Source organism: Imperialibacter sp. EC-SDR9, assembly GCF_902498805.1.
Lineage (GTDB): Bacteria > Bacteroidota > Bacteroidia > Cytophagales > Cyclobacteriaceae > Imperialibacter.
Genome location: NZ_LR701598.1, coordinates 1 through 57671 on the forward strand (window position 1 = coordinate 1; position 57671 = coordinate 57671).

A 57671-nucleotide genomic window follows, 5' to 3' on the forward strand; every position below is an offset into this window, starting at 1 on the left:
CCAAAGTAGCGCTATCCTTACTCGAAGATTGTCAAATCAAATTACCTAGAACCCAGAAAAGAAACAGAGCTGCATTCAACCCTGCTTTCAGAGAAGAATTACTCAAGGTTTAAATGCGATTGCCCTGGTACGTGGTTCCTTGTCACTAATCTTTTCGAAAAAACTAGGTATCTTTACTGTCACATGTCTCATTTCGCAAACCAAATAGCCCAATCCATTACAAGAGTGGTAACATTTGCCCTCTCCATTCTGGTAGTGCCCTTTGGTTTAAGTTCTGCCCCGGCATTTGCTAATCAGAACCTTCCAGACACTCCAAAAACCGAGCTGGTGTCGAGTACTTCAGCCACCCGCTACCATTCCTACAAACAAGCAGTAGCCGATTACCATCAAAGCTTTTTTCGATCCAATTGCTGCAAAATTTACTTGTTGGCTATTTCCAGACTAGACGATAGGGCATCTAACAACCGGTTCATCCAGGCAACCTACCACACCCTGGAAATAAAAGCTAGCCAACTTTCGTTGGATCGCTACCATTCCTATTTCACTTACGATCAGGAAGCAGTCGCCCATTCCTGAGAATTCCCTCCACGGCCTCTGTGCCACCCTTTCTCTATTATTTACTAACTGATTGAGCCCTTACGGCCTTTCATTTTATTACTACGCTTCATGAAGAAGTTTAAAAAATACCTGCGAACAGCAGGGCTGGTGCTGTTCATATTGCTCAGCGGATTTGGCATGGGCATAGATCCCAATATTTTCAAACCGAAAAGGATAGAAAATGAAGAGGGCGTAAAAACCGAACAAGTAGTTAAGAAAGAAGAGGACGAGGACACCAGACTTCAGGAAGTGAAGTGATTCACCTTCGATGTATCAAGCCCGATAAAGGAGCGGGAAAAACTTCCCCTCCATCTTTTGCCCTTGTGGAACAACGTCGGCTCCGGAAAGCAACGGCGTGTCGGCATCCGATCTTGTGCCGTCTTTGAACACATTGGTGACGTATGCCCTGCGCTGCCTGTCTGTTTTGTTTTCGTAGGATCCATGCACCAGCAAGGGGTGATGGAAAGTACCATGCCCCATTTTCATTTCAATGGGAATAGGCTTGAACTGGCTTTTCTGCTCTTCGGTCAGGTACTGATCCAAACCGTTCATATCCCCTGCCAGGTCAGGCTTGTCGAGCAAACCCCACCTATGGCTGCCGGGCACATAGTACAGGCAGCCGTTGTCCACATCGGCATCGTCGAGTCCTACCCAGCAAGTGAGGTGTTCCATAGGTTTGGTGCGTGTCCAGTACGAGTAGTCCTGATGCCAGGCTACCACACCGCCATGTTTGGCTGGTTTGCAAAAAAGCTGGTCGTGCCAGAAGCGAACTGACCCACCCAGTAGCTGACTGGCGGCCATCACGAAAGCGGGGTTCCACAGCACGTCGTGAAAACCAGGGGTCACCCGCCATGCACCCAGGGCATGGAAAAGTACCTTCGAAGGGTCAGTGGATTCGTTGGAATGGAACTCGTAGAACAGATGGTGGCCGGGGTGGTTAGGGTCTGCAATCTCCTCAAGTTCATTGCGGAGTGATTCTACCTGAATACTGTTGAGTAATTTCACGTTGGCTAAATAACCGTTCTCCTTGAAGAAGGCTACCTGTTCGTCGCTGAGTTTGTATTGTTCCCATTCCTTTTCAGTTTCGGGCCACTCAAACAGCCGACTTACCAATTCATGAACCCCGGCCAAATCTGCAACACTACTCATATACTATAAATTACTAATGCTCATTTAAAAGTACCACCTTTTCCGACAGCCCTCTACGTCAATTTTGGCATTTAGTTAACTTATTTTAACCCTATTATTGATACATAGTCGTATTATTGGTAATATAACGTGAGTTCGATATAAGAAAGTAACAAAACATCACCGAGGGCGTCATTGCGGAAATTTTCTTCAGATATTTTTCTGATCTGAAGAAAATTATCCGCAATCTCCGCCTCAAGACATATGAGATTCCGGATAAATATTGGCCCATTTTGATTTTAGGCCAATATTTTCCGGAATGACGACATTCTTATATCGAACTCACGTAATATAAACAAGCATTGCATCGATAACGGATGAAAGCCATCTTTGAAAAAGTAGACCTGGAAGAAGGTCAGTCACTAATAATTCGTGCGCTGAACCTCCCGGAGTTCGATGCTCCGTGGCACTTTCACCCGGAAATGGAGCTCACTTATATTATCAAAAGCCGGGGAACGAGATTTGTGGGCAACAGTATTGAGGAGTTCGTAGAAAACGATCTGGTGCTGCTGGGGTCGAACCTTCCACATATTTGGCAGAACCCTTCTAATCAGTCCGGCAGAAGTGAGGCAATAGTCGTACATTTTTCCGAGGGGATGCTCAACAACAGCTTGCTTAGCTCTCCTGAGTTTGCCACCATCCGGCAACTTTTCGAAAAAGCCAGCTACGGTGTGGCATTTCCATTGGAGCTCTCCAAAAGGGTTGGACAAAAATTGGCACACATGGTAAATGCCGACCCATTTAGCAAAGTACTTGGCCTCATGGAAACACTTCAACTCCTGGCTACTTCTAACGAGGCGAGAACGCTTGCCAGCGTTGGTTATGCGCACCACACAACGGCAAAAGATGCGGAAAAAATGACGATTGTGTTTGAGTACGTAAGGCAACATTTCTCGGAAGTGATTCGACTTGACCCTGTTGCCAACTTACTTCACCAAACGCCTCAGGCTTTTTGTCGGTATTTCAAGAAAAGGGCTAAGAAGACTTTCATCGAGTTTGTGAATGAGTTCAGGATAGGCCACGCCAGCAGGCTTTTGATCGATACTGAACTCAGCATCACCGAAGTCTGTCTGCAGTCGGGCTACAGCACCATTCCCCATTTTAACAAGCAGTTCAAGCGAATCACGGGACTGAGCCCTACTGGGTTCCGGAAGAAGCATGTTGGTTAGCCAGCAAGGCGGGCAGAGTTCCTGATCCGGCTTATGTCGCAGGATAAGACCTGCTTCTCGTCTTTCGATAACCAGTCAACTCCAGGTCACCATTGCCAAACCCTTCAATGATGGCATAAGCATTGTTCTCCGGCCCGCTGTTTTCGACCATGGCAGGCAAAAGCGTGTAGTGAATACCATTGATACTGGAATAACCCTCCCTGTGGCAATGGCCATGAAAGACTGCCGTCACTTTACCGGAATGCTCTAACATGCTCCTCACAGCTACTGAATTCTCTACATGCATAGTCTCATCGGGTAGCTCATAAAGTGAGTGGTGAACAAACACCACCGTGGGCAGCTTGGTTGCTCCGAGGTCAGCCTTCAACCAATCCATCTGAGGTTGGGGAACAGTCGACTCAAACCATTCAAAATCGCCTTTGTTGTGGTCAGTGCCGTCAGGATGGAAGTTGGGGTCGAGCACTATAAAGTGAAAACCTTTCTTGTCAAACGAATAGTAGCCAAGGCCCGAGTCGATGCCGGTATTCTCCACATTGGCTATAAACTGTGCTTTGCTGATGCTGTCCACATCGTGGTTGCCTATGACATGGAAGCGGGGGCCTTTGAATTGTGCATACACCGCCTCCAGGTTCTGCAGGTATTTCAAGGTGTCTTCCTCCCTCCTGTTGGTGTCTTCATCTTTGAAATCTCCAAGATGTATCACGAAATCGACTTTTTCCCTGTTCATCACCTCGGTAAACTCGGCCATCTTTTCCAGCGACTCCCGGTAGTACCGAATACCGCCTGGATCCCGGTCGGCATAATGGGAGTCGGTGACTACGCCAAAACGGACTTTAGGCTTTTTGGCAGCCATGGCATTGCCAATAATTCCGATGGTTGGCAAAGTGATTAGAGTGGATTTGAGAAAAAGACGGCGGGTGATCATAAGAATAACGGTCGATGGCCAAACATTACGTCAAATTAACAGAAATTACCTACAGCGACAACAGGGATTCAATATGAAACACTTCCCATCGTTTCCCCATAAGCGCTTAACGGGTTCTCACTAAGCGCTTAATGGAATTCAGCTAAGCGCTTAACGAAAGCTCACTAAGGCCTTAACAGAAATCGGCAAAGCGCTTTACTGGAAACAAACCAGCGCAGTATCGAAAACGTTTAGGTCAACTCGCCGAGAAAGCCTAAGTACAGGACTGCACATTAACAATAACCTAATAGTCAGCCATTAACGACTCATAAGGAATGTTTAGTTTCTCATGCAGGTTCCTTATCATCTTCAGGGTCAGCTTTCTCTTTCTGCTAAAAATCTCCGACACACGGCTTTTGTATCCGATGATCTCAGCCAAATCCTGGTTATCCATGCCCATCTGTTCCATTCGGAATTTGATAGCTTCGATTGGGTCAGGTGCTGCAATGGGATAATGTTCGTTCTCGTACTTTTCAATCAGGATGGACAGTATTTCTGCTTCATCGCCTTCTTTTGAATCGGCTGGTGCATGAAATATAACCTCCAGGCGTTTGAGTGCCAGCTGATAGTCACCTTCTGTCTTTATTACTTTAATATCCATAAGTCAAATTCTATCGGCGTCTACCTTATCATAATCTGCATGTGTGGCAATGAATCGAATAAAGGCCCACTTTCTCACATAGTTTACATCAACAATCAGGCGATACTTATTGCCACAAATATTGAAAACCACTCGACCACTTTTTAGAATACTTGGACTTGCATAGTCACCCTTGATGTCAGTCGGGTCTGACCAATCAGCTTTTGAGGCTTCCTTGTACCAGGTCTTTAGTTGCTGTTCCGAATCATTATGCTTCTCCCAGAATTCACGAAGTATTTTTTTGGCAACTACTCTCATCAATCTTTACATACAACAGCAAATATATGGAAAAGTTACCAAACTGGTAACCAGCAGGAGATTTAGCCAAGCGTCTCAACGAAAGTCTACTGCCTAAACATTTAAATCACTCCATCCTCAGCGAATCTACCGGATTGGCTTGTGCCTTTGGGATGGCTTCGACAACCACCACTGCCAGGGCCAGCAATACCAGTCCTGCCCCCGGCAGCGCAAATAGCCACCACTCCAAGCGCATAGCGTAGGCGTAGTTTTGCAACCATTCATTTACCAGCCAAAAGGTGATGGGTAGTGTGACTATTACGGCCAACGCAACGAGCGTAATAAAGCGGCTGGACAACAAAAGTAGAAGATCAGCAACGGAAGCGCCCAGCACCTTTCGGATGCCAATTTCCTTGGTTCGTTGGGCAATGGTGAGCGACACGAGGCCAAACAGTCCCAGGCAGGAAATGAAAATAGAGAGGCCTGAGAAAACCCCCAGCAGTGTTGACAGCCGGTCTTCGGAGGCATATTGCTGCTCGTACCTGTTCTCCAGCAAGAAATAGTCGAAGGGGTTGTTGGGGAATACCTCGTCCCACTTTCCTTCTATAAATGCAAGTGCGGCTGTCAGTGATTCGCTATTAAGGTCACTGGCCGGAAAATTGAGTTTGACGGCATAAAAAGTGCTGTTGATATTGTCCAGCACAAACATGGTGGGCGGAATGGCAGCCTTTGGTGACTCCTGATGAAAGTCTTTCACTACCCCTACAATCTTGCAGCGAACCCCTTTCGATACCAGCTCGCTACCTACCGCCTCCCTTGCGCTGGCAAAGCTATGCGCCAGCGCTGCCTTTTCGTTGATCAGGATGCTTTCCAGTGCTTCGCCAAAATCTCCGGCCCGCTGCTCGGTAGGAAGAAAGTCTCTTCCCTCTACGATTTCCACCCCAAACACGTCGACAAAACTATCATCCACCACATTGAATGTCATCAATACAGCCTCATCGCTACCACTTTCCGGCTTCCAAAATCGTTGCTGCCAGGCATTCTCACTACCTGGCAAAAACGCAGACGTAGATACCGCCCGAATGCCGGGATATTGCTGGAGCTCATTCTTAAACACATCGAGTTGCGACAGGTAGGTCGAGTCGACCAAGGAAGGGGTTGTTAGTACCAACGTATTCTCAATGTCAATCCCGAGCTTCATGTTGTGCATGAACCGCAGCTGACCGTATACCGCTGCCGTGCCCACAATGATAAAAAGGCTGGCAGCAAACTGCACCACCATCAAAGCAGACCGGAGGCCTCCTCCGGCCACGTTGCTCATCCTTCCTTTCAACATCGAGGCGAGCTGTTTATTTTGCAGCAAAAAAAAGGGCACCAGCGACGAGATGGCTCCACTCACTACGAAAAGTAGGGCGCACACCGCTAGCATAGTATCGTCTTTCCAGAACAACCCAAACGGACTACCTGCTATGGCCTGAAACCAGCCGGAGCTTACCTGCACCACGGTAAAAGCAACCGTCAGAGCTAACAGGTTGACTACGAAAGCCTCTGCTACAAACTGCTGAATAAGCTGCCACTTGCCAGCACCGATCAGCCTCCTCACACCTACTTCCTTACCCCGGCTCAGGGCCGAGAACATCGACAGATTGATATGGTTGACCCAGGCGATCACCAGCACGAACAGCGCTATGGCTACAAGAAAGTAAACATCAGCAGCCGAGTTATTGGTTTTCATTTCTTCCATCAACTGTGAATTCAAATGAATATCAACGACCGGCTGCATGTGCCAGCGTGGGTGCAGTTTATCTGCGGCCATGCCATACTTACCCAGCCACTCGTTCTCAAATTCCAGCAACTGCTCTGAAAGATCTTCCGGATGGCTGCCTTTCCATAGCTTTATATAAGAGTAAAAATATTCTGCATTCCAGTCGTTTAAATCCTCCCTTCCTCTTTCCGTTTGTGCCAATGTGGGAAAAGAAAACAAAAAGTTGACAGCCATATGGGTGTTAGCTGGCAGGTCTTTTAACACTCCCGCCACCGTGTACTCTACGTCATCCATGCTCGTATGCCGCTTCATCGTTTTGCCCATGGGGTCATCAGCACCAAAAAACTTCAAGGCCATCGACTCGGAGATGATTACCTGAAAAGGCTGATCCAATGCTTCTTTGCTTCCTTTGAGCAATGGAAAGTCAAAAAAATCGAAGAACGATGATTCAGCAAAATAGGTATGACTGGTGTTAAAGCTCCTGACTTCTTCCCCGTTGTTGTACGACAGCACATTGGAAAAGCTGGAACTGCCGCATAGCCTGGTGATGGCTTCCACCTGTGGAGTATTGAGTAAAGAAGTGGCAAGCACAGCGGGAGAGGTGGCGGCTTCGTACTGCAAGGCGCCACTGGAAAAGTCTCTGGAGAAAATGCGATAAGTCCGATCAATATCAGTACCATGAAACCGGTCGTAGCTGAGTTCGAAGCGAACATATTGTCCGATGAGAAGGGCGGCAGCCAACGCCAGTCCGAGACCGAAAATGGCTATGGCCGAGGTGGTCTTATGCCGGAGCAGGTTGCGGAAAGCGATTTTAAGGTAGTTGGTGAGCATAGTCTGGCTTTTGTCTATACGTTATTCCGTCCGTAAAGCCTCCACAGGATTAGTTCGGGCGTCTTTTTTTAGTTTCAGCCAATAGCCGATGAACCATCTATCGGGAACGGCGGCCTTAAAGGAATTTATTATATTTGTATAGAGTTTCTTATTTACAATCAAAACCGCAGCCAAAATGAGAACTGTTGCTTTAAAGGTCAAAGATGATATTGCTGCTAAGCTGGAAAACCTTCCTGAAGATAAAATGAGGGAGTTGGAGCAGCGCATTTCAGAGTGGCTTGACCCGAAACAGGCGCTGTTAGAAAGTATGAGGCGTATCAGGGAACATGCCAAAGCCCAGGGGTTGACAGAAGAAAAGCTCAATGAACTGCTAAATGACAAGTAATTGCGAATTGTCTTAGATTGCAATACAGTTGTCAGTGCTTCTTTACTGGAAGACTCATTGTCGAGAAGGGTGGTGAACTGGGTAATCATAAATTGTGAAATTCTGGTCTCAGATGAAGTGTATTCTGAAATATCAGAAGTCTTAAAAAGGCCCAAGTTCAAGAAATACTTTCCCGACAGAGAACCCGACAATCTGCTTATACAAATTGCGGCTGTCGCCCAACAAGTAGAAACCTCTGAAAAAATAACCGCCTGCCCTGATCCCAAAGACGACATGTACCTCGAACTGGCCATCGCTGGCCAAGCGGACTGCATAGTAACCGGTGACAAGGCGCTTCTCGACCTCCATCCCTTTCGGAACGTTCCGATCATTTTTCCGGCTGAATTCGTCAGGCAATTCATCTGATCTACTCCGTCCTTAAAGCCTCCACCGGATTAGTTGCGGCGGTCTTCCATGTTTGGAGAACCATGATCGCAGACGAAATTACTATGAGTAAAACACCTGGAGCCAGCATCACCCAGGCGTCCAATGTGGTGGCGTAAGCATAGCCTGCCAACCACTCTGTGCCGTAGTAGTAAACAACCAGCATCGACAGACCTGTTGCGCCACCTATCCATGCTACGTATCCAACATTTACCTGTCGAATTACTTGTTCAATCGTTGCACCTAACACTTTTCGGATGGCAATCTCTTTGAAACGCTTTCGCACAAAGAAACCTGTGAGCGAGGCCAATCCTATGCAGGAGATAAAAACGGCAACAAAAGACAGCGCTTTCAATACCACCGCCAACTCGCTCGCCTCGTGGTGTTTCTGCAAGTAAATATCGGAAAGAGCCAGGAGCTCAAACGGACGACCATCATACAGCCGATCCCATTCGGCCTTAACTTTGGTCTGCGCCGTTGTTTTGGCACGCTCATCGATGCGCATGGTCAGGTACCCCGAGGATGGGTCTTCCAAAGACATCAACAAAGGCCCGATTGGCGATGCCAGGCTGTTAAAATGAAAATCGGACACAACTCCCAAAAAGGCTTCCCTGGATTCCGGTTCGGGATAAAGATCCTGTCTATTGATCAGGGCTTCATTCACAATGAAACCTGTGTCGGGCAAAAAGATCGGTTCTCTTTCAAATGACACGTTAAGCGTATTGAGAAAGTTCTTGTCAATCGAAATATAGGCGACAAACTCAAGCTCTTTTTGCTCCCCTACAGGTTGCAGAATTCCGCCCGTTCCGACGAATGGAAGTCCGCTGGAAATAGTAGCGCTTTGCACCTCTGGGATAGTAAGAAGTCGATCTCGCAGCAGGCGTAAATCCGTTTCAGCAGATGGACTGGGGATATACCACAAGTCATCGATGGCAAAACCCAGTGGCTTGGCCATAATGTAATCGGTCTGTTTATCAACCAGCAAGGTGCCTCCGATGAGTGTGCAAGCGATCAAGAACTGTAGCCCAACCATCGACTTGAGCAGCCATCTGCGCTCGCCCAGTTTGAACTTGCCAGCGATAACGTCCTTCGGTAGTACTTTACTAAAGAGTGCACCTTGAATCCCTGCTAGCAGAGCAGTGACGCTCACCATGAGCATTACAAGAAAAGTAGCGCTTACATCAAAAGCAGAACTATCGATCTTCAAGTAGGGCAAAACCTCCCCACTGGTGAATTGTATGAAAGAGACACTTAACATAGCAGCCAGAAAAACAACGACCGCTGACTCCACCAAAAACTGTAGCAGCATTTGGGCAGGAGTAATGCCCAGTACCTTTTTCACGCCCATTTCTCTGCCACGAAAGAGCGTTTTGACCTGAGTAAGATTGATAATATTGAAAATGGAAATAAAAAGAATGATCGTTGAGATCATGCCCAGCATATTAATCATTTCCTGGTTAGCGCTTCGTAAAAGTGGCCCATTATCCATCTCCACCAAGTACATATTTTCTACACTAACAAGCGTATAACGAATCACGTCAATAAACTTGTCCATGTTCGCTGACTCCTCATCTACTTTTTGGTTCAGGGCTACTATATCGGCGTCGGGCCTGATATTCACATACACCAGGCCTTGCGAATATTCCATCTTTTTGCTTGGAAGCGGAATGGCCAATACGTTGACCGTCAAGTGAGAATTGGTAGGGAAATCCTTAAAAGTGCCAGCTACCGTGTACTTCCCTTCTTTCAGATCGATTGCCTCTCCGACAGGGTCTACACTTCCAAACAGTTTCATTGCTGTGGAATGATTGAGAAGTACAGTCCCAGGCTCAAAGCTGTTTTTTATATCAAAATAACTTGAATCAAACAGCAAGACAGCTTCTGCTTCAGTGTAGGCCCATAGCTTTTCGGTGAACATTTTACCTTTCACGGTTATTTCTTGCTCCCCTCCCTCCTGATAAACAGGCACACTAAAATTCACCTCTGGGAAATGATCCTCCATGTACTGTGCATTTGAGATGGGAAGGACTGGAAACCTAATCGGTGAATCGATGGCGTCGTTGTTCTTAAGGCGATAAGTATGCTTCGGATCAGCAAAATGACGATCTGCGCTGTACTCATGCCAAATAAAACTGAACGTAAAAAAACAAGCTGTAAAAGCCAGCGCCAGCCCGACAATGCTTGACAGCGTATAGCCCTTTTCCTTTTTCAGGTGGCGGAAGGCGAGAAGTATGTGGTTTTTTAGCATAGGTGGTTGGTTTTTAAAATGGTCGATTTATTCATTCCGTAAGGAGTCCACTGGATTGGCTGAAGCGGCTTTGACCGATTGGTAGCCTACGGAAAGCAACGTGACAAGCAACATGACAAGCGATGTGGAGAGGTAAGTGCTCCAGCTGATTTGGGTTCGGAAGGCATAGTCCGACAAGTATTCGTTGACTAAATACCAGGCAACCGGGAGGCCAGCGAGTAGGCTAAAGCTAAAGAGGGCTATAAAATCATTGCCCAGCATAACAACAAGGCCCCAAACGGATGCTCCCATTACTTTTCGGATGCCTAATTCTTTGGTTCTTCTTTCAGCGGTGAAAGACGCCAAGCCAACGAGCCCCAAACAAGAAATCAGGATGGCAATGACTGTAAAACTCAGTGAGAGCTTTCCCACCACTGCCTCTGTTCGGTATTCCCTGTCAAAAACTTCGTCGAGAAAGGTGTATTCGAAAGGGTAATCTGCGTTGTGCTGCTCAAAGACGCCCTGCACCTGGGCAACAGTTTCAGCAACTGGCCCCTGCCCCCCTAGCTTGATGAAGTAGTGTGACCCGATATTTTCAGAATACATGAATATCATGGGCTCTATGCCAAACCTCAAATTGTTGTTGTGAAAGTCATCTGTAACACCAACAACTTTCCCTTTTCCATTCCACATTTCAAGGTCTGCTCCTATCGCATGTTCAAGATCCAATCCCATGACCTCGGCAGCTTTCTTGTTGATAATGTAATTGGAGGCATCCTGACCGCCAATAAAATTTCGACCTCCTTGCATTCTGATATTCATTGTCGGAATGAACTCTGCATCGCAGCGGTATATTTTGAAGGTAATGGAGGAGTTGTCGGGCTTGCCAGCCCACACCGGATCGGTGGTCGTAATGGGAACAGTAAATATATTATTGCCTCCAAAGGCTATGCTTTTCACCGCAGCCAGCTGATTCAAATCATTTTTAATGGCTGGATAATTTTTGTCTGTGCCTTCATTGCGGTCAACGACAATGATATTCTCCTTTTCAAACCCAAGGTTTCTTTCACCGATGAAAACAATTTGCTTGTACACCGTAATACTCCCTATGATCAGTATGAGTGACGTGGTGAATTGAACTACCACAAGTGTTTTGCGCAGCGTGTTTCCTGTGAGGCCGGCCTGTGTATTTCCCTTTAATACTTTCGCAGGATGGAATGCTGACAAAACAAATGCCGGGTAGCTTCCAGCGAGTAATCCGCAAATAGCCGCCACGCCAAGAATGCCAAACGTGAGCACCGGACTGGTGAAGTCTAATTCAATAGACTTGGCAGTGATGTCGTTAAAGAGTGGAAGGAGCATCTGCACAATCCCCATAGCGAAAAGCAGCGCAATGAAAGACAGCAGCACCGACTCGGTCATAAACTGAATAACGAGGTCAGATTTTCGGGCACCTATCGATTTCCTAACGCCCACTTCACGGCTTCTATTAGCAGAACGGGCCGTTGAAAGGTTCATGAAATTGATGCAAGCCATGACAAGGATCAAGAGGGCCACAGCACCAAAAAGGAAAACCTGTTGTATTCTTCCGCCGGTGTTGTTCCCGTTTTCAAACTCCGAATAAAGCCTCGACTTCAGGTAGGGAAATAATAATGGGGTGGTTGAACAATCGGCACAGTTGCTTTTAATCAGCCCAGACAGCTTTTGGTCGGCCGCATCCCTGGAGTCAGCCGATTTCAACATCACCGCTGTCTTGCTGCCGCCACTTCTCCAGTTTTGTGTCCACGGATTTTCCTTGACGAAAGCTTCAAAAGGAACAACAAAGTCAAACTGAAGGGTTGAGTTTTGTGGAATATTTTCAAAAACGCTGGTGACCATTAGTTCGCTGGATTCTCCCAGGCGCAGCGTTTTACCAATGGGGTCTTCCTTTTCGAACAGCTTTTTGGCGAGGTTCTCAGCGATAGCGATTGATTTAATGTCGGTGAGCGGTTGGGTGGGATCACCACTTACGATGGGGAAACTGAATACCTCAAATAGCGCCGGGTCGGCGTAAATTCCACTTTCATTGAAGGCATTGGACTCATGCTTTACCAACAGCTCTGTTTCCATGCTGTATTGAGTAGCTAATTCCACTTCAGGAATTTGGCTTTCTATTACGGCTTTCAATTTTGCGGGAGTAGCCGCATAGGTTTCAATACTGCCATCCGGATATTCGCCATTGACCAGCACCTGGAAAATGCGGTCACCATTTGCATGAAACCGGTCGAACGACAATTCATCTGTCACCCACAGGAGGATAAAAACATTGGCAGCAAGGCCAACTGTCAGTCCGAGGATATTGATAAATGCATAACCCTTGTGACGGAGCAAATTGCGCCAGGCGATCAAAAAGTAGTTTTGTAACATTTTAACAGTCTTTTTCTTTCTTGAATTTAACTTATTCTGTCCTCAAAGCCTCCACCGGATTCACTCTCACTGTCTTAAGCGTATGATAAAGCAAAGTGATCATGGCTATACCCAACAGTATTCCGAGCGGCAGTGCAAATTCCCTCCAGCCCAGCTCCATTCGGTAGGCATAGCTATTGAGCCATTCCTCCATCAGGAAGTAACACACAGGAAGCGCCACCGCTGCGCTTATCAGCAGCAACGCAAGAAACCGACTTGAAAACAACACCGCAAGCCCAGAAAACGAAGCGCCCAGCACCTTCCGAATACCTATTTCTTTCGTGCGCTGGATGGCTTCAAAGGAAGCAAGACCAAACAGCCCTAGGCAGGCGATAACGATGGCGATGAAGGAAAAGCCGCCGAAAGCCTGCTGAATTTGCTGGTCGGCGGCATACTGCTGCTCGAACGACTCATCAAGAAAATAGTGGTCGAAAGGGTTGCCGGGAAAAAACTCCTGATAGGCTTCCCGGACTTCCGCCACTGCCTGCTGTGTTGCGCCTGGAGCTATCTTAAAGAGGAAGTACGAAGGCGCCTGCTGGTCCAGGTAGTAGATCATTGCCTCAATCTCGCTACCCAAGCCATACTGATGGTGGTCTTTCACCACACCCACGATAGTCCAGGCGCCAAAGTCGTCATCCATGTAGCGAATCGTCTCTCCTAATGCTTCTTCGGCATCGGCATACTGGAGCAGCTTCAGCGCCGATTCGTTGACAACTACGGCCCGCTTGTCAGTCTCAAGGTCAGGGTTGAAATCACGCCCGGCTACGAACTCCATATCTACAAGTGAAAGAAAATAAGGATCAATAGCGCCCTGCCCATATTTGTCGCTGGCACCTTTCCCCTCCGCTAACTGCCTCGCATAGTTGTAAAAAATTGGTTCTCCCGGCACCACCACACTCCTGGATGCATTCACAACACTCCTGCCCGACAGCAGCTCGTTACGAAACAATCGGAACTTCTCCTCCTGATCGCCCGATACAGCGTCGGGGGCAAGCGCCACCACTACCTGGTCCAAGTTGATACCCAGGTCCTGCGAAAACATAAAGTCTACCTGGTTCCTGACGGTAAAGGTGGTTACCAAAAGTGACAACGACAGACCAAACTGCACGGCCACCATGGTCCTGCGAAGAAGTACCCCACCTGTAGAATGCGCCACCCGGCCCTTTAGAATAGCCACTGGCTGGTAGGATGAAATGACCCTGGCAGGATAATAGCCCGCAAGAAACGAGCCCAGGGCAACGACAGCTGCCATGGGAAGCAGCAGTTCGCTTTCCAGCATCACCCCCCAGCCTCCAGCGGTGGGTATCACCGACTGAAGCAGCGGCTGGGCAAACTGAAACATGGTAACTGCAAGGATAAGCCCCATCAGGTTAATAAGCAGCGCCTCCAACAAAAACTGCCCCATGAGCTGGTACTTGCCAGCCCCAACCACTTTTTTGATGCCAACTTCACGGGCCCGTTCCAGGCCCTTGGCAGTGCTCAGGTTGATATAGTTGAGCCAGGCAATGACCAATATCACCAGCGCAGCCACCATGAGTATGGAAACCACCAGGTAGCTGCCGTTGGGCTTCATTTCCTGTGTATAGTGCGAGTGCAGATGAATATCCTCCAGTGGCATCACACTTGCAGTGGGCTTGTCTCCTTCGCTCCAGTCGTTGAAGGCCTCGTTGGCAGCCAGCCATGGGTTCAGCTTGGCATTCAGTTGCTCTTTTGTAGTGCCGGGAGCAGTGAGCAGGTAGGTGTAAAAGTTCACCCAGTAAAAGCTCCCGTCGGCATAAGAACCTGGGTGAATATAGGTGTCAAAGGAAATAACCAGGTCTCCCTCCATATGGGTGTTGGCCGGCATATCTTCCATCACGCCCGTCACCTGCAGGTTCATGTCCCAATCGTCGCCCTCCTTGAGGCGGAGAATTTTGCCGAGCGGATCGGTGCCCGGAAAGTAGCGATCGGCTGCCGACTGGCTCAGCACTACCTTGTTGGGTCCGTCCAGCACACTTTCCCTTTCACCAGACACCAGCGGCAAGGAAAACACAGTAAAGAAGCCCTGACTGGCGAACAAGATTTTCGCCTCATTAAAAACCTTGTCCTGATAACTGACATTCACAGGGCTAAAGGTTTTGTAGATTCTGGTCATTGATTCAACCTCCGGAAAATCGGCAACGAGCTTAGGGCCTGCACCCGATGCTGCCTTTGGGAGTGCCAATGCCGTCTCACCTTCCTGATTGATGCTCCAGTCTACCCTGAATATGCGCTCCTTGTTTTCGAAAAACTGGTCGTAGCTTTGCTCAAAAGCCACATATTGCATAATCAGCAGACTGGTGGCGATGCCTACAGCGAGCCCACCCACATTGATAAAAGTGAGGAGTTTGTTTCTGGTGATGTTGCGCCAGGCTATTTTGAGGTAGTTGAAAAGCATGGGACTTCTTTTAGTGTTTTGGTCCGATGATTCTTACATGCCATAAGATGTGCCAAACGTCAAAATACTAAAAATCAGGTAACTACAACGAAAACCAGCAGCAAAGTGCACCAAAATGAAACACTTCATTGTTTCATTTTGAAACGATTGGGATTCATCTTTCTGGTGCTTGAACGGACTCCCGGGGAGTCGGGGACGCACATAGTTCAAGCGTTCGTGGGGTGATTAACAGTTTATCCTATTGCCCAGTTTTCGAGTTCAATCCCTTCGAGTCTTTCAAATTCCCTCGTGTTTTGGGTAACCATGGTTAACTTGTTAGCAATAGCGGTGGATCCTATGAGTAAATCAAAATCGCTTAATTTCATGATGTTGAACCCTTGATTCTCTGATGTCAGAAACCATCTCCTCAGCAGTTCGGGTATCTTCCCATGCTCCAAACAAATGGTCAATACCCTTTTTCGTGTTTCTCTTTGGTTCAATTGAATTGGTCAATTCAATAATCAGCCTTTTCTTAGATTGGGTATCCATATTCTTAAGAAAGCCAAAATATCGGGATATTGATTTATCGCTTACTTCCAAAGTTGCCATAGCATAAAGTTACTTGATCTTACCAATTATAACAGTTTTACCAGCTTCTTAGCTTTTGGTCAAGAATTAATTCTGCGGTTGCCCTGCCAAAACGAAAGGGAGATTCAGAGTTCACACATCAGCCTGGATGGGAACCCAAAACCTCAAAACCTTTTCGATTCGTCTTGAAACCAGCGCCAACTGGGGCTTGAGCATCCTCGTGCCTACCCTCAATATAATTCTTATTAATTAATACTATCATATTATTATTTAGTATATTTATCTATTAATTAACACAATAATGTTACTTATATCGATTCCAAAAGCACAGCAAAAGCTTGCGGCGAACATCAAAGCGCTGCGGTTGGCGCAGGGACTGACCCAGGAAGGTTTAGCGGAAAGAGCAGACCTGAGTTTGCCAACGCTGCGAAAGTTTGAGCAAAAGGGTGTACTATCCCTCCTTTCATTTATTAAGCTTTGCATGGCCCTTGGTTGCCTGGAGAAAATATTGGAGGCAACAACCAGCAGTCAGCCTCCATTTTCTTCCATTGACGACGTGCTGAAGGGCCAAAAGGCTACAACACCCAAACGAGGCTGGAAAAAATGAGCCCTTACACTCCAGTGAAGGAAATAAGAGTTGGCCTTCAGTTTGCCAGCGACACGATTCCGGTAGGGCGACTGGCCATCCGGGACAATCTAATTTACTTCGAGTACAACCAGTCCTTTCTTGCGCTTGGCTTGCCCATTTCTCCTTTCAAACTACCCCTTCAAACAGGGCTGCACAGCTTCGACCCATTTCTTTTTGAGGGATTGCCTGGCGTGTTTGACGACAGCCTGCCTGACGGCTGGGGGCACCTGCTCGTGGATCGCTTTTTAAAAAGCCAGGGTGTACAGCCTGCTGAATTTTCACCTTTGGACCGGCTGGCCATGGTTGGCACGACCGGTCCCGGCGCTTTGGTGTATGCACCCGATCACAGCAGCCAGGCGTCCGATAGCCCGCTTGACCTGAATAAACTGGCCAACCAGACCCGGGACGTGCTGAATGGGGCGGCCAGTGAGGTCTTAAAGGAATTGATTGACTTAGGTGGCTCCTCAGCAGGTGCACGGCCAAAAGTACTGGTGGGATTGGATGGGGAGAAAAAAAATATTATTCATGGAAAACACCGGCTGCCCGATGGCTATGAGCACTGGATGGTGAAGTTTCCCAACGCCAACGACGGTGATGATGCCGGAGCCATTGAGTTTATCTACTCCCTGATGGCACGACAGGCGGGGCTGATCATGCCAGCCACTTACCTCTTTCCTGCTGCTAAAGGCCCTGGGTATTTTGCTGTCAAACGATTCGACTGCTCGCCAGGGCGGCGTTGGCATATGCACACCGCCAGTGGACTGCTGCGTGCCGATTTCAGGGTGCCGGCGTTGGATTATGAAAACCTGCTTGAACTAACACTGGCCCTCACAAAAGACGCCAGAGAAGTGGAGAAAATGTTCAGGCTGGCTGTTTTCAATGTGCTTGCTCACAACAGGGATGACCATGGAAAAAATTTCTCGTTTTTGATGGGTCAAACTGGAGACTGGACGCTCGCCCCTGCCTATGACCTGACCTTCTCTTCCGGCCCGGGAGGTCATCAAAGCACGATGGTGATGGGTGAAGGCCAAGCCCCTGCCATTCCTCATTTGATCCAGCTTGGGAAGCAAACCCACCTTTCCAGCACTGACGTAACAGCCATCATCGATCAGACAGCTGAAGCACTTTCTCATTGGAAAGAGTTGGCAGGAACCTTTGGTGTGAAGGAAAATAATATAAAATTGATTAAATCCAGGATGCTAATCTGAGAGTTACTTCATCTTTCAGCCTGACCCTTAACGGCCCTGGCTATAGCAAGTGCGGGATTTTGAAACCGCTTTCTCGTACACCAGACCAAATGTTATTTAGTTGTAATATCTTCATTTTTAAGCGGTCAGCCGACATTTGCTGTAGCCGATGTTGTGCTTTCGTGCTTTTTTCTTTTAGTCAATTGGAAACCCTTCATTTCTAAGTTCTTTCTTTTCTTGGTCTGTGAAGTTGTCAGTTATTAAGTCCATTTTATGCTTGTACTTTTTCTTGTGGTAAACCCAATAATAAAGAAGGCCTAAATGAGCTTGTCCTTTGTACCACTTTCCTTCAGGATTTCGCTGCTTATCATATCGAAACGCTCTCCACTCTTCGGTTCGGTCATTTTCTAATGTTCCCTTTTCCCATGGTCTCGTTTCGTCAAATTGAAGTGTCCATACTTCTTCAATCTCCTTTTTAAGCTCTGGTGATAAGATATCCTTTTTCGGAAGTATGTAATGATTGAAGCTAGTCTGATAAGCACCTTTGTTCGGTTTGGGATCGTCTATAAGTTTGTCGACAAACCTTTTCGCTACGTGTTCGGGCTTTCTGCTAGTTTCCTTAAAGTCAAATCCTAAATCTTCAATTTCTTTTCTTAGTTCAAGCTTCTTTTTCTTCTTATTTGACTGTTTGACTCCAACGAGCCAAGTGCCTAAGCCTTCATCTTTGAATTTATATCTGTGATTTACTCGGATATCTTCGCCCGAATCCATTGCTTCTTTGAGTAGAGCAAGCCATCTTTCTTCAATTAGTCTTTCCCGTTCTTTGTGTCCATCTTCGAAATGAAAGTCGATTGACATCAACTTCTCCAGATGTTCTTCTGGCATTTTCAAAGTCGGGTGGTTGTAAATGTCCTTTTGCTTTCTATACCAACCGTAAAGAGTTCTGTCTGGGTAGTCTCGTGGGACAGTTGTTTTGCCTTCTTTTTCTTTAAAGGCTTTCATCCTTTCGAACCTGCTGTCCCACTTTTCAAGATACTCTTCCGTGATTTTCAGTTCATATTTTTTGTTCGGTTTACCACCTTCGGTTATTTCAATTTGTCCTAATTCTCCTATTTCAGGATTCTTGAATCGAGATTTTGTTTGGTCATGTGTTTTCTTGACATAGTCTTCTTCTGATTCATATTTCTCAATCGAAATCAAAGAGTTGTCAAGTAAATACTGAATGTGTTCTGGTGTAACTCTTTCCAAGTGCTCACTGGAAAAATCGAGGAGTGGTGTGAAGTAGTCCTTGAGTTGGTTTAGCACTTTCATTCCGCTCTTATCTTCACTTGTAAAATCAAGTAGGATTGAAGATTCTACATTGAAGAAAAGTCCTGTTTTAGTCAAATTAGACGAACCGACAATTATTCTATTTCTCAGTTTCCCTTCAAAGAGGTAAACTTTTGGATGAAAAATAAATCTTTGTGAATTATAGATATAGGCGTCAACATCAAGGTCTATCAGCATTTCCAGCGCTTCCTTCGAAGTGATTTTTTCATCAATTCCAACAAATACTGTCAATTTACGTCCTTCTTTATTGGCTTTTTTAATGAAGGGTTTCATTTCTCGTAACCCCTTACTTCTCATAAAGGCTACGAAGAAATTCATGTCCGTAAAAACATCATTGTTTATCGAGGAACAGATATGATTTCCCACAGACTCGTCTGTTTCGTCATTTATTCCCTGTCCAATGAATTCTGTTATCATTTACGGATTCTTTTTTCGCATGAAGCAACGACTGTATAAACCCCAGTCTCCCCGAACTAGCGTTTATATTCCCTATAGTCACAAGTAGTGTCTTGAGTAGATTTGACTGATCTTTACCCCATAATAAACATATATTTTTCACGCCATATATCCTATCATTCCGGAAATGCTTTCTGCCAGAAGCCCACTTTGATAGCCTTATGCGGAGATTTTCAAGCCCTTCGTAGTGAGTAATGGAAGATGGGAAAATGGATTGGAAATTGAGACAGGAAGAACCGTAGGGATTAGTTCAACGTTATGCGGCAATAGCAAAAAGTGCATTAAAGTCTTTGAGATTTAGCAAAGCGGAGATGGCAACATTATGGCGTTCATTACTCAATTATAAGTTTGAAGTGCTTGTCAAGCCCAGCTTCGACGATTTTTCGAAATGTTGAAAGCTCTACATCTGTTCGGTTGTTCTCCAGTCTTGAAATGTAGAACCTGGAAGTTCCACTTCTTTGAGCGAGCTGCTCCTGGGTCAATCCAGCTTTTATCCTTGCTGTTCGGATCAAGCTGCCAAATTTTTGCGAATTAGAAGCTTCGGCAGGTTCACTTAGCCTGTAAAGCTCATCCGGACTCAACTCGTATGGATGGGAAACTTCGCTTCCATCTTCAGACAGGAGTGTAACGGGAATATTAGGCCAGGACAGGGTGAAATTCCTAAGTGCTACTTTTTTGAATTCGTCAGGCGATAGCAGCGGATATTCAACATCGTTTTCTCCAATTTTCCATTGTTTAAATATCCCGTCAAAGTCAAGAATTCTGCTTTCCCCATTATTGAACATACACTGAATCGTTAACCCGTTCACTTTCTGTATTTTGATAATTCTTGGGATGCCTAATTTCTTTCTCATAATCCTGGATTCAAACGATTAAAATTACCCATCAAAAAATATTGTCTGGTTTTTGCCCATTCGATCACCTTGTTTCTTTGGGCTCTTGGCAAACTGCCGGCATATGTTGCCAATGTTTCGATTTCAATCAGTTCCTCATACTCTGCATAAATGGCATGAAAATGTGGAGGCGGATGTTCACGTGAATAAACGTCAACCTTGATCGAATCAATAATCTTTAATGTTGGCAACGGTTATTGTCTAGTTAGACAACAAAAGTAGCTATTTCAAAGTTTCGGCACAACCTGCCATCTGTGGCAGTCGATTCGTGCCATCTTTATGTCAATGATGTATATACCATTTAATCCCTGGGGGTTGCGTATATGCGCTGAATCCAATGTCGTTTAGTTGCGGAGCTATATCGCTACGAAGTGAAGATATCTTTTGACCAGAGCGAGTCAAATCGTTGAATAAGGCAACCGAGGGAAATTGAAACAGGAAGGGCGGCAAGGATTCAACGTTGTGTGGTATTTACCCCATCAGGGTTCTCTGCGAGAGACCGCATTCGAAAAATAGACGAGAGAATAGACGAGAGAGCGAAATAGGAAGAACAGCGTGGCTTAGTTCAACGTTGTGTGGTACCTACCCCATCAGGGTCCTCTGCGAGAGACCCCAATGGGGCAATTGACAGGGCCCGCTCATTCGTCCCTCAGCGACTCCACCGGGTTGATCCTGATCACTTTGAGGATATGCCAGCCGCTCACCAGCAGGGCAAATACAACTATACCCAGCACCGGCAGTCCGAAAGCCCAGGCAGGCACGCTGATCCGGTAGGGATAGCTTTGCAGCCATTGCTCCATGCCATAATATACCGTGGGAATGCACAAGCAGGCTGCGATGAGCAGCATAGCCACCACTCCTTTCGACAGCATCACAAACAAGCGAAGTCCTTCGGCTCCCAGCACTTTTCTAATGCCGATTTCCTTGGTGCGCTGGTGGGTGACAAATGCCGTAATGGCAAAAAGCCCCATGCCGGACAAGACAATGGCCAGTACCGTGAATACTTCGAAGAGGCTGCTTATTTTTTTCTCCTCTTCAAAGTTCTTGACAAAATACTCATTGAGGTAGGATTGGCCCATGGGCTCCTGGGAGAATTCGTCCCAAAGCTCCGGCAGCTCATCATTAAGCAGGGCCAACTTATCGCTGTCGAACCGAACGGCCGCCATAAAACCATTGGAGGAATATCTGAAAAAGAACGGGTTGATGGCTTCATTCATATTGAAAATATGGAAGTCGTCGACAATGCCTATTACCGTAAAATTCTCGTTATGATCCACCTCCGTTACCGTCTTCCCAAGCGCTTCCCCTGACGCCACGTCCCATCCAAAGCTGCGGCTCATCGAGGCATTGATGATGACATTGGAAGCCTCGTCTCCATACTCCCTGGAAAAATTGCGACCCGCCAGCAACTTCATGTTCATCACGCTAAGGAAATGCTCGTCGACGCCGACATGCGTTACCCTGTGCGTTTCCGGGCTTTCGAGGGTCAGGTCCTGCATGGCGTTTCGCTCAAATTCCCTTGGGCCGGAGGGCACGTAGCCGGTAATCGATACAGCCTCCACTCCCGGAAGCTTTTCCAATTCCTGGCGCAGCGAGTTTCGGCCTTCCCCCAGGAGATCAACGTCCTCAATCAGCATGACCTGGTCCTTTTCGTAACCTAAGGGCTTGGTTTGCAGGTAATGTACCTGCGCCATTATCACCAGCACCGACGAGAGTAAACCGATGGTAATGCTGAACTGCAACACCATGAGCACATTTCTCATTCTTCCTTTTGAACTAGTCGTTGATGTTTGGCCTTTGAGGGCACTGATCGTTTTTGTGGTTGAAAGCAGCAGCGCCGGATACAGGCCAGCCGCCATCCCTATCAGGAGGCTGCCACTACAGGCAACAGTGATGTACCACGCCAGACTCGTGCCTTCCTGCCCCATATTCACACCAAAATATTGACTGATCAACGGTGTGGCCACCTGTTGCAATGTGAAGCCCAGGCCAAAAGCCACAGTAGTAATGAGCACAGCTTCAGTCATGAACTGCATGACCAGCGCAGCTCGCCGGGCACCCATTACCTTCCTCACTCCCACTTCCTTGAGGCGTTGTATATTGGATGCCGCCGACAGGTTGATGAAATTGATCACAGCCAGCAACAGGATGAGCAGTCCAATACCAAGAAACACATTGATGTAGGTACCGTTGACATTAGTGCCCAACTCATTTTCAGCATGCGACCAGAGATGAATGTTCTCCAACGGCATGGTATTGAACTCAAAACTACCGCCCGAGGCCAAAAACTCAGAAAAGCTCACCCCCAGGAATTCTTGCACTTCCGGGCCAATGTATTTGTCGGTAAATGCCGGGAATTTGTCATAGAGGCGCTCCACCGAACTTCCTTTGGCCAGCTTTACAAAGGTGTAGAATCCGTCGGCCATCCAGTAGTGGCTTTCACTCAATGGGTTCATGTCCATTGATAGCAAAATATCGAAATCGAAATGGGTTTGCGCCGGCACGTCGGCGCACACGCCCGTCACCTGCACGGTGCCTTTGTCTTTCACCTCTAGCATCTTGCCAACTACCGATGCAGGAGTGGCATTTGTGCCAAAGTACTTCAGCACCATGCTTTCGGTAAGTACCACCGACTTCTGCGCAGATAGAATCGTTGCAGGATCACCTGCGATGACCGGGATAGAAAAGAAACTGAAAAAATCAGGATCGGCATACATCCCCTGCTCTCCCGGGAAGTTCTTTTCACCGTGGGTGATGTCAAATTTGAAATAAGGCCGCCCATAAATCCTCGTTGCTGCCTCCACCTCAGGGATTTCTTCTTCAAAAATAGCGGCAGCTGGCGCCCCCACCGATGGCATCGTGATCAGCTCTCCGCCCAGCTTTACGTTCATGCCTATCCTCACAATGCGGTCGGCATCGTCATGATAAGTGTCAAACCCCTTGTGAAAAGACACAAAAATCAAGATCACGAAGAAGGTGGCCAGGCCTATGGAAAGGCCTAAGAGGTTGACCATAGAGAAGACCTTATTTCTTCTCAGGTGACGAATGGCAATGATGAAGTAGTTCTTTAGCATGTTGACTTTTATTTTGATTTTTTGAACACGGCCAAACCGCCGCTACTCATTCCTCAAGGCATTCACCGGATTATCGGTGGCAGCTTTGAATGCCTGCTGCGCCACGGTGAGGAAGGCGATGAGCAAAGCAAACACGCCTGTCAACAAAAACAAGAGCAGCCCAGGCTCCACGGCATATGCGAAATCTTCCAACCATTTCGCGCCCAGCCAATAGGCCACTGGCGCCGCTACCACCGAGGCAATCAGTACCAGTCCCAAGAAATCCCGGGACATCAGCGTCACGATGTTTCCCACCGTAGCGCCCAGCACTTTCCTGATCCCTATTTCCTTGGTGCGCTGAATCGTGCTGAAAGACACCAGACCAAACAAACCCAGGCATGAAATAATGATAGCGATAATGGTGGCGGTAGATGCCAGCTTCACTGTGCGTCTTTCTGATTCGTAGAAGTTGTTGACGAGCTCGTCCAGAAATTGATACCGTATGGGATCCTCGGGGTATACTTCCTTCCAAATAGTCTTTACTTTGTCTATCACTTCTTCGGCATTGGCCAGGCTTCCATCGGCCACATTAAGCTTTAAGGCTATATCACCGCCGTCTTCCTGGTAAACGATCACCATAGGGTCAATTTCACTATGGAGCGATCTGTTATGGAAGTTTTTCATCACCCCCACAATGGTTTGCTTTTCGTCACCCCTGGTCACCTGCTTGTTGATGGCATCCTCGGGCGAATCAAAGCCCATATCTCGGGCAAACTTTTCATTGATGACCAATTCCTTCAGGGAATCATTGGGCAGGTAAAACCTTCCGGCAAGCAAGCCTATTTCGTAAAAAGCCAAATAATCCACCCTTCCCCGTTTAATATGTACATCGTGGACGACCTCTTTGCCGTCTTCGTCATAGGACTTAAAAATATCGGAGCTCCATCCATTGCTGGACGGCGGCTCATCATGCACCGAAATCGATGCTATTTCCGGGATAGAAGCCAATTCGTTGGCCATCCGTTCTCTTTTGACCTTCGACTCCCTCCATGGTGTACTTACTACTAGTATTTCATCTTTTTTAAAACCCAGTTCCCTATCTGTGAGGAAGTTAATTTGCCAAATCATAAGTAAGCAGCTGGCAATCAGAATCTGTGAGAACGTGAATTGGAAAACGGTCAGCGATTTGCGAAGGATCCCGGAAATACTTCTGCCCTTTTCGGTATAAATCTGGCTTTTCAGGGCCTTCACAGGTAAAAATTTACTGAGAACAAAAGCCGGGTACAAACCAGCAGCGACGCCAACCACCAGTATCAGCCCCGTGAGATAGGCTATGGTAGCGGGATCGCTAAGGTTGAGCGTCATATCTGGTGACACAAAATCATCAAAAAACAGCAAAGCAAACTGGCTCAGGGGCAGCGCCAAAGCCGCCGCCACCAGTGTGAGCAATATACTTTCCGAAAGAAACTGGAACACAAGATTCCTTCTCGAGCTTCCGAGCACCTTTCTGATGCCAATCTCCTTGGCCCTGCGGGTGGCCTGAGCAGTTTCCAGGTTGATGTAGTTAATAGCCGCTATGCTTAGTATAAGCAATGCCACCAGGGCAAATATTCTTAATGTAGCTTTGTTGGCGACATTTCCTGCCTGATTAAATATGCCCAGCTCAGGGTTAAAATGAAGCTCCGACAACGGCTGGAGCATAAAATCCGCCTCGTAGTCGCTGTCCAAATGCTCTGCCATGTATTTCTCCTTCAGCAGTGACACCTGGCTCTCGAAGTCTTCAACCTTAACACCGGGCATCAATTCAACAAATGTTTGAGAGCCGCTGTTTGTACTTCTCCAATCATTGAGGTTCACCCCAAAACGTTTTGCTGTCGCCACCGACACAAACTCAGTAAAACGAAAATCAGTTCTGAATGGAATTTCATTGACAACCCCAGTTAGCGTGGCCTGGATCGAGTCACGGTAGGTGATCGTCGTTCCCAGCATGTCTTGAGGAGAGGCCTTGTCTCCAAAGTACTTTTTGAAAGTAGTTGCGGTCAACACAACCTGGTTGATACTGGAAAGTGAAACAGAGGGATCGCCAACGATCCATTCATAGCCTGGAAGCATGTTAAAATAGGAGCTGTCCGCCAATATGGCTTTCAATCCTTCTCTGAATATGGCTGGGTCGGCACCTGGTTGGGATATTGTCACTTTGTTACCCCCTACTTCAAAAAACTGAGCCACTCTTTCAACATTAGTAAAACTCTCTTTTATGGCAGGACCTGCACCCGAGGCCGTTCCTCTATTAGAGCCGCTGAAGGCACCGCTGAAGGTGGTATAAAGGCGGTAAATTCTGTCACCATCTTTGTGATGCTTATCGAAACCATTTTCGAACTCAATCATCAGCAGCATAACGAAACAAGTGCTGATGCCTATGGCCAAACCGAGCACGTTGATAAAAGCGAACATCTTTTTGCGAAGAATATTGCGCCAGGCGATTTTGATATAGTTAAAAAACATAGTTGCTCGATTGATCAGTTAACTTAAATGCTACTCATTGCGAAGACTTTCTACCGGATTCAGCCTAACTGCCTTCAACACCTGAAACAGGATAGTTAAAAAGGTCAGCACCAGCAGGCTCGTTACCGGGATGGCAACAAACCACCAGCCGATCTCAATTCTGTAGGCATATCCCTCCAGCCAGTTGCTCACCAGCCACCAGCCCGCAGGAATGGCTACCAGGTTTCCCATAAGAACCAGCAATAGAAACTCCTTTGATACCAGTACCATGATGTCGCCGTACCTGGCACCCAACACTTTGCGAATGCCAATCTCCTTGGTCTTTTGATAAAGCGTGTAGGAAGCCAGACCAAACAAGCCCATGCAACCTATGAAGATCGCAAAGGCAGAGAAAAGAGTAAACAGGGCACCGAATTGCTGGTCGGCTTTATATTGTTGGTTGAACTGCTCGTCTAAAAAAGAATAGTCGAAGGTGCTCTCGGGAAATGCCTCTTTCCAGGACGATTCCAGGCTGGACAGCACTGGTGCCAGCGCAGTTGTTTTTTCTTCAGCGGTTCCCTTAAGGTTCAGCTTTACCAGGTAGTAGTTGCTCCAGTTGGAGAGGACATAGATCACCGGCTCAATGGAAGATTGCAAAGCCTGGTGGTGGTAATCGTCGGTCACACCAATAATCCTAAGGTCGGCACCGCCAAAAACCGGACACACCAGGTGCTGATACAGTGCCTCCTCTGGCGACTGATATCCCAACATTTCGGCTGCCCGTTTATTGATCACAATTTCTCCGGTAACCCAGGGCTGCTCGTGTCCCTGGAAGAACTCCCCTGCCATCAAGCTAATTGACAAAGCTTTCAGATAATCTTTGTCGCAAGCAATCAAACTGAACGATGCCCCCTCGCCTTCGGCCTCGCCCTTTCTCCTCACTTTTGTTGATGTCCAGCCAATTTTATGCCCCGGCATGGTGCTGGCTGTTGTCATCGCCGCAAACTGCGGGTTTCTAAGCAGCTCCGTTTTAAAATAGTTGACCTTCTTGTTGAACTCCACACTGCTCAAGGCAGAGGGAGGCGACTTTAACACCACCACATCGTTGATATTGATCCCCAAATCCTGGCTGCGCATATAGCTGATCTGCCTGTATACTGTGATAGTGCCCGCTATGAGCAAAGCGGATACAGCAAATTGAAAAATCACCAGCGACCTGCGCAGAAAAACACCTTTGCTATCGCTTTTAAACCTGCCGCCGAGCACTCTTGAAGGCCTGTAGCCTGACAATATAAAGGCAGGATAAAACCCGGCAAAAAATGAGGCGGTTAGCCAAAACAACACGACGCAGACCCAAAACAGCGGCTCCGCAATCAGGGTGGAGTGGATTTCTATGCCCGTCCAGTTGCCAATCCTCCCGAGCAGGCTTTGGGCCAGCGTAAGTGCCAGCACAATACTGATGGCATTGATCAACATTGACTCAAATAGGAATTGACTGATTAGCTGTCTCTTTAATGAACCAAACACCTTTCTGATACCCACTTCCCTGGCCCGCTCCACCGACTGCGCAGTGGCAAGGTTTACATAGTTGACCCAGGAAATAATCAGCACCAGCGCACCAACGATGCTTATAAACACCACATAGGTAAAGTTGCCTGTTTTCGCCGATTCGAATTCGAAAGAAGAGTGAAGATATACGTCAGCCATTGGCTGAAGCGAATACTCGTAATTAACACCCTGATTCTTCTGGCTCTCCGGCCGGTGCTCCTGGTAAATGGAGTTGTATGCACTTATGACACGCTCTATAGACTGCGGGCTGTTAAGTACCACATAGCTACCCAGGTAGCTATTCTCCCAGTCGTTGATCCTCACATTGATCTTGTCATAAAACGTAAGCGGGATAAGTACCTGCGGAGAGAGGTGACTATTGAAAGGCGGGTCTTTCATCACTCCCGACACCAGGAAGGGGTATTTTCCCCAATTGTTTCCCATTTCAATCTCCCGGCCCATAGGATCCTGGTTTCCAAAAAGCTTTCTCGCCACGCTCTCGGTGATGACCATGTTTTCCGGTTTTGTAAGAGCAGAGCCCTCGTCGCCACTCACCAGCTCGAAGCTCAGCACTTCGAAAAAAGTTGAGTCTACAATATAGAAGTTACCCTGAAATACCTGACGGGGAGTGGCTTCAGACTTGTTGGTCAAAGAGACATTGGTATAATCAATTCGGTCAAATCTGACGTAAGTCTCAATCTCAGGTACTTGAGCTGCCACAGCCACCGAAAGCGGGGCATGGCTGCCGGGGTTCGCTACCGCCTCTTTGCCACCCTGGATCCTGGTACCGATAACACGGTATGTTCTGTCGAGCTTTGCATGAAAGCTATCGTAGCTGGTTTCCTGCACCACATATTGCAAAATGACCAGTACCACCGTCAGGCTCACACCCATACCAGCGATATTGATGAAAGCAAAACCCTTTTTTCTCTTTAGATGCCGGAAGGCAAGAATGATGTAGTTGCGAAACATATCAAATGAGTTTATTGGTCTGGTCACTTTTTGGCACTACCCGTCCTATTCTTTTCCTACTCATACCTCAAATTTTCCGTCGGATTGCCCTTTGCGGCCTGAAGTGTTTTATAACCAACCGTAATGAAAGCAATCATCATTACGGCTATCAACGGCAACACGTAAAACCACCAACCCAGCTCTATCCGATTGGCAAAACCCGACAACCATTCACTATTGAAATACCATACCGCCGGCAAAGCCAACACACTGGCTATCAGCACCAGCTTCAGATAACCCTGGGAAAGAAGGTAGAAAATATTGGAGACAGAAGCGCCTATCACCTTTCTGATAGCGATTTCTTTACTTTTTAAGGTGTTTTGATAAGAAACCAGGCCAAACAGCCCAAGACAGGCAACGAACAGAGCCAAAAAAGTAAACGTGGTAAAGACTGTCTCGAACCGTTCCTCCGCAGCGTACTGTTTGTTAAAGGAATCCTCAAGAAAGAAGTATTCCATCGGGTTGCCAGGAAATGACGTTTCCCACGCTTCGGTCAGCTTTGGAAGCAATGTCTGCAAATTGTCGCTCTGTAACCTGAGAGAAGCAAGACCCCTTGCCCAGGGATAATTGTACAGGGCAATATTCGGGTATTCACTTTTCAGCGACTCATGTGAATAGTTTTTGAATACGCCTATAACTTTCATTCGGTCCTCTCCGCTACTGATAAAGGAGTTGACCGCTTCCTCTGGCGTAGTGAAACCCAGCGCCTTTGCCGACGCCTCGCTTAACAGCAGTTCGGAATAGTCGATGCCTTCAGCAGGCTTTTCGTTAAAATTGCTTCCAGCGAGAATTTCAATTTTGTAGGTTTCCACATAGGCCTTGTCTGCCACTATCACATGGTGCCTGGACCGCTGGTCTTCCGGTGCTCCCTCTTTTCTCCATCCTCCAGACGTCCACTGGTATTCTTCCCCGGGCACCGCCGAAGAGTTGGAATAGCTTTTCACCTCAGGAATAGCGGCCATTTGAGTCCTGAATTTCTCTACGTTATTTCTGAAATCGTTACCTCTCAGCAACGGGGCTTTTAACACCAGCACATCACCTATATCAACCCCCAGCGGCTGGCTGCGGAGGTACTGTAACTGTAAAAAGACCACGAGAATAGAGGCCACTAGTCCGGCGGAAACCATAAACTGAAAAACGACCAGTCCCTTTTTTAGAAAATTTCCTTTCGCAGAATTGCCAAACTTGCCCTTGAGCACCACCACCGGCTGGTAGGAAGATAGCACCATAGCCGGATATATGCCCGACAGCAATGTGCCTACCAAAAGCATTCCACCGACGAGTAACCAGAATAATGGTACCGACCAAACGCTAAGCGAGTCCGGAATTCCGGCCACCCCAGCCATGTAAGGCAGTGAAACCTGAAAAAGAGTGATTCCTATTACCAGTGCTATCAGGTTGACCAGAAAAGCTTCAAAGAGAAACTGGCGTACCAGCCAACCTCTGGAAGCTCCTGTCACCTTGCGAACGCCCACTTCTTTGGCCCTCGATACTGCCCTGGCCGTGGAAAGGTTAAGAAAGTTGATACAGGCGATCACAAAAATGAACAAGGCCAGCAAAGAAAGAAACCGCACCGTTTCCATACTTCCATTGGTTTCCAGCTCAGCAAAGAGGTTTGACTTCAGGTGGATGTCCGCTATGGGTTGCAGAAACAATATTTCTTTTACATTTCTTTGCCTAAGCTCCTCCCCCTGGTGTTTTTCTACAAAACCGGGCAGCTGTGCGGTTAATGCCACGGCATCGGCTGATTCTTTCAGCTCAACATAGGTATAAAAGTTGGTCCAGCCCCAGGGTGCATCTTTGTAAGTGGCAATGATGTTCGCCATTGGCATGAGAAAGTCGAAATGAAAATGAGAGTTGTCGGGCATGTCGTCTATCACCCCTGTCACAGTATAGCTTTGCCTGTTACCAATTCTCAGCACTTTGCCTATAGGGTTGTCGCCCTGGAAATACTTCTTTGCAATTGTTTTCGTAATCACGAGGGTATTGGGGCCTTCCAGCTGATGCTCGGGGTCACCAATAACAACAGGAAATGAGAAAACCTTCAGAAACGAAGGGTCGACAAAAGCTAAATGTTCTTCCCGAAAGGAAATTTCTTGTCCGCCTCCCAGCGCTGCCTGCTCTGGTGCAGCAATATGGATGATGGAAGCATCCCCATCTTCGTTTGTCTCTTCTATGCCCGGATCGACGATGGTGGTGTCACCAATGGCAAACTGGTAGGTGTAATCGCCAGGCAAAAGCATGACCGTCGCCTCCCATTTGTTGTCTTTCTTCTTTAGCTGAACTCCATCGCACCAGCCACAGAAGTTTCCGGTTACGGCAACCGATTGTATGGTGTCATTGGTCGGTAAACTAAATGTGTGCGCAATCTGCCTTTTTTCAAAATCGGTGAAGTAGGTAACGAGCGCAGAGCCATACTCCGGATGAATTCTGGCAAAGTTGGCAACGTCAGGAAAATCAGCCTTCAAAGCTGGCCCCATTTCCCGCCCTGAAACAACAGCCTTCTCAGATAATATGTCGCCATTGTAGGTCTCAGTCGTCACACGATAGATCAGGTCTTTCTTTGCATGAAACTTGTCGTAGCTGGTTTCATGCCTCACATAATACAGAATAGCCAGGGTAGCGGCCATTCCAAGAGCGAGGCCAAGTATGTTGATGGCAGAAAAACCTTTGTTCTTCAGGAGGTTCCTCAGTGCGATGGTAAAGTAGTTCTTAAACATGTTTCAAAGTTAAAGTGCCCGTGTTGTCCTCTTTAGTTTCCAAACCGAATGCCACATTTCATTATTCATTGATTATCAGATAATTAAAAATAAATCGATATACATTGGAGCCAGTGATTGTTTCACATTGGAACAATTTTTCGTTTCATTGTGGAACAGTTTATATATTTCACCGAACAACCCTCCAAGGGGTTCAAACCCCTTGGAGGGTTGCCAACAAATCAAATAGCTGATAATGCCCAAGCTCAACGCCAATATACTCATCATTGAAGACGATGAGGATGTGCTCTATACTGCTAAGCTGGTACTTAAGCAGCGATTTGGTGAGGTGCATACCGAGACCGACCCAAAGCGACTTCCAAGGCTATTGGAGAAAACTGCCTTCGACGTGATTCTGCTCGATATGAACTTCTCCCATGGGCAAACAAGTGGGAATGAAGGGCTGTTCTGGCTGAGGGAAATATTAAAGCTGGCTCCTGATGCTCATGTCATCATGAATACAGCCTACGGCGACATTCAACTAGCTGTAGAGGCAATGAAAATAGGTGCGATCGATTTCCTCGTAAAGCCATGGGAAAAAGAAAAGCTGATGGCTACCGTCGAAAACGTCTTCCAGCTTTCCCGCTCCAAAAAGGAGGTGCAGAAGCTAAAATCGAGGGAAAAGGTAATGGTTGGCGACATCGACAAGGCGTTTCCTGACATGATCAGTCGTTCCGATGTGATGGCTCCTGTGTTTGAAGCGATAGAAAAAGTAGCAAAAACAGACGCCAACGTGCTTATCCTTGGTGAAAACGGAACAGGCAAAGAGCTGGTAGCCAGGGAGATCTTCCGGCAGTCACTCCGGGCAAAGGAGCCTTTCATTAAAGTAGACCTGGGCTCGTTGGCAGAAAGCCTCTTCGAATCGGAACTGTTTGGCCACAAAAAGGGAGCCTTTACTGATGCCAAAGAAGACAGACAGGGACGGCTGGAAATAGCATCGGGTGGCACGCTGTTTTTAGATGAAATTGGCAACCTTACCACCACCCAGCAGTCGAAGTTACTCACGGTGCTGCAGGCCCGGCAGGTGACGCCTATCGGCTCCAATCGCCCGGTCGATATTGACATAAGGCTAATTTCTGCCACCAATATCCAACTCGATCAGGTGATAGAAAGCGGAGAATTCCGGCAAGATTTATTGTATCGGATCAACACCGTTGAAATCACACTTCCTCCGCTTCGGTCGAGAACCGGGGACGTGGCGTTACTGGCGGAGCACTATCTCAACTTGTACGCCAGCAAATACAACAAGCGACAACTGTCGCTGAACAAGTTGGCCTTAAAAAAACTAGACCAGTACCCCTGGCCTGGCAACATCCGTGAGCTGCAACATACAATGGAAAGGGCAGTGATTATGGCCGATGCGACTGAGCTGACCGCCGATGATTTCCCACTCGACAAAAAGCCCCAACCCAGCATGGTGAACGAAGTGCTCCAAAAAGATGAAATGGAAAAGCAGCTCATTCAAAAGGCCATCAAAAAATGGGAAGGTAACCTGACAAAAGCGGCTGACGAAATGGGCATGGGCCGCACCACGCTGTACCGTAAAATGAAGAAGTATGGTTTTTGACAGGTTTCGCTGGCAGGTGATCGTCCGTATTTCGCTTATCCTGGTGCTCGGCTACGCAGGCATGTACATCATTATGAGCACCGACTTCTGGCTGGCTGGCTGCTGGCTGATCCTGTTTACTGCTATTGCCACGGTATCCCTGTTTCGCTATGTGGAAATCTACCGAAGGGAGCTCTACAATTTCCTTTCTGCGATCAAACAGGGGGATTTTACCAATTCCTTTTCCGGCCACACCGCCCGCTTCAGGGTCGACGACCTGAAGTTTGCCTATTCCGAGATCATCAGGGTCTTCCATCAGCTTAGCTCCGAGCGTGAGTCTCAATACCTGTTTCTTCAAACCATTGTGGAGCATGTGAGGGTTGCCCTTGTTGTAGCCGACCCAAAAGGGGAAGTGCTGATCTATAACCGTTCGTTTACTGAGCTCACGGGCAAGAAGTTCATTAAGAACATGGGCTCTCTTCGTAACGTAGATGAAGCCTTTTATAACACCATTGCCGCTTTGGAGCCGGGCCAACGCATTCTCACCAAGCTGCTCCACAAAGAGCTTTATAACCTATCGGTTCAATGCTCTTCCATTACGGTGAAGAACACCCAATACCGCATTATCTCTTTTCAGGACATTAGGAATGAGCTGGAAGAAAGGGAACTCGACTCATGGCAAAAGTTGATCAGGGTGCTCACGCACGAAATTATGAACTCGGCCATCCCAATTTCCACGCTCACATCTGTGATAAGAGAGATGCTCGAAGACGAGGCTGGTCAGCCCCTACCCCTTTCAGAGCTGGACGACGAGTCGGCGAAGGACGTTGTCGACAGCCTGAAAACGATAGAAAACCGCAGCAAGGGCCTCGTCAGGTTTGTGGAAGCCTACCGCAGTTTGACGAATATTCAGCCTCCCAGGTTTGAAAAAGTAAAAGTATCATCGCTGTTTAGCGAGGTTGAAAAACTCTTTTTGAAGGACTTTGATAAAAAGAAGATCAAGCTGGAGACGGAGACCTTGCCAGCCGGGCTGGAAATCACCATCGACAAAGACCTGTTTGAGCAGGTACTGATCAACCTCGTAAAAAACGCTGGTGAAGCAGTGGAAGCGACCGCTTCTCCCCTTATCAAAATGAGCGCAACGCAAGATAACGGAAATGTTATCATCTCAATCTCAGACAATGGCCCTGGCATTCCAGCCGACATCCTGGATAACATTTTCGTGCCTTTCTACACAACAAAAAAACAGGGGTCAGGCATCGGGCTCAGCCTCAGTCGGCAGATCATCAGGCTGCACAAAGGAACATTAACTGTGAATACGGAATTGGGGAAAGGTACTAGTTTTGTGGTGAGGGTGTAGACTTATTTGTAGTGCCCTCTTAGAGAATAAACGTAAACCAAATTGTTCTCAACTCCATAAATGAGTCTATGTTCTGCATTGATTCTTCTCGACCATTTTCCAGAAAGGTTGTGCCTCAGAGGTTCAGGTTTACCTATTCCTTGAAATGGATCAACCTGAATAGCTTTAACCAAAACCGATATTCGCTGCTGGATTTTCTTGTTTCCATATTTCTTCCAAAAAGCGAGATCATGAATGGCCTCCGGAAGGTAAATTACTTCCATAAATCATCTGTGTCGATTTTGACTCCCTTTCCTTCTTTCAAGTCTTTATCTCCTTTCATGATTTTGGAAACGAATTCAGGGTTATACTGCCCAGCATCCTTTTCTTCAAAAGAAATCTTTAAAGCCTTCATAAAGGCTTTTAAGGCAACTAATTTCTCCTTGTTATCTGGATATGCTATTACTTGACTCATGTAACAAAGATAAGGAATTCAGAAATCATTATTCCAAGCCGAATCATTCAAATAAAGGAAGCTTACTGCAAACCCAGCCGTGGGGCCAGAAGTAACTATCGCTGGCGGGGAATTCCAGAACATTCCAGTGGACGGCGCTTATGTCGACGACAATCTGGTAACAGCTCCTGCGTGGCCTGCTCCCCTGCTGTCATTAGAGATTTTCTGAAGGTAGTGGGTGCTAAGATTGGCATCTAAGGAAGACCGACCTAAGAAAAGGAGATAACTAAATAGCCACCTCCTTTTTTATGACTTTGTCTTCAGGCAACAGTTTTCAGACAAAGGAAAAAGTTAGCCATGAGCGTGGCGGGCTAAAAGTTTTATTTAGTTTTGTCGCCCGTTTTTAAATTCATCTTGCACAATGAACTCACTGTTCCCCACCAGTTACTCAACTCTTTCCGCCCAGGCTTTGGGCAAGTATATTGAACAGGCTTACCATTGGCGTTCAGTGCACTGCGAATTGTTATTGCGTGGAGTGGGCGATACCTATGTGGTAAAAGCAGAGGGCCAAAAGTACATTCTCCGCATCTACCGCCACGATATCCGTTCTTATGAACAGGTGGCCGCTGAAGTCGAATTGCTTTTACAGGTAAAAGCTGCCGGAGTACCTGTTTCAGTTCCAATAGCAGATACCAAAGGGCGTTATATCCATGCGTTTGAGGCTGCTGAGGGAAAGAAATATGGCGTATTGTTCTCGTTTGCTCCTGGTAAAATTATCCCTGTTCTCAACGACGAGCAACTAAAAACACTGGGCTATGAAATGGCCCGGTTTCATGAAATATCTTCTGCCCTGATGCTTACCTATCCCCGCTGGACGTTCGATATCGAAACTACTTTGCAAAGGCCACTGAAAATGATCGACCCTTACTTTGCCGATAATAAAGAAGATTATCGCTGGCTACAGCAAGCAGCAGAAAAGGCATCAGCAGCCATTAAAGAAGTGAATGACTCATCTTTTTCCAAAGGCTACTGTCACTACGACTTCATGCCCAAAAACTTCCACATCGACGACAACGGGCAGTTCACCTTTTTCGATTTCGACTTTATGGGCTACGGCTGGCTGGTCAACGACATCATGACTTTCAAGGTCAGTCTGGATTTGGATGTACAATACGGTAAGCTAAAGAGAGAGGCAGCCAATGAGGCCTTTGCTACCTTCCTGAAAGCCTATCAGTCGCACAAGCCCGTGACTGAAGCAGAGCTTAGTATGATTCCGCATCTTTCGCTGGGCTTCTGGCTTTTCTACCTTGGCTTTTATACTACCCACGATCAGTTCCTGCCTCTGCTGCAGTCCCCTCACCTGGGGCGAAGGGTGCACATGATCAGGCAGATGACGGAACCGCTTGGCTACTGATCTGTCGCTATAACGGCCATTTTATCTCCTTCCCTGTTTCCATCGACCGGTAAATGGCTGTAAATATCTCCACGGTCTTCCTGCCTTCTTCGCCATCGACCATGGGTGGTCGGTCGTTGATGATCGCATCCACAAAGTCCTGGTTTTGGGCCCTGATGAAGTATTCGATGGGGTCTTCGCTGTGGAAAAGATCAACGTCTTCTTTTTCCCACTGTGCCACCAGGCTTTCTTCCCCTGGCACCGTCCAAAGGTCGGTTTTGGGTGGCTCTTGTACTTTAGAGATACCTGCGATAAACATCGCTCCTCCGTCGGTTTGTACACCTACGGATGCGCCATTGGAGCCGTGGATATGTACTTTTCCGTAAAGCCCAGGCTTTTGAGAATTGCTCAAAATGAGGTTGGCGATACCACCTCCTTTGAACTTAATGATCGCCACGGCAGTGTCGTCTACTTCAATGTACGGATGGTTGATATTGTTCCATACGCCATACAGCGATTCCATTTCTCCACCCATATACCACTGAAGCAGGTCGATTTGGTGCGGGGCCTGGTTCACCAGCACACCGCCTCCTTCGTGCTCCCAGCTACCTCTCCAGGGGTCACCTTTGTAGTAGTCTTCGCCTCTCCAGCCCAGTAGCTGAGCTATGCCCAGCGCAGGGCTGCCAATCTTGCCGGCATCAATCGCCTTTCTAATCCTTTGCGAAGCTGGCAAAATACGCCGTTGGCTCACCATGCCCAGCTTTTTGCCATATTTTTTTGATGCGGCGATCATGGCATCGCAGTCTTCGAGAGTGGAAGCCAGTGGCTTCTCTACCAGCACATGGGAACCTTCGCTCATGGCTGCCTCTACCGCTTCCAAATGGTTAGGATGCGGCGAGCACACCGTCACCATATCGAGCTTTTCAGCCGCAACCATGTCGGCAATATCCTGATAGGCTTTGGCCCCGTACTTCCCGGCAAAAGCCTCTCCTCTTTCCTTGCTTCGGCTGTGCACCGCCACGAGACTGGCGTTTTTGATATTCACAATGCCATCGGCATGCATGCATGCGGCTTTTCCACTTCCAACTACTCCTACTCTAATTTTCTCCATTTTTTCTTACGGCTTTAGCATCACTTTCATGAGGCCTTTTTCTTTGTTATACAATCGATCAAACCAGGCGGCACCTTCGGATAACGGCACCTCCGCCGACAAAATACTTGTTACATCCAGGCGGCCGGAAGCGATCAAATCCAGCACTGCCGGGTACTCTCCATTGATGGCGCACGATCCCTGCACTCTTATTTCCCGGGTAACTACCGACTGCACAGGAAAATTGATCGTGGGCGTTACGTTTCCAATCAATGTCACTTTGCCTCCTTTGCGAACAGCAGAGATACAGGTATTTACACTGTCCTCCTCTCCCACTACCTCAAAGACTACATCAGCCCCCCGTCCGTCGGTCAAGGCTTTCACCGTGTCCATCAACTTCGGGTCATTCGGCAGAAAAGAGTGGTCGGCACCCAGCTTTCTGGCAAGATCCAGCTTAAAGTCGTCGATATCTACAGCAATCACCTTCCGGCAACCTCTGATTTTTAGCAGCTGAAGCACAAACGAGCCAACCATACCTACACCCACCACAACCACAATATCGGTCATGGAGGGCTGGGTAATTTCAATGCCATGAAGCGCTACCCCTGCCGGTTCCACAAAAGCGGCCTGCGTGTATGAAATGGCATCGGGAAGTCTATAAAGAATGTGCTCAGGCAATACCACATATTCTGCAAAGGCACCATCTTTTCGGAAGTCTGGTGTAGACACGCCCACCACCATTTTACCATCACTGAGCTGGTAATGACCTTGCCGGGTAAACCAGTCATCTTTCTTAAAAATGGTAGAATCGAAAGTAACCCTGTCGCCCGCCTTCCAGTTGGCAACGTTGCTCCCCACTTCTGCTATTTCACCGGCAGCCTCATGCCCCATGATAACAGGTGGAAGCCTTCTTCCCGAGCTGCCATCCATACCATGAACATCGCTGCCACATATTCCTGCGGCTTTGACTCTCACCAGCACTTCGTTATCGGCGATCTTCGGGTCGGGCACTTCTTTATAAGTAAATTGATTGTAAGCTTCCAGCACAAGGGCTTTCATAGCAAAAGGGTGTTTAATGAGCTCATAAGATAAGGCAAATACCTATCAAGAGGCAATCCATGTATCACATTTTGCCCCGTCGATGGCTCAAGTTTATGCAATAGTTATATCTTTATTATTGCCAGCCAAAACAAGCCTGCTGATTAGGCATTATTTAAATATCCCATACTGAGAATCACTTTGCCAAATTCTCAAAAAAAGATTTAGATTTAAGGATTAGCTTAAAAATGACCCTATGAAGAAGATATCTACTTACTTACACTTATTATTTGCACTAGTATTCGCTGTTTCGGCAGCACAAGCTCAAACCAGCATTTCGGGCAAAATAACTGATGCTGCCAATGGCGACGGACTTGCCGGAGTCAACATCCTTGTGAAGGGCAAGGTGTTGGGCACGGTAACCGACATCAATGGTAACTTCAAACTCAGCGTCAGCGATGCGCCTCCTTTCACACTTCAAATATCCTACATAGGGTATACCACACAGGAGTTTGTGGTGAGCAATGCGGCCATGAGCAATATTGACATCAAAATGGAGGAACAAACGATGCTCGGGCAGGAGGTGGTCATTTCAGCCTCCCGTGTTGAGGAGAGCATCCTTGAATCTCCGGTATCAATCGAGAAAATGGATATCCTGGCAGTGCAGTCTACTGCCTCCGATAACTACTACAAGGGCATTGCTGCTTTAAAGGGTGTGGACGTTACCAGCAGCAGTATCAACTTCCAGATCATCAATACCCGGGGCTTTGCCAACACCGGCAACACCAGATTTGTGCAGCTTACAGACGGGATGGATACGCAGGCTCCTGCTCTCAATTTTCCAATTGGCAACCTCAACGGTCCGTCCGAGCTAGACGTCGAGAGTGTTGAGTTGATTCCAGGCGCCTCTTCTGCGCTATATGGCCCCAATGCTTTTAACGGAATCCTACTGGTTAACAGTAAGAGCCCCTTTGAATATCAGGGCGTGAGTGCCTTCTCAAAAGTGGGTGTTAACCATGTGGGAGGAGGGGAAAAATCAGGTCATGATGCCGCACCTCTTTATGAAGGCGCCCTTCGCTACGCCAAGTCATTCAATAACAAGTTTGCCTTCAAAGTAAACCTGGCTTATAGCAAGGCTGAGGACTGGCATGGTACCAGCGATGTAGACAGAGAAATAGCCAGAACACCTGAAGGCTTCAGCTCCAATCCAGGATCAGACAGGTTGCACTACATGGGCGACGAGGCTTCTATCAATCTCGCCATTTTCCCTCTCAGCGCCAACTGGAATGTGTTGGCCAGAAATGCCGTATTTGAGCCGGGTGTTTCCGCCCAGACCTACGCCGCCGCTGGCGATCTTCCGAGCAACGTGGTCTCTGTCACCCCATATAAGGAGGTTGATCTCATTGATTACGGCGCTGAAAACAAGAAAGCAAGTGTGGGGCTTTTTTATCGCCCCAACGATAGAATGGAATTGAGTTACCTCTTCAACGGAGGTTGGGGCACTAGTATCTACACCGGCGCTCAAAGGTATTCTCTAAACAACTTCGGCATTATGCAACACCGGCTGCAGTTACGAGGTGATAATTTTTATGTGCGTGCTTACACAACCAGAGAGAACTCAGGAGATTCTTATATCACGGAGTTTTTGGCAAAAAGGGTCAACGACCTGGCCGCTGCAAGGGTCAATCCTAACTTTGACGTTTCAAGCGCTTTGGGCAATTACGGTATAGAATACCTTAGATATCTGTACAATTCGGGTTACGCTCCGGGCGACGTCAATGCACTATCTGATGCTGAAAGGATTCAAGTGCAGCAAGCGGGCCATGCCTACGCAAGAGGTGTTTTCAATGACCTGTTTGTACTTGACCCCAATTCGAAGGAATTTCAGGACATAAAGAAAAGGGCTTTGGTTGGTGTGGTTCCAAAAGGACCGGGATTCAACGACCGTACGAACTTGTATCATGCAGAAGGTCAGTACGACTTCAAAAATGAGATCGATTTCATGGAACTGCAAGTTGGGGCGAGCTATAGGTTGTATGAGCTCAACTCTGGCGGAACGATTTTTGACGATGCAGATGCGCCCATCACCATTGCAGAACAGGGTATCTACACACAGTTTGGCAAGTGGATAGGCGAACGTAAAGTGAAACTATCAGGCTCTGTTCGCTACGATAAAAACCAGAACTTCAAAGGACGGGTGAACCCAAGGCTTTCAGCGGTTTGGAAGGTTAAAGAAAACCACAACCTGAGAGCGTCGTTCCAGACTGGATTTAGAATACCCACCACACAAGGCCAGCACATCGACCTTAGCATTATCAGTGCCAGGCTACTAGGAGGGCTTCCAAGATATGCTGAGAAGTACAATCTTACCGAAGTGTCAAGCACTGGAGTTCCACTGGGTTATGAAGGCTTTTCAGTTCAGAACTACGGCACAGCAGTATTCAATCAGGGGGCGACTCCGGCAGCAATCTTCAACCCGGCCAACATTGCCCTGTTGACGCCCGTAACGACTTTCAATCCAGTGAAACCAGAGCAGGTGAAATCGTTCGAAATAGGCTATAAAACGTTGATCCAAAACAAACTCCTGATCGATGCTGGCTATTATTATAATATCTATGATGATTTTATTTCTCAAATCAGAATAAGAAAAGCGACAGAGTACACCTCTGCCACTGCACCCAGCCCTGAACTGGTAGGCACACCCAATTATGCCACAATTCTGAACGGGACTGATCTGAATACTTTCCAGATTTACACCAATATTGATCAAACCGTAACATCGCAAGGCACTGCTATTGGGCTTACCTACAATTTAAGCAGGGGATATACCATTTCGGCCAACCATAGCTGGAACGTGCTGAACGATGTGCCGGAAAACTTCCTGGCCGAATACAACACACCAAAGCACAAAGTGAATGTGTCGTTTGCCAACCGAAAACTGACGGACATTATTGGTTTCAACGTGGCCATGAGATGGCAAACTGAGTTCGAATGGCAGTCGTCTTTCGTAGCACCAGCGTTCGGAATGGTGCCAGCTTACACCACGGTGGATGCGCAAATGAGCTTTAAGTTGCCCAATATCAAATCGATGCTGAAAGTTGGCGGTTCCAACATACTTAACACCTATTATATCCAGAGCTTAGGCGGCCCCAATATTGGCGCTATCTACTATGTGTCGCTCACTTTTGATGAACTAATGAATTAATCTAACAACAATTTGCCCTTAAAGGCTGTCTTTGATACGACAGCCTTTTTTATTTAAGCCCATGACTATGAAAAAGAATTATCTGCTCAGTTTCCTGTTTATTCTACTACTCGGCATCACCTCGTGCCAAAAAGACGACGACGGAGGACCATCGGTAAAGTATACGAACCTAACCGAGGCAACCTCATTCTTAAGCAGATCAGCCGGAGAATTGAAGACTTATGTTTCCGTCGCTGGCATTGACATCCCAACTGATAGGTTCATTTACAACGTAGACATCTACAAGATCACCTACGAGACAACTTATAAGGGGCAGACAATTACCGCTTCAGGAGTGGTCATTTTGCCCGATACGGAGGAGAAAGTCAGCATGATCAGCTTTCAGCATGGCACCATAGCCTCCAATGCCGAAGCCCCTTCATCTTCCTCTCTTCAAAGCACTTCTCTCATTCTTTACGCTGCTATGGCGAGTCCAGGATTCATTACGGTCGTTCCTGATTTCATTGGCTTCGGAGCATCGAAGGAGGTTCTACACCCATATTATGTAAAAGAAGCAACGGCAACGGCGGTTGTAGATGCGCTGAAAGCAGCTCACCAGCTGGCACAACAGGAAGGCATTAAGTTCGACACCCAACTTTTTCTGGCAGGCTACTCTCAGGGAGGGTATGCAACTATGGCAGCTCAACAGTCCATTGAAAATAATCCCCTCGACGGATTCGATCTACTTGCCTCGTTTCCCTCTTCGGGTGGCTACGACGTCAAAGGCATGCAGGAGTACTTCTTTGGTCTGGAAACCTACGACAATCCTTTCTTCCTGGCCTATGTGGCGCTGGCCTACCAAAACTATTACGATTGGACAGAACCTTTGTCCAACTTCTTCAACGAGCCTTATGCAACCGAAATTCCGACGCTGTTTGACGGTAGTAAAAGTGGCGGCCAGATCAACGAAGAGCTAAGCTACACAATAACGGATTTGGTACAGAGCGATTTGCTTGAGAACATCGATAGCAATCCGGACTATCAGTATTTGGTGGATGGCTTTAACGACAATGGTCTCACCGACTGGATACCAACTGTTAAAACTTACATGTTTCACGGCACAGCCGATGTAACCGTACCTTATCAGAACTCAGTGGATAGTTATAATAAGCTGATAGAAAATGGAACGCCAACGTCTGTACTCTCTCTGACTCCATTGGAAGGATTTACCCATTACACAGGCGTGGTTCCTTATGTAGAAGCTTTTGTTCCCTTGTTACTGGAATATCAATAAGAGAAAATAAAAAAGGCCGGATGATCCGGCCTTTTCTTTTTGCGCTAATGTTGTTTCCAAAATTATTGCGGTGGAGAAAGTACCCCGGCAATCACATGTACTCGGCCGTTTGAGTTTGTAGCAGCATCCGGTACAACAATCTCAGCATTGAAGCCACTTCCAGTAGCAGGATTGAAATCACTGTTGCTGTCGATGAAAATACCAACTCCTACCTGCTTGTTGGCTGAATTGTAGTAAAAATACAATGGGTTATAGTTGACTCCGTCCTTGGTCAAAGCACTATTATATTTTTTCCCTGTCGTAGAAGCAGTTGCATCTGTCAATGCTGCTGGAGTGACATCTGAAAGAACCACATGATTAGCAATAATTCCATACCATTGTTGGCCTGTAAACGTATTGGCAGTAATCTGTCCTGCCGTAAAAGTTTCATTGGTTGGCGCAAAAACTGTGTGAACGGTGCCTCCAGCCAGAATAGATGTAAGAGTAGGTAATTCATTTGCAGCTGCATACACATCAGCAAGGGTAATTCCTGCCGCCAAAGTGCTGAAAGGAGCACCGAGCAGCAAAGTTCCGGCGTTAGTACCCAAAATTGGTGTCAGCGAAGCACCCACAGAAGGTGGAATCAGTACTGTAGCTACCAAATGCACGACACCATTGGTCGCCTTCAAATCCGCCGACACGATCTCAATAGCCTGGTTTGTTGAGCCCGTTTTCAGTGTACCATCGGCATTCACAACAATTGCCTCTGTTTCTGCTGTTGTTACTGAGGTTCCCGCAGTCAAATCGGCTTTCAGCTTGGTGCCGGACACAACATGATAAGACAATACACCTTTTACGATTTCAGGGTTAATGTCTGTGATGTCTTTTGGGAACCCTGGCGTAGCAAGAAGGCTTTTGAAAGCAGTATTACTTGGCGCAAAAAGCGTGTATTCAGTAGAGCCGCCCAGCAACTCAATCAGATCAGGATATACACCTAAATATTTGACAAGGGAGTCAAGTGACTCTTCTTCATCGGCTCCAGAAGCCTGCTTGTATTTATCAGAGCTAATCAACTCTACAATGTCCATTGTTGGCTTCGCTTCTTCATCATCGCCACCGCAACCGGTGAAAACAAGGAGACCAAGCGCCATGGCTGGCAGGCTAAATATCTTCGCCCATTTAAGAATGTTCATTTTCATAACGTGTAGTTTATTGGTTCAAATCGAGATCGAAATATAGCAAGATTATTCAAACAAACGTTTGAAATGTGATAAAATAGTATGCATGACGAGTAGTTTGATCGTTCTACTCCACAACAACCGTCACTTCACGCATTTGTTCACGAGGCCACCAGCCTGAACAACTCAAAATATATCAGTTTCGAGCAGAAGTCATTTTCCTTAAAAGTAAGTATTCCTCAGGCGTAGCATATTCCTTACCTTGAGAGTAAACTAACACTAATCATTATGTCAACTATTAATGTTTATCTTAAAAGAAATGATCTGATTGATCGGAGACCTCCAGTATCGCTGAATATCACTCCATCGGTAGATCTAATTCCCAGGTATGGTTTAAAAGAATACAACCTGGGCAATATGTCCGTTCTCTCGTTTGAAGATCATATACTTGAAGGACGCCATATGGTTTTCACAAACATGATCATTCCTGCATTTTTTGATCAATCACCCATGGCGGCAAATGGAAGCAAAACTGAGGTTCACGGGCTTTTCCTTATTAACCTTGACAATTCTGGCGACAAAGCAAAGGCTTTTGTGGAAGACAAGGAAATTGGTCCTTTTGGGTGCCCAAAGAGACTTCTTACGCAAGAAGATGACAAAGCTTACTTCACATTTAACAACCAACGTTTTTACCCATTTATTATGACCGATTTCACCGTCGGCTATTACGTTTGTGATGGAAAGGCTGCCACAGGCAGTCAGCCTCCTTTGGCCTGGCCCGACTATTCGGAATACGAGATTGGGATAGCTCTCGACTCGCCGCTTACTTACGATGCAACGCTGGGGTTGTTCATCACCCGACAGGCTCGTGTGATTATTTGATGAAAGTTGGTATACAAAACTGAAAGAGGCTAGTACCCCGTGCAGACTAAACCAGCCCAGAAATGCGGATGGGCCGTGAGTTCATCCGCTTTTTCAATGTACTTTCTCTTAGCCATTGAAAGGCTCTCAGAGGCTAACTTTCCAGCCTTTAGTCCCAGATAGAATTGGTCAACCACCTGAGATGTTGTAGCGTCAGATAAATTCCATAGTGAAGCCACCACATTGGTCGCACCGGCCTGTTTGAATGCCCTCGCCAAACTGTAAGTTCCTTCACCTCGCACAATGGGGCCGTAAGCTGACTGGCAAGCAGTAAGCACAACCGTGTGTGCCTTCAATTGAAGTGGTGCTATTTCGAAACCATAAACCTGTGCCAATTCTCCCCCAGAGACAGAGTAACATTGTATTTTGTTTTCCAGGCGATCTTTGTCACTGGAGGTTGCGTGAAGACCGATGTGCACCAAGTCGTACTCTAGTTCCAAATCTTCCAGCATCTGCTCCCTGGTCACCTGCTCATTTTCTCTCACTGTTAAATTAGTACCTTCAAAAACCCTGGCAATGGAAGCCAATTCTTTTCCGGTACCTGGCAGAGAGCTTAGCTGAAATTTCCCTCTGGTGAATGAATACCCAAGAATTTTGTCAAACGATCTGACATACGCTTTATTCCCCAGCTGGTATACCCGAAGGCTGGGTGCGTAATGTATATTATGCTTTTTAACAAGATAATCTGCATCCCGGTAGCTTCTTGAACTGTCTGGGGCCAGCACTTCAAATGGAAGGTGATCCAACGACCCGTCAGGGATAATCAGCAAGTTGTGTTTTAAGCTTTGCAGTGGCTCGATCAGCTTTAAATATAACTGCGACGACGCCACAGCAAAAGCTCTTTTTGCCACATCATTTTTTCTATCCGGCATGATTTGCAGCTGATCAGTTAATATACTCAGCGCATCAACGAAGGAATCATCTACTTCCAATCTTTCAAATTGAACGAAGCCTCCATATCTCAAAAAGTATACATGCTTGTCGTTCATAAAATACTGCACTATGGTCGTTTGTCTTTCATCAGCTAATTGGCTGAAATAATCATAAGACTTCGAACTCACCTTGTATTTGGCTTTGTAATATTCCGGATATTCTTTCTCCATCACCTGATAGTACTGATCAGCTTGACGCAGGAGACCTGCCAGTTCAGGGGAGTCATATGCATTGCTTTGTTTCAATGCGGCAATTCTGGCCTTCAGTTGCAGTTCTTGATCTCTAAACGACTCTGGTACATCAGAAAAATAGTCGTGGTTCCTGGCGAGCAAATCCTGGTAGACAATTAATCCCTTGCTTCTTTCCATAAACAAATGCGCCTGACTCAGGAACGTTGTATCGCCTGTTGACTTATATAGGTAGTAGCTAGTTTCGATACCCCCCGAATAAATCAAACTCCCCTGGCGTAAAAACATCAGCAGCGCATCCTCTTCTACTACCCTTATTTGTTGAAACATCAACGAATCTATGATCTGATATAATTCAAACGATCGAAGCAGGCTTCTTTCGTCAGAAATATTGCTCTTGTACCTATCAAGTTGTATTTCAGCCAATTGCCGATAGTTAACAAAATTAAAGGCATGACCAGCGATTTCCGGCCCAATGATGTCATCCCAAGAAACATCCTCTCCTCTGAATGATGTAAAATAGGTCAGGGAATTGAAGATTGAAGCTTCCGCTTTTTCAAATTCCCCAATCGATCTATAAAGGTCAGTGAGCACAAAATTAGCCTCCCCTACCTGCACTATGTCTGCCAACTTTTGTCTGGAAAAATGAGCGACGGCTCTTTCGTAAGCGCCAATACTCGCCTGAACGTTTCCTCTCAAGAAGTGATAAAAGCCATACAAGCGGTCGGTACTCACTACAGCGCTATTGGCAAACCGAGCAGGCAAACGCTCAAGTCGTGACATGTGATACCGAAACAAGGAATCGTTGTTGACGATCATTTCATGTAGGGCTCTTTCCCTCAACAGCTTAGCCAGGCTAACGGTGTCTCCGTGCAATTGGATTTTTTCGTCCGCCAACTGATAATAGTAAGTGGCCGAATCGAATTTCTCCATTCGTCGCATCAGTGTTGCCTTCAGTATAAGCAACTCATGCAGGTTCTTGTTACGAGGCTTTTGCCTTAGACCCTCTTCCGTGTAGCCAAGGGCCGCCACGAAATCCCTGTTGGTAATAGCCACTTCTGAAAGTTGCACGAGAAGCCTCGGTATGTGGGGTGACAGTTCCTGAAATTCACCAGCCATGTCAAGCGCCTCCTTGTAGTAATAATATGACGAGTCAGTTTCGCCGTGCACCATCTGATGGCACCAGGCAAGTTGCTCCAGCATAGTAAAATATTCGAAAGTCCCCTTTTTGTCGTCAGATCGAAGTAAGGCACCAACATGGTAAAAGTTCTTAAGTCCCGAACGGCCATTTCTGGTTTCAGCAATGCCCTGAAGGAGGCTTTCCGATACCTTTTGGCTGACAGTAGTAGCCTCCGGCAGTCCGGTTGGAAGAATGCTTAGCGTATCACTCGCCAGGAAACGGCATAGTTCCCTGTTGATGGAAGCATACACTTTTTCCTCAGGCCCTGATACTTTTACCAGGCTATCGTACAGTTCATAAGCCTGCTGGTATTCTCCTGCGTTCCTTTGTTGATCGGCTAGCGAAATAGAGGGCGAAAAACTGTGTGTAGACGACAGATTCTGTTCAAGCTCTCTGTTTTCCTCAGGGCTGCAAGCTGCCGTAAGAGCAAAGATCAGCACTACCAAAGCTTGCTTGCATCGCAGGCTGTAGAAGCTTTTTTTTATCAAAGAAACAAAAGCATTTCCCCCACCTGAAAAGCATTTACTGTTGGCGTCCGTCATAGAACCGGTCTCCCGAGGTATTTAGTTAGGTATAATTGCACACAGTTGCTTTGGAAAAGTAAAGTTTAGGGATCGTGAAAGCAAAGGTGGTATTGGAAATTGTGCATTAACAGGTTTGCCAGACAAAAAAACGAGTTTAAAATGCTTACATTCCAATAGTAAAAGCAAGCGTATGCTTCATGCCCGAAGAACATTCATTAAGAAATCTGTTGCTGCTTCGCTGGCCGGAATGCTGCCGTTTGATCAATTCGTTCTATCTATGCCTCTTCAAGACACATCTTACATCGACTATCAGGCCTCTCAGCGCAAAAAACTGCTTGGGCTGTTGGGAGACTTACCCACCCAGCATACGCCCAAGCCTCCGCAACTAGTTAGAAAAGAAAAGCGCAACGGCTACACCCTGGAGCACCTGGAGTTCGACTTCAACGGGCTGGAAAAGGTGCCTGGTATCCTGCTCGTGCCCGACAACCTGAAAAGCAAAGCACCCTGCATGCTCTACTGCCATGCCCACTTTGGCACCTATGAAGTGGGAAAAGAAGAACTACTCAACGGCCGAACTGTGATGCCGGCCTATGCCGAAGTATATGCGCAAAAGGGCATCATGACGCTGGCCATCGATAGCTGGTGCTTTGGCGAAAGGAACCGGTTGAAAAATGGTGCATTTGGTGAGGCCGACACCTTCAAGGAAATGCTATGGAAAGGGCAGACCCTTTTCGGTATGATGCTTTGGGATGAAATGAAAGCCCTCGACTACCTGCTGGCCCGGCCGGAAGCCGACGCCAGCCGGGTGGGTGTGTTCGGGCTTTCTATGGGCGCTACCAAAGCCTGGTGGCTGGCGGCGCTCGACACCCGCATCACCACCTGCCTCGACCTCTGCTGCCTCACCGACTTTGATGAGCTGATGAAAATCGGCAATCTCAGCGGCCATGGCATCTACTACTATGTACCTTCGTTGCTCAAGCATTTTTATACCAGCACCATCAATGAACTCATTGTTCCCCGCCCTCACCTCAGCCTCAATGGCCGGCTGGACCTGTTGACACCACCCGCTGGAGTGGAAAAGGTGAGATATTACCTGCTGCCGCTGTATAAGCAGCGTGGCCGGGAAGAAGATTGCCTCATCGAGCTCTTTGATTGTCCGCATGAAGAGCTGCCTGAGATGCGGAAGCTGGTGGTGGGGTGGTTGGATAAGTATTTGGTGAGGGGGTGAACAAGCTCAAATTCTTCGGTAATTGCGAGTCACTAGTCCAAATTTCACGTCAGCAGATTGTTTTTGTGACGTGGCAATCTGTCAGAGGTGACTGCTAACTCGAACAGATTGCCACGGCTGTTGGTGTTAGGTGATTTATGTAATATTTATCGGCAGCCTCGCAATTACCGCTTGTGGAGAATGATTTGAAGAACAACCTCAGCAATGCCCCTAATCCTCCTCCCTAAACTCCAAAATATCCCCCGAATGGCATTCAAATGCGTGTTTGAGACTAATAGTTCACAAAATGTGAACTATTTAATTTATCTTTGCTGTTGCAGATATGAGGGTTCACCTGATCAAGAAAAAGACAATTGAAAACTATGTGGCTGTTCACTCGCAGTTCAGACATAGTTTTACAAATTGGCTGGAAAAGTTAAAGTTTGCCGATTGGAGTGAACCAGGAGACATTAAGAGCACATTCAATGCAGCAGATTTGTTAGGCAATGGCAGTAGCAGAGTAATATTTAATATCGCTGGCAACAATTGCAGGATGATATGCAAATATGCTTTTGGAAGTAGCACAACCCACCTGTTTGTATGCTGGATTGGCACTCACGCCGAGTATGACAAACTCTGCAAAAGCAATTTACAATACACCGTTAGCAGCTTTTAGCGATATGGAAACTTTAAAATACACGGTAATTAAAAGTGATCACCAGTACCACAAATACTGTGCACAACTGGAAGATCTCCTGGATTCAAATCAAAATGCCAATATTGCCGACGAGATAGATCTGCTCACACTGTTGATAGAAAAGTATGACGAAGAGAACAACACCTTTGATGAGACTGACCCGGTAAGCCTCCTCCGCTCTTTCATGGAAGAACAAGAAATGAAATCAAAAGACCTTGTTGATCTTTTGGGTATAAGCAAAGGCTATGTCTCTGATATTTTAAACTATAAAAAAGGGATGTCGAAAGAAGTGATCCGCAAGCTCTCTACTCATTTCAAAGTAAGGCAAGAGGCTTTTAACCGGCCCTATCCTTTGTTCGGCACAAAGGCAACTGTGCAAAAGCATGCCAGCCTCGCCAACTAATTCTCTTCCCTGAATTCCAAAATATCTCCCGGCTGGCACTTCAGTATTTTACAAATAGCTTCCAGCGTAGAAAACCGCACTGCCTTCGCCTTGCCAGTTTTGAGTATGGAAAGATTGGCTTCAGTGATACCCAGCCTGTCAGCCAAATCCTTGGAACGGATCTTCCGTTTGGCCATCATTACATCGAGGTTGACTATGATCGGCATCAGATAGTAAGTTCGTTTTCCTGCTGAATTTCCTGTCCTTGTTCGAAGGCTACGCCCAGCACCATAATGATGAGGCCCAATAGAAATATGGTGAAGTCAAAAGACGAGCCTGAAACAACCTTTAGTCCCTCAAACGGGTAATTATATTCAAGCCACCACACCATGGCCTTCGCCACCAACCAATTGATAAATGGGGCAATCACAATCAGCAAACCGAGCAATTTCACTCTTTGTATATTGTCCTTATTGAAAGAGTTGCTTCTTCTCACGTCGTTGATAATGCTTTTGAAAACAAAGAGCACATAGGTCAGGTATCCAACAGACAGGTACACAATCGAAAGTAGTAGTGCTTTCAAGCCTCCGTCAATGGGTTGGCTTAATTTCATAGTGTCTACCCTGATTTTGAACGATTCGGGAATACTGTTCGCCAGGGTTTCGCCAAGGCTTTTCTGCAATTCATCCGACTGCACCCTGAGATGGGGTTCGCTCATCTCGTAATACCTGCCTTCCTTCATAGTCACCAGAGAAACAGTGCCTACGGCCACGCCCAGCCACAGCAACAACATAAGGAAGGTGATGACACCCTGAGCGATATTGAGTTTTTTCATATCATCAATTTTACAACTACAAGCTATTTAAGAATTGAATAGAACCGTCTAAAAAGCGCTCTTCCTAAATTGTCAGTTCGTTTTCCTCCTGTATTTTCTGGCCCTGCTCGAAGGCTACGCCGAGCACCACAATCAGCAGTCCAAGTATGAACACCGGCCAGCCCAGATTGGCGTCTGTTTCCAGGGTCATTCCTTCGAAATGAAATCGACTATCGATCCAAAAAGAGAAAAAAACATTGAGCATCCACTCTCCCAAAGGAGCAAGCACAACCAGCGTACCGATAAGCTTCACTCTCTTGCTACTGCTCAGGTTGAACGGTGTCCCCTTCATTACGTCATGAATGATCGTTGCTATGAGCCAAAGTATCCAGAGCATATAGCCCGACACCATGAACATCATTGCAATTACAATCAGTCTTAGATTGAGATGTACCGGCAGCCTCATTTCCAGCGTTTCCACAGAAAGCAGCATGGGCTTATCCGGCACAGGCAACTGCGACCTCAACACTTCCTGCAATTGATCCGATTTGATTACCCAATGCGGCTGTTCAATCTCGATAAACACCCCTTCCTTCATCGACGCAATGAAGATGGTAACGAACACCATCCCTAAAATCAGCAAGCCCATGCTGGCTTTAATAATGATGCGAATGATGCGAAGCTTATTCATGTTATGCGAAAATTAATTATTGATAAACAATAATAATATATCTTTTATTAATGTCAAATAATATTGAGGAAATTCATACTTCGTCAAAATGAGGTATAAGGGACTCAAATGAAAAACTGCATTCAAAGGAAACAAAAAAGGCCTGCCCCAAAGAGCAGACCTGAAACCATAAATCGAGTGAAAACCAGTTCCTACCTGAACAGCATCGGTGCAAACTGCGACAGGTAAACCCGCCAGTTTCGCCAGATATGGCCACCTTCGCTTTCGACATATTCATATTTCATTCCCATACTGTCGAGCTTTGCACGGTACTCCTCGTTGGCTTTGTAAAGGAAGTCTGTTTTGCCGATGGCGACCCAGTAAAGCTTATAGCCATTGTCCATTTGCTTCTTCAGTGTACCGTCGAAGTCGGAATACACTTTGCCTGTGGCATCGTCTCTCGACATGATAGCGGCTGAGAACAGTCCCACATAATCAAACGTGTTAGGGTAATAGCGTGATATATGTAAAGAATGAAAGCCACCCATGGAAAGGCCGGCAATGGCCCGGTTGGCTTTGTCTGCCTTCACCCTGTAGTTGGCTTCAGTGAATTTGACGATGTCCATAAAGTTGGCCTCGTAAGTACCGTCCATTGTCTTTGCAACCATGAACTGCGGCTTATAGAACCCCTCACTACCCTCGCCCGGCGCAGCGTCCTGGATCACATTGCCATTGGGCATCACCACAATCATAGGTTTTACTTTGTCTTGTGCAATCATGTTGTCCATGATTTGCGCAGTACGGCCCAGCGCTAGCCACGCTTCTTCGTCGCCACCGGCGCCATGCAACAGATACAGCACGGGATATTTCTCTGTCGATTTTTCGTACCCTGGCGGTGTATAAATAGTGAGCCTACGGTCCATTTTCAGTCCCGGCGAATCATACCAGCGACGGGTTACGGTACCATGTGGAATATCCATCACTTTATAAAGGTCGGCCTGTCCTCCGCCAATGATGAACAAATTGGTAAGCGAAGCCACATCCCTGATGATGAACGGATTGCTTGGATCGATTGTCCTCAAACCATCTACGATGAAGGAATAGTTATATAACTCTGAGCTCAATGGACCTGTTTTATACGACCAGACTCCGTTTTCATCTTTGGTCAGCAAAGCGCTGCCTGGTGCGTCAAACTCGCCCCTTTCTGTTTTTATTTTCACTGTCGGCAAAAAGTCACCTGTCACCTTAACCGTGTCGGCATTGGGTGCCATAAACCGAAACGTGACTGAATTATCAGGGAGGATTTCCGGCGAAACAATCTGTTGTCCGCCAAACAGCGACTGCTGGGCGTAGGAACCAAACCCAATAAGGGTTGTAAACAGGATAAGTAAGAGCTTGTTATTTTTCATTTTTATGATTTTTTAAACGTCGGTTTCTATTTAAATAATAATGGAGCAAAGTCTCTGAGGTTTCGCCTCCACTCCCTGAAAGTGTGGGCGTAGCTGCCATTTTCGTATTCGTATTTGATTCCAAAGCCATCAAACATGGCCATCATATTGAGGTTGTTCTGGTAGGCGATGTCGGCTTCACCCCCCATAAAGATTTTAAACTTCTTAAAGTTGTTGATCTCCTTGTTGGTCATCACGTCCGCATACTTTTCTTTGATCTCAGCAATATTCGGAGGGAAGTAGCCAGTGCTCAAAGGAAACACATAGGCAAATAAATCGGGGTGCCAAAGGGCTAGGTTAACCGTTTGGATGCCTCCCATGGAAAGCCCGGCAATGGCCCTGTGTTCTCTTTTGGCAGAAACCGGATAAGTCTTTTCTACAAAGGGAATGATGGACTGCACAAAGTCTCTGCAAAACGGATCCTGCTGATCGCCGGCACCCATAAAGAAGCCCTGGATGTGGGTGTGGCCAGCAGGCATTACCACAATCATGGGTTCAAGCTTCCCCTGAGCATAGAGGTTGTCGAGAATCAGGTTGGCCCGGCCGGCCGTCGTCCAGCTGGCGTCATTGTCGCCACCGCCGTGGAGCAGGTACAGCACAGGCAGCTTCTGCGTTTTGCTGATTTGGTCATAGTTGGGTGGCAGGTACACATGCAGCCGACGGGTAACGCCGTCCAGTGCACTTGATTTGTACCAAACGATCTCCACTTTTCCATGCGGTACGTCTTTGAGTGCCTGAAAATCGTTGCCTGCCCCTTCTATCTCAAATATATTCGAATAACCACTGTTGCTTTCCTTTGACCTGGGGTTTTTGGGATCAAAAACCTTCAGTCCGTCCACCGTAAAGTCGTAGGTATAAACATCGGGCAGCAGTGCTTCGCTGGTCGTCGCCGACCATACGCCCTGCTCGTCCTTTTGCAAAACCAATCCTGGGAAGCCCCCGGGAAAGTCACCGCTTACCTTTACCTCAGAGGCTTTAGGCGCATAGATACTTAAAGCCACTTTACCGCTCTTCAATTGGCGAACTGATTGAAGGGTATCGTTGGGTGTTGGCTCCCTGGCTGGGAATTGGGCATATAAACTACCGGCGTACATCAACACGGCCAGTAAGAAGATCCATTTGTTCATTGGTAGCATCGTTTATCCACGTCGCCCGTTCAGGGTCCCTTTCAGGAGACCCCAGACCGGGCTCCATGGTGTTAGTTCACTTAAAAAGTACTGGCGCAAACTGCGACAGGTAAATGCGCCAATTGGTCCAGGTGTGGCCGCCGGTGCTTTCTACATACTTGTACTGAAAGCCATGCTCGTCGAGCGTATCCCTGAGGTTCACCACGCTATCGTACAGAAAGTCGTCCTTGCCACAGGCGATCCAGTATACTTTTGGGTTGGCTTTCTTCAGTGCATCAATGTCCTTACCACGGCCTTCTCCATTGGCAGGCAGACCAAAGGGGCTGTCTTTCACAAAACCCATGCTCATCACACAGATGTAGTCGAACATGGTCGGGTTGTCGAACGTGGTATTAAGTGTTTGCCAGCCACCCATGCTCAGGCCAGACAAGGCACGGTTTTCTTTGCCCTTCTTCGCCCGATAATGACTTTCAACATACGGCACCACATCCTTCACCAGGCTCTCCTCAAATTTCTTATTGGCCATACCAAAGCCGCCCTGGCCTTCCTGGATCGGGAGTTTGGCAGGTGCCTCAATACCTGCCGCAGTCTGATCTGGGTTGCCGTTGGTCATCACCACAATCATAGGTTTGGCCTGGCCGGAGTTGATCAGGTTGTCCATGATGGTAGGCGTCAGCCCCAGTTCTGTCCAGGCATCCTCATCGCCGCCACCGCCGTGCAGCAGGTAAAAGACAGGGTAGGTCTCTTTGCTGTTGTTTTCGTATCCTGGTGGGGTGTACACATACATGCGGCGGGTAAGCCCCAGTGTAGGCGACTCATACCAAACCTTGCTCACCATGCCCTTGGGGCCGTGCTTGGGTTCGTACAGGTCGGAGCCCTTGCCTTTGATCATGAAGAAACTGATGTTGCGCACACCGTCTCTTTTCACCAGGGCATTGGAGGCATCGAGCGTGTATACACCATCGACAGTAAAGTTGTAACCGTACAACTCAGGCTCCAGCGGGCCAATAGTGACTGCCCAAAGGCCGGTATCGCCTTTTACCAGCGGTTCCGAATTGCCCTGGCCCATCCAATCGCCGCTAAGCGAGATGGTATTGGCATTGGGGGCATATACACGAAAGGTGACCTTGTTATCGGCATGGACTTCGGGCGACACCACCGGGTTGCGGCGAAACTGTGCCGATATTGTATGAGCAAGGCCAAGGGAAAGGCCCAGCGCAAGGAGAAAGCTCCAGGCCTTCCTATTTAGTAATTGTTTCTTCATTGGTATGTAGTTTAAGTATGGCGGATTGCCGCCCGTTACTTAAAGGTAGTGGTTTCATTGTGTCGATACAACACAATTTATTCGCCAGACTAAAAATTGACCTCAACTGATTCAAGTGTCCACTTGGATCAAATTCATTGAAGCGTCTCGCTTCTACTACGCCATTTTAAAACTCGATATCCAAAAGACCTCTTTTTTCCACCGCATGGTCAGCTACACTGCAAAACCAAATTTGCTTTAGCAGATTGGCGCTCAAAAGTTTCAACGTTGGGGAACACGGTGGTGGTGAGGCGCCGAAAAAGACCCATATACCTACACTACCAGAAGAGACAATTGCGGGATGAAAGAATGCTTTCTAAGAAATATGATGCAGACTTAAGTAGCTAGGCGATTTCCCTGCTATGCGCCACCTCATTGGCTTTGACAGATCTGACCTGATTGCCTTTGAGCGTTTCCACACTTCGGGTTTTACCCATCAGGGTGAAAAACTCTACTTCATACCCCTTCCGGTTGTCATGAATCATCACAACAGTGCCAATATCGCCCTTAACAAGACCTCGCTCAGGCAAATCTTCCTTCAAAACTACTCGGTCAAAATTCTCTATCATCGCTAATAAGGATATGCAGTTACTAATTTAAGAAAATTGGCTTCTTTTTCCTTGAACCAAACACTTTTAATCAACACAGATTCCCCGTTTGGAGTTTCGATGTACCCTGTTAAAATGTATTTCAAGCCAAAAGGTGTTATTTCCTGCGCATTTGAAGACTGAAATTGTTCGAAGTGGGCTAACAGGGCATTCTCAAAAGCTTTCCAATGATTCACCTGAAAGCCATGCTTGATGAAAAAGTAGGCTTTGGAACTTCCATCAGGATGGTCGGTATTAAGCAGATATCTAGTGATCTTTTCTTTCTCAACAATTACTTTCAAGAGGAGTATTTCTTTTTCTCTTATTTGAAGAGATTAATTTATCGAAATTTCAAATAAACAGTAAATTTAACAATGTCAATAACCTTTTTTTTTAGAGTCAAAGAAAAAGGTAACGCCATTGATAAAGGCGGTGGTGAGGTGGGTGTGGTAGGTGACAAGGTCCGAGCGAGACGCTCGAACCAGCGGAGCGAGGTACTAAACATTGAACAACCAGTACATGAATCAAAAGAGTCGAAGTGAATTTGCCATCTACTATGGTTTAGGCTGCATCCTGATAGCCTTTGGAGGCATCGGCGTTAGCGGTTATTGGGGCTATCAAATCGCCACCGACCAGGCCGACTTTTCCTGGGGCATTCTCGCCATGCTGCTTGCGATGATCGCTACCACCGGATCACTGGGCTGGGTACTGATTCGGAGGGGAGATGGTGGTTGATTTGTGCTGGGATAGAGTCCGAGCTACAAGATTGGGTCAACAGGATAGATTTGAAGGTCCGAGCGAGACGCTCGAACCAGCATGAATTAAATTTCACCTTTCGTAAACTTTAAAAAATATGAGATTCTTCACTTTCTTTCAAAACAAGCAATCTGAATCGAGGGTAATAACTTTAAAAGTTGATGTAATTGATCCAGAAGTATTAGCAAAATGCGAAAAGTATCGTTACGTCAACTTATGGATAAAACCCCAATCTTCTCAAATCAAGATTTTTGCCCCAAATACAATCGGTGGGTCAGGGTTTATTGGATTGGTTCCGAGCGAATACGATATGAGAATAAAGCAACATCTTTCCAACAACGGGTCAAAAAGCTATGAAGCTAAAATCCAAAATATTCTTGCGAATACATGCACAATTACTATTCAATTAACTTGATGCCGCCATACCTTTACTTTAAAAAAGGCCTTATCATCTGGATGATATGAACTGCCCAACATCCACTAGTCCGTGTGATAATTTTCAACCAGTCACTGCCAAATATTAAGCAATTTTCCTACTATGCGCCACCTCATTGGATTTGACGGATCTGACCTGACTGGCTTTAAGCGTTTCCACGCTTCGTGTCTTGCCCTTTAGTGTGAAAAATTCAACTTCATAGCCTTTTCCGTTATCATGAATCATCACAACAGTGCCAATATCACTCTGCATCCCGCACGTTTTCTCCCTGGTCTGTCCCCCGACAGACCTGCCCTTCACTCGTTTCTTATACATCCCGTCAGAGGACAGGACATGGTATCGATGTACCCATTCTCGCTGACAAAAAATGTTAACCCCCTCCTATCAATAATTCCCCTATTATCCTCCATATTCACGCAAAAATTGACTCATCCTTCATCGCTTTTAACCTGTACCTTTCTATGAGAAGTTTTCTAACCAAAATCGCAGCGGCGGCCATTACATCAATTGTATCGCTGTCGGGAGTCAATGCCCAAATGATCATGGAAATAGATCCATCGCTGAGCACCAAAGCACAGCCTCAGCAAGTCAGGTATAAAGGCATGAAAGCAGTACCCTTCTACTATTTTGACGAGTATAAAATCGTTCATTCAAAGGCTGGCTGGCTTACCACCAATAGCAGAAGCAATATGCAGGGCACTATTTCTTCCTCCAGCCAGCAGCTGGCTTTCACGATGATTAATAATGCTGGAGACACCGCCGTCGTCAACATGTCGAAAGACGGACTGGTACAAAGCTCCC

General features: G+C 46.9%; 51 protein-coding genes (1 of these 51 running past the window's edge). 20 read left to right on the forward strand and 31 right to left on the reverse strand.

The genetic code is table 11. The annotated features are described in order from the left end of the window. The first annotated feature begins 183 nt into the window (after window positions 1–183). Window positions 184–576: a hypothetical protein gene (locus GC130_RS20225; protein WP_152000172.1), complete on the forward strand. Its 393-nt coding sequence runs from the start codon at window positions 184–186 to the stop codon at window positions 574–576. 90 nt (window positions 577–666) lie between these two features. Beyond that, window positions 667–855: a hypothetical protein gene (locus GC130_RS20230; RefSeq protein ID WP_152000173.1), complete on the forward strand. Its 189-nt coding sequence runs from the start codon at window positions 667–669 to the stop codon at window positions 853–855. Between the two features lie 15 nt (window positions 856–870). Here the strand turns inward: GC130_RS20230 and GC130_RS20235 are convergent, their stop codons facing one another. Further along, a complete protein-coding gene (locus GC130_RS20235) occupies window positions 871–1746 on the reverse strand; it encodes a phytanoyl-CoA dioxygenase family protein (RefSeq protein ID WP_152000174.1) in 876 nt (291 codons plus the stop codon). A gap of 356 nt (window positions 1747–2102) precedes the next feature. On the opposite strand from GC130_RS20235, the gene GC130_RS20240 reads away from it, so the two are divergent. Continuing rightward, window positions 2103–2954, forward strand: coding sequence for an AraC family transcriptional regulator (locus tag GC130_RS20240; RefSeq protein ID WP_152000175.1), 852 nt, complete (start codon window positions 2103–2105; stop codon window positions 2952–2954). 31 nt (window positions 2955–2985) lie between these two features. On the opposite strand, the gene GC130_RS20245 is transcribed toward GC130_RS20240, so the two are convergent. The 4 genes from GC130_RS20245 to GC130_RS20260 all read right to left on the reverse strand — a co-directional run bounded on the left by GC130_RS20245 (window position 2986) and on the right by GC130_RS20260 (window position 7391). Continuing rightward, window positions 2986–3879 carry a metallophosphoesterase gene (locus GC130_RS20245; protein ID WP_152000176.1) on the reverse strand — a complete coding sequence of 298 codons (894 nt, stop codon included), beginning with the start codon at window positions 3877–3879 and terminating at the stop codon, window positions 2986–2988. 283 nt (window positions 3880–4162) lie between these two features. Beyond that, window positions 4163–4519, reverse strand: coding sequence for a type II toxin-antitoxin system HigA family antitoxin (locus tag GC130_RS20250; protein WP_152000177.1), 357 nt, complete (start codon window positions 4517–4519; stop codon window positions 4163–4165). 3 nt (window positions 4520–4522) lie between these two features. Further along, on the reverse strand, window positions 4523–4816 hold the full coding sequence (locus GC130_RS20255; RefSeq protein ID WP_152000178.1) for a type II toxin-antitoxin system HigB family toxin: 294 nt from the start codon (window positions 4814–4816) through the stop codon (window positions 4523–4525). Window positions 4817–4922: 106 nt separating this feature from the next. After that, window positions 4923–7391: an ABC transporter permease gene (locus GC130_RS20260; RefSeq protein ID WP_152000179.1), complete on the reverse strand. Its 2469-nt coding sequence runs from the start codon at window positions 7389–7391 to the stop codon at window positions 4923–4925. 175 nt (window positions 7392–7566) lie between these two features. On the opposite strand from GC130_RS20260, the gene GC130_RS20265 reads away from it, so the two are divergent. Both GC130_RS20265 and GC130_RS20270 read left to right on the forward strand, forming a co-directional pair. Further along, entirely contained in the window at window positions 7567–7776 is a 210-nt protein-coding gene (locus GC130_RS20265; RefSeq protein ID WP_152000180.1) for a hypothetical protein, read from the forward strand. Continuing rightward, window positions 7777–8181 carry a putative toxin-antitoxin system toxin component, PIN family gene (locus tag GC130_RS20270; RefSeq protein WP_152000181.1) on the forward strand — a complete coding sequence of 135 codons (405 nt, stop codon included), beginning with the start codon at window positions 7777–7779 and terminating at the stop codon, window positions 8179–8181. 1 nt (window position 8182) lies between these two features. Here the strand turns inward: GC130_RS20270 and GC130_RS20275 are convergent, their stop codons facing one another. From GC130_RS20275 to GC130_RS28935, 4 genes are all read right to left on the reverse strand, one after another. Continuing rightward, complete coding sequence (locus tag GC130_RS20275) at window positions 8183–10447, reverse strand: ABC transporter permease (RefSeq protein ID WP_152000182.1); 2265 nt, start codon at window positions 10445–10447, stop codon at window positions 8183–8185. Between the two features lie 27 nt (window positions 10448–10474). After that, window positions 10475–12832, reverse strand: coding sequence for an ABC transporter permease (locus GC130_RS20280; RefSeq protein ID WP_152000183.1), 2358 nt, complete (start codon window positions 12830–12832; stop codon window positions 10475–10477). Between the two features lie 31 nt (window positions 12833–12863). Next, entirely contained in the window at window positions 12864–15287 is a 2424-nt protein-coding gene (locus tag GC130_RS20285) for an ABC transporter permease (protein ID WP_152000184.1), read from the reverse strand. A 345-nt stretch (window positions 15288–15632) separates the two neighbouring features. Next, window positions 15633–15875 carry a hypothetical protein gene (locus GC130_RS28935; RefSeq protein ID WP_152000185.1) on the reverse strand — a complete coding sequence of 81 codons (243 nt, stop codon included), beginning with the start codon at window positions 15873–15875 and terminating at the stop codon, window positions 15633–15635. 280 nt (window positions 15876–16155) lie between these two features. Between GC130_RS28935 and GC130_RS20295 the strand changes: the two genes are divergently transcribed. Both GC130_RS20295 and GC130_RS20300 read left to right on the forward strand, forming a co-directional pair. Next, on the forward strand, window positions 16156–16461 hold the full coding sequence (locus GC130_RS20295; protein WP_152000186.1) for a helix-turn-helix domain-containing protein: 306 nt from the start codon (window positions 16156–16158) through the stop codon (window positions 16459–16461). Next, window positions 16458–17690, forward strand: a complete 1233-nt coding sequence (locus GC130_RS20300; RefSeq protein WP_152000187.1) for a type II toxin-antitoxin system HipA family toxin — start codon at window positions 16458–16460, stop codon at window positions 17688–17690. The genes GC130_RS20295 and GC130_RS20300 overlap by 4 nt, the downstream gene beginning before the upstream one ends. A gap of 174 nt (window positions 17691–17864) precedes the next feature. Here the strand turns inward: GC130_RS20300 and GC130_RS20305 are convergent, their stop codons facing one another. The 7 genes from GC130_RS20305 to GC130_RS20335 form a co-directional block, all read right to left on the reverse strand. Further along, complete coding sequence (locus GC130_RS20305; RefSeq protein ID WP_152000188.1) at window positions 17865–19415, reverse strand: helicase associated domain-containing protein; 1551 nt, start codon at window positions 19413–19415, stop codon at window positions 17865–17867. A 371-nt stretch (window positions 19416–19786) separates the two neighbouring features. Then, window positions 19787–20308, reverse strand: coding sequence for a helix-turn-helix domain-containing protein (locus tag GC130_RS20310; RefSeq protein WP_201568466.1), 522 nt, complete (start codon window positions 20306–20308; stop codon window positions 19787–19789). Further along, window positions 20305–20538: a DUF4160 domain-containing protein gene (locus GC130_RS20315; protein WP_152000189.1), complete on the reverse strand. Its 234-nt coding sequence runs from the start codon at window positions 20536–20538 to the stop codon at window positions 20305–20307. The genes GC130_RS20310 and GC130_RS20315 overlap by 4 nt, the downstream gene beginning before the upstream one ends. 447 nt (window positions 20539–20985) lie before the next feature. Further along, on the reverse strand, window positions 20986–23421 hold the full coding sequence (locus tag GC130_RS20320; RefSeq protein ID WP_152000190.1) for an ABC transporter permease: 2436 nt from the start codon (window positions 23419–23421) through the stop codon (window positions 20986–20988). Window positions 23422–23463: 42 nt separating this feature from the next. Continuing rightward, window positions 23464–25905 (reverse strand): FtsX-like permease family protein, encoded by a 2442-nt coding sequence (locus tag GC130_RS20325; protein ID WP_152000191.1) that lies wholly within the window; start codon window positions 25903–25905, stop codon window positions 23464–23466. 30 nt (window positions 25906–25935) lie between these two features. Further along, window positions 25936–28404, reverse strand: a complete 2469-nt coding sequence (locus GC130_RS20330; protein WP_152000192.1) for an ABC transporter permease — start codon at window positions 28402–28404, stop codon at window positions 25936–25938. Window positions 28405–28460: 56 nt separating this feature from the next. Then, a complete protein-coding gene (locus GC130_RS20335) occupies window positions 28461–31163 on the reverse strand; it encodes an ABC transporter permease (protein ID WP_152000193.1) in 2703 nt (900 codons plus the stop codon). Between the two features lie 235 nt (window positions 31164–31398). Here GC130_RS20335 and GC130_RS20340 point away from each other — a divergent pair, with 235 nt between their 5' ends. Both GC130_RS20340 and GC130_RS20345 read left to right on the forward strand, forming a co-directional pair. Next, the gene (locus GC130_RS20340) at window positions 31399–32769 is read left to right on the forward strand and encodes a sigma-54 dependent transcriptional regulator (protein ID WP_152000194.1); all 1371 of its coding nucleotides are present in this window, start codon (window positions 31399–31401) and stop codon (window positions 32767–32769) included. Then, complete coding sequence (locus tag GC130_RS20345) at window positions 32759–34108, forward strand: PAS domain-containing sensor histidine kinase (protein ID WP_152000195.1); 1350 nt, start codon at window positions 32759–32761, stop codon at window positions 34106–34108. Before GC130_RS20340 ends, GC130_RS20345 begins: the two co-directional genes overlap by 11 nt. 2 nt (window positions 34109–34110) lie before the next feature. On the opposite strand, the gene GC130_RS20350 is transcribed toward GC130_RS20345, so the two are convergent. Together GC130_RS20350 and GC130_RS20355 are read right to left on the reverse strand one after the other, a co-directional pair. After that, on the reverse strand, window positions 34111–34371 hold the full coding sequence (locus GC130_RS20350; protein ID WP_152000196.1) for a Txe/YoeB family addiction module toxin: 261 nt from the start codon (window positions 34369–34371) through the stop codon (window positions 34111–34113). Beyond that, window positions 34362–34562 carry a DUF2683 family protein gene (locus GC130_RS20355; protein ID WP_152000197.1) on the reverse strand — a complete coding sequence of 67 codons (201 nt, stop codon included), beginning with the start codon at window positions 34560–34562 and terminating at the stop codon, window positions 34362–34364. Before GC130_RS20355 ends, GC130_RS20350 begins: the two co-directional genes overlap by 10 nt. Window positions 34563–34641: 79 nt before the next feature. Here GC130_RS20355 and GC130_RS29105 point away from each other — a divergent pair, with 79 nt between their 5' ends. Then, the gene (locus tag GC130_RS29105; RefSeq protein WP_255471533.1) at window positions 34642–34770 is read left to right on the forward strand and encodes a hypothetical protein; all 129 of its coding nucleotides are present in this window, start codon (window positions 34642–34644) and stop codon (window positions 34768–34770) included. Window positions 34771–34962: 192 nt separating this feature from the next. Then, a complete protein-coding gene (locus GC130_RS20365; protein WP_152000198.1) occupies window positions 34963–35955 on the forward strand; it encodes a phosphotransferase enzyme family protein in 993 nt (330 codons plus the stop codon). A 7-nt stretch (window positions 35956–35962) separates the two neighbouring features. Here the strand turns inward: GC130_RS20365 and GC130_RS20370 are convergent, their stop codons facing one another. Together GC130_RS20370 and GC130_RS20375 are read right to left on the reverse strand one after the other, a co-directional pair. Then, window positions 35963–37045, reverse strand: coding sequence for a Gfo/Idh/MocA family protein (locus GC130_RS20370; RefSeq protein ID WP_152000199.1), 1083 nt, complete (start codon window positions 37043–37045; stop codon window positions 35963–35965). A gap of 6 nt (window positions 37046–37051) precedes the next feature. Next, the gene (locus tag GC130_RS20375) at window positions 37052–38083 is read right to left on the reverse strand and encodes a galactitol-1-phosphate 5-dehydrogenase (RefSeq protein ID WP_152000200.1); all 1032 of its coding nucleotides are present in this window, start codon (window positions 38081–38083) and stop codon (window positions 37052–37054) included. Between the two features lie 235 nt (window positions 38084–38318). On the opposite strand from GC130_RS20375, the gene GC130_RS20380 reads away from it, so the two are divergent. Both GC130_RS20380 and GC130_RS20385 read left to right on the forward strand, forming a co-directional pair. Continuing rightward, a complete protein-coding gene (locus GC130_RS20380; protein ID WP_152000201.1) occupies window positions 38319–41267 on the forward strand; it encodes a TonB-dependent receptor domain-containing protein in 2949 nt (982 codons plus the stop codon). 67 nt (window positions 41268–41334) lie between these two features. Then, a complete protein-coding gene (locus GC130_RS20385; protein ID WP_193217928.1) occupies window positions 41335–42540 on the forward strand; it encodes a S9 family peptidase in 1206 nt (401 codons plus the stop codon). Window positions 42541–42602: 62 nt separating this feature from the next. On the opposite strand, the gene GC130_RS20390 is transcribed toward GC130_RS20385, so the two are convergent. Then, complete coding sequence (locus tag GC130_RS20390) at window positions 42603–43718, reverse strand: fasciclin domain-containing protein (protein WP_152000203.1); 1116 nt, start codon at window positions 43716–43718, stop codon at window positions 42603–42605. A gap of 267 nt (window positions 43719–43985) precedes the next feature. Here GC130_RS20390 and GC130_RS20395 point away from each other — a divergent pair, with 267 nt between their 5' ends. Further along, on the forward strand, window positions 43986–44579 hold the full coding sequence (locus GC130_RS20395) for a hypothetical protein (RefSeq protein ID WP_152000204.1): 594 nt from the start codon (window positions 43986–43988) through the stop codon (window positions 44577–44579). 29 nt (window positions 44580–44608) lie between these two features. On the opposite strand, the gene GC130_RS20400 is transcribed toward GC130_RS20395, so the two are convergent. Next, window positions 44609–47407, reverse strand: coding sequence for a CHAT domain-containing protein (locus tag GC130_RS20400; protein ID WP_201621284.1), 2799 nt, complete (start codon window positions 47405–47407; stop codon window positions 44609–44611). Window positions 47408–47633: 226 nt separating this feature from the next. On the opposite strand from GC130_RS20400, the gene GC130_RS20405 reads away from it, so the two are divergent. The 3 genes from GC130_RS20405 (at window position 47634) to GC130_RS20415 (ending at window position 49750) form a co-directional block, all read left to right on the forward strand. After that, entirely contained in the window at window positions 47634–48671 is a 1038-nt protein-coding gene (locus GC130_RS20405) for a dienelactone hydrolase family protein (RefSeq protein ID WP_152000206.1), read from the forward strand. A gap of 322 nt (window positions 48672–48993) precedes the next feature. Further along, window positions 48994–49326, forward strand: a complete 333-nt coding sequence (locus GC130_RS20410) for a type II toxin-antitoxin system HigB family toxin (protein ID WP_152000207.1) — start codon at window positions 48994–48996, stop codon at window positions 49324–49326. Between the two features lie 4 nt (window positions 49327–49330). Then, on the forward strand, window positions 49331–49750 hold the full coding sequence (locus tag GC130_RS20415; protein WP_152000208.1) for a type II toxin-antitoxin system HigA family antitoxin: 420 nt from the start codon (window positions 49331–49333) through the stop codon (window positions 49748–49750). Here the strand turns inward: GC130_RS20415 and GC130_RS20420 are convergent. The 8 genes from GC130_RS20420 to GC130_RS20455 all read right to left on the reverse strand — a co-directional run bounded on the left by GC130_RS20420 (window position 49747) and on the right by GC130_RS20455 (window position 55980). Continuing rightward, complete coding sequence (locus GC130_RS20420; protein ID WP_152000209.1) at window positions 49747–49956, reverse strand: helix-turn-helix transcriptional regulator; 210 nt, start codon at window positions 49954–49956, stop codon at window positions 49747–49749. The genes GC130_RS20415 and GC130_RS20420 overlap by 4 nt on opposite strands. Further along, window positions 49956–50564, reverse strand: coding sequence for a DUF2975 domain-containing protein (locus GC130_RS20425; RefSeq protein ID WP_152000210.1), 609 nt, complete (start codon window positions 50562–50564; stop codon window positions 49956–49958). Before GC130_RS20425 ends, GC130_RS20420 begins: the two co-directional genes overlap by 1 nt. Window positions 50565–50628: 64 nt before the next feature. Continuing rightward, complete coding sequence (locus GC130_RS20430; RefSeq protein WP_152000211.1) at window positions 50629–51234, reverse strand: DUF2975 domain-containing protein; 606 nt, start codon at window positions 51232–51234, stop codon at window positions 50629–50631. 191 nt (window positions 51235–51425) lie between these two features. After that, a complete protein-coding gene (locus GC130_RS20435) occupies window positions 51426–52622 on the reverse strand; it encodes an esterase (protein ID WP_152000212.1) in 1197 nt (398 codons plus the stop codon). Window positions 52623–52648: 26 nt separating this feature from the next. Continuing rightward, entirely contained in the window at window positions 52649–53788 is a 1140-nt protein-coding gene (locus GC130_RS20440; protein WP_152000213.1) for an esterase, read from the reverse strand. A 76-nt stretch (window positions 53789–53864) separates the two neighbouring features. After that, entirely contained in the window at window positions 53865–55052 is a 1188-nt protein-coding gene (locus tag GC130_RS20445) for an esterase (RefSeq protein WP_152000214.1), read from the reverse strand. Window positions 55053–55435: 383 nt separating this feature from the next. Continuing rightward, a complete protein-coding gene (locus tag GC130_RS20450) occupies window positions 55436–55660 on the reverse strand; it encodes a DUF4926 domain-containing protein (RefSeq protein WP_152000215.1) in 225 nt (74 codons plus the stop codon). A gap of 2 nt (window positions 55661–55662) precedes the next feature. Further along, entirely contained in the window at window positions 55663–55980 is a 318-nt protein-coding gene (locus tag GC130_RS20455) for a DUF6883 domain-containing protein (RefSeq protein WP_152000216.1), read from the reverse strand. 217 nt (window positions 55981–56197) lie between these two features. Between GC130_RS20455 and GC130_RS20460 the strand changes: the two genes are divergently transcribed. Together GC130_RS20460 and GC130_RS20465 are read left to right on the forward strand one after the other, a co-directional pair. Continuing rightward, window positions 56198–56413, forward strand: a complete 216-nt coding sequence (locus tag GC130_RS20460; protein ID WP_152000217.1) for a hypothetical protein — start codon at window positions 56198–56200, stop codon at window positions 56411–56413. Between the two features lie 118 nt (window positions 56414–56531). Continuing rightward, a complete protein-coding gene (locus GC130_RS20465) occupies window positions 56532–56849 on the forward strand; it encodes a hypothetical protein (protein WP_152000218.1) in 318 nt (105 codons plus the stop codon). A gap of 105 nt (window positions 56850–56954) precedes the next feature. Here GC130_RS20465 and GC130_RS20470 read toward each other — a convergent pair whose 3' ends face one another. Continuing rightward, the gene (locus GC130_RS20470; RefSeq protein ID WP_152000219.1) at window positions 56955–57185 is read right to left on the reverse strand and encodes a DUF4926 domain-containing protein; all 231 of its coding nucleotides are present in this window, start codon (window positions 57183–57185) and stop codon (window positions 56955–56957) included. Window positions 57186–57331: 146 nt separating this feature from the next. On the opposite strand from GC130_RS20470, the gene GC130_RS20475 reads away from it, so the two are divergent. Continuing rightward, window positions 57332–57671, forward strand: the start of a protein-coding gene (locus tag GC130_RS20475; RefSeq protein ID WP_152000220.1) for a hypothetical protein. It continues 380 nt past the right edge of the window; 340 of the gene's 720 nt are visible here — the first part of the coding sequence; the start codon lies at window positions 57332–57334; its stop codon lies beyond the right edge, outside the window.

What these genes read in the sequence shown, in the direction of transcription:
- GC130_RS20390 (WP_152000203.1), bottom strand. Translation starts at nt 43,718, where the DNA reads ATGAAAATGAACATTCTTAAATGGGCGAAGATATTTAGCCTGCCAGCC.
- GC130_RS20240 (WP_152000175.1), top strand. Translation starts at nt 2,103, where the DNA reads ATGAAAGCCATCTTTGAAAAAGTAGACCTGGAAGAAGGTCAGTCACTA.
- GC130_RS20375 (WP_152000200.1), bottom strand. Translation starts at nt 38,083, where the DNA reads ATGAAAGCCCTTGTGCTGGAAGCTTACAATCAATTTACTTATAAAGAA.
- GC130_RS20350 (WP_152000196.1), bottom strand. Translation starts at nt 34,371, where the DNA reads ATGGAAGTAATTTACCTTCCGGAGGCCATTCATGATCTCGCTTTTTGG.
- GC130_RS20230 (WP_152000173.1), top strand. Translation starts at nt 667, where the DNA reads ATGAAGAAGTTTAAAAAATACCTGCGAACAGCAGGGCTGGTGCTGTTC.
- GC130_RS20235 (WP_152000174.1), bottom strand. Translation starts at nt 1,746, where the DNA reads ATGAGTAGTGTTGCAGATTTGGCCGGGGTTCATGAATTGGTAAGTCGG.
- GC130_RS20435 (WP_152000212.1), bottom strand. Translation starts at nt 52,622, where the DNA reads ATGAAAAATAACAAGCTCTTACTTATCCTGTTTACAACCCTTATTGGG.
- GC130_RS20430 (WP_152000211.1), bottom strand. Translation starts at nt 51,234, where the DNA reads ATGAATAAGCTTCGCATCATTCGCATCATTATTAAAGCCAGCATGGGC.
- GC130_RS20460 (WP_152000217.1), top strand. Translation starts at nt 56,198, where the DNA reads ATGAATCAAAAGAGTCGAAGTGAATTTGCCATCTACTATGGTTTAGGC.
- GC130_RS20330 (WP_152000192.1), bottom strand. Translation starts at nt 28,404, where the DNA reads ATGTTTCGCAACTACATCATTCTTGCCTTCCGGCATCTAAAGAGAAAA.
- GC130_RS20340 (WP_152000194.1), top strand. Translation starts at nt 31,399, where the DNA reads ATGCCCAAGCTCAACGCCAATATACTCATCATTGAAGACGATGAGGAT.
- GC130_RS20405 (WP_152000206.1), top strand. Translation starts at nt 47,634, where the DNA reads ATGCTTCATGCCCGAAGAACATTCATTAAGAAATCTGTTGCTGCTTCG.
- GC130_RS20450 (WP_152000215.1), bottom strand. Translation starts at nt 55,660, where the DNA reads ATGATAGAGAATTTTGACCGAGTAGTTTTGAAGGAAGATTTGCCTGAG.
- GC130_RS28935 (WP_152000185.1), bottom strand. Translation starts at nt 15,875, where the DNA reads ATGGCAACTTTGGAAGTAAGCGATAAATCAATATCCCGATATTTTGGC.
- GC130_RS20250 (WP_152000177.1), bottom strand. Translation starts at nt 4,519, where the DNA reads ATGGATATTAAAGTAATAAAGACAGAAGGTGACTATCAGCTGGCACTC.
- GC130_RS20335 (WP_152000193.1), bottom strand. Translation starts at nt 31,163, where the DNA reads ATGTTTAAGAACTACTTTACCATCGCACTGAGGAACCTCCTGAAGAAC.
- GC130_RS20425 (WP_152000210.1), bottom strand. Translation starts at nt 50,564, where the DNA reads ATGAAAAAACTCAATATCGCTCAGGGTGTCATCACCTTCCTTATGTTG.
- GC130_RS20395 (WP_152000204.1), top strand. Translation starts at nt 43,986, where the DNA reads ATGTCAACTATTAATGTTTATCTTAAAAGAAATGATCTGATTGATCGG.
- GC130_RS20440 (WP_152000213.1), bottom strand. Translation starts at nt 53,788, where the DNA reads ATGAACAAATGGATCTTCTTACTGGCCGTGTTGATGTACGCCGGTAGT.
- GC130_RS20265 (WP_152000180.1), top strand. Translation starts at nt 7,567, where the DNA reads ATGAGAACTGTTGCTTTAAAGGTCAAAGATGATATTGCTGCTAAGCTG.
- GC130_RS20470 (WP_152000219.1), bottom strand. Translation starts at nt 57,185, where the DNA reads ATGTATAAGAAACGAGTGAAGGGCAGGTCTGTCGGGGGACAGACCAGG.
- GC130_RS20410 (WP_152000207.1), top strand. Translation starts at nt 48,994, where the DNA reads ATGAGGGTTCACCTGATCAAGAAAAAGACAATTGAAAACTATGTGGCT.
- GC130_RS20365 (WP_152000198.1), top strand. Translation starts at nt 34,963, where the DNA reads ATGAACTCACTGTTCCCCACCAGTTACTCAACTCTTTCCGCCCAGGCT.
- GC130_RS20280 (WP_152000183.1), bottom strand. Translation starts at nt 12,832, where the DNA reads ATGTTACAAAACTACTTTTTGATCGCCTGGCGCAATTTGCTCCGTCAC.
- GC130_RS20310 (WP_201568466.1), bottom strand. Translation starts at nt 20,308, where the DNA reads ATGAGAAAGAAATTAGGCATCCCAAGAATTATCAAAATACAGAAAGTG.
- GC130_RS20245 (WP_152000176.1), bottom strand. Translation starts at nt 3,879, where the DNA reads ATGATCACCCGCCGTCTTTTTCTCAAATCCACTCTAATCACTTTGCCA.
- GC130_RS20305 (WP_152000188.1), bottom strand. Translation starts at nt 19,415, where the DNA reads ATGATAACAGAATTCATTGGACAGGGAATAAATGACGAAACAGACGAG.
- GC130_RS20225 (WP_152000172.1), top strand. Translation starts at nt 184, where the DNA reads ATGTCTCATTTCGCAAACCAAATAGCCCAATCCATTACAAGAGTGGTA.
- GC130_RS20370 (WP_152000199.1), bottom strand. Translation starts at nt 37,045, where the DNA reads ATGGAGAAAATTAGAGTAGGAGTAGTTGGAAGTGGAAAAGCCGCATGC.
- GC130_RS20385 (WP_193217928.1), top strand. Translation starts at nt 41,335, where the DNA reads ATGAAAAAGAATTATCTGCTCAGTTTCCTGTTTATTCTACTACTCGGC.
- GC130_RS20260 (WP_152000179.1), bottom strand. Translation starts at nt 7,391, where the DNA reads ATGCTCACCAACTACCTTAAAATCGCTTTCCGCAACCTGCTCCGGCAT.
- GC130_RS20275 (WP_152000182.1), bottom strand. Translation starts at nt 10,447, where the DNA reads ATGCTAAAAAACCACATACTTCTCGCCTTCCGCCACCTGAAAAAGGAA.
- GC130_RS20380 (WP_152000201.1), top strand. Translation starts at nt 38,319, where the DNA reads ATGAAGAAGATATCTACTTACTTACACTTATTATTTGCACTAGTATTC.
- GC130_RS20420 (WP_152000209.1), bottom strand. Translation starts at nt 49,956, where the DNA reads ATGCCGATCATAGTCAACCTCGATGTAATGATGGCCAAACGGAAGATC.
- GC130_RS20325 (WP_152000191.1), bottom strand. Translation starts at nt 25,905, where the DNA reads ATGTTTTTTAACTATATCAAAATCGCCTGGCGCAATATTCTTCGCAAA.
- GC130_RS20345 (WP_152000195.1), top strand. Translation starts at nt 32,759, where the DNA reads ATGGTTTTTGACAGGTTTCGCTGGCAGGTGATCGTCCGTATTTCGCTT.
- GC130_RS20320 (WP_152000190.1), bottom strand. Translation starts at nt 23,421, where the DNA reads ATGCTAAAGAACTACTTCATCATTGCCATTCGTCACCTGAGAAGAAAT.
- GC130_RS20300 (WP_152000187.1), top strand. Translation starts at nt 16,458, where the DNA reads ATGAGCCCTTACACTCCAGTGAAGGAAATAAGAGTTGGCCTTCAGTTT.
- GC130_RS20285 (WP_152000184.1), bottom strand. Translation starts at nt 15,287, where the DNA reads ATGCTTTTCAACTACCTCAAAATAGCCTGGCGCAACATCACCAGAAAC.
- GC130_RS20465 (WP_152000218.1), top strand. Translation starts at nt 56,532, where the DNA reads ATGAGATTCTTCACTTTCTTTCAAAACAAGCAATCTGAATCGAGGGTA.
- GC130_RS20295 (WP_152000186.1), top strand. Translation starts at nt 16,156, where the DNA reads ATGTTACTTATATCGATTCCAAAAGCACAGCAAAAGCTTGCGGCGAAC.
- GC130_RS20355 (WP_152000197.1), bottom strand. Translation starts at nt 34,562, where the DNA reads ATGAGTCAAGTAATAGCATATCCAGATAACAAGGAGAAATTAGTTGCC.
- GC130_RS20255 (WP_152000178.1), bottom strand. Translation starts at nt 4,816, where the DNA reads ATGAGAGTAGTTGCCAAAAAAATACTTCGTGAATTCTGGGAGAAGCAT.
- GC130_RS20445 (WP_152000214.1), bottom strand. Translation starts at nt 55,052, where the DNA reads ATGAAGAAACAATTACTAAATAGGAAGGCCTGGAGCTTTCTCCTTGCG.
- GC130_RS20415 (WP_152000208.1), top strand. Translation starts at nt 49,331, where the DNA reads ATGGAAACTTTAAAATACACGGTAATTAAAAGTGATCACCAGTACCAC.